This is a genomic window from Streptomyces sp. NPDC002088 (genome assembly GCF_040296605.1).
Classification (GTDB): Bacteria; Actinomycetota; Actinomycetes; order Streptomycetales; family Streptomycetaceae; genus Streptomyces.
Map to the genome: position 1 here is coordinate 1 of NZ_JBEOXO010000006.1, position 57,671 is coordinate 57,671.

The window sequence follows — 57,671 nt, forward strand, 5'->3', positions numbered from 1 at the left end:
GGGCGTCGGGGGCTTGCTGTCGGTGGGCGCCATCTAAACCTGTTTTGTTTTCGCCTTGGGCCTGTTGGAAACCCTCTTTTAAAAAAACGGGGGGGGGGGGGGGGGGGGGCCCTCCCCCCCCCCCCCCGCCCGAACGGAGACCAGAGGTCTCAGGACTGTCAGGGGTGTCTAACGAAGGAAGGGGTCCACCGCGACCGCCACGAAGAGGAGCGACACATAGGTGATCGACCAGTGGAACAGGCGCATCTCCTTCAGCTTGGCGCCCGTTGCCTCGGCCTTCGCCCGGTTCTGCAGGCCGTGCGCCTCCCACAGCCAGAAGCCGCCCGACAGCAGCGCGACCAGGGTGTAGAACCAGCCGGTGTAACCGAGCGGGGTGAGCAGCAGCGAGACGACGACCATCACCCAGCTGTAGAGGACGATCTGCTTGGCGACCACCTTGTTGGAGGCGACGACCGGCAGCATCGGCACGCCCACGCGCGCGTAGTCCTCCTTGACCTTCATGGACAGCGGCCAGTAGTGCGGCGGCGTCCAGAAGAACATGACGAGGAAGAGGATGACCGGCGCCCACGACATGGAGTTCGTGACGGACGACCAGCCGATCAGGACCGGGAGGCAGCCGGCGATGCCGCCCCACACGATGTTCTGCGACGTGCGCCGCTTGAGGATCATCGTGTAGACGACCACATAGAAGAGGAGCGCACCGAGCGACAGCCAGGCCGACAGCCAGTTGACGGTCAGGCCGAACAGCAGCGTCGAGACGACCGCGAGGGTGATACCGAAGACCAGGCACTCGGCCGGGCTGACCATGCCGGTGACCAGCGGACGCTGCGAAGTGCGGTCCATCAGCGCGTCGATGTCGCGGTCGATGTACATGTTCAGCGCGTTGGCGCCGCCCGCGGAAAGGTAGCCGCCGAGGCAGGTCAGCAGCACCAGCTTCAGATCCGGTACACCCTGCTGCGCCAGGAACATCACCGGAACGGTGGTGATCAGCAGCAGCTCGATGATCCGGGGCTTGGTCAACGCCACGAACGCCTTGACACGGGCCCCGAACGGCCGGTGGCCCGGGCTCTGGCTCGTCCCGAGCACCCCCACTGGACGGGATTCGACGGCCGTCACGCACACCCCTGACAGAGACATCCCAGCAAGCCTCCCCGTGTGAAGTCCCGGTAAAGGCTCGCGCGTACCACGCCACTGTAGACGTTGCCCATACCCCGGCCTTCGCGGGGGTGGGGTCGTGTTGAGAGGGGTCGCTCATCAGTCGTACTGAGGCTCGATTGAGCAGTCAGATGAGCGGCTCCGTATTCAGTTGCCAAATGCCATTCGAACCAGTCGGGAGGCGGATCTCCAGGAGTCCCGGCACTCTGTAATGACCAGAAAAAACGCACGTTCTTACGGGGGTAGGCTCGACAACGGCCGGTGGGCGCCCAGTGCACCGGCAGCCGGTGGGCACACGCCCAGAAGACCGGCATTCGACATGTGGAGAGGAGCCCTGACCCAGGGTGAGCACCAAGCCGACCACCACAGACCTCGAGTGGACCGAGTTGGACCAGCGGGCCGTCGACACCGCCCGCGTCCTGGCCGCCGATGCCGTACAGAAGGTCGGAAACGGCCATCCGGGTACGGCGATGAGCCTGGCGCCTGCCGCCTACACCCTCTTCCAGAAGGTGATGCGGCATGACCCCGCCGACCCCGAGTGGGTCGGCCGCGACCGCTTCGTGCTGTCCGCCGGTCACTCGTCCCTGACCCTCTACACGCAGCTCTACCTGGCCGGCTTCGGCCTGGAGCTGGACGACCTGAAGTCCTTCCGCACCTGGGGCTCGAAGACCCCGGGCCACCCCGAGTACGGGCACACCAAGGGTGTGGAGACGACGACCGGCCCGCTGGGTCAGGGTGTCGCCAACGCGGTGGGCATGGCGATGGCCTCCCGATACGAGCGCGGTCTGTTCGACCCGGACGCCCCGCAGGGCGAGTCCCCCTTCGATCACTTCGTCTACGCGATCGCCGGTGACGGCTGCCTCCAGGAGGGCATCTCCGCCGAGGCGTCCTCGCTGGCCGGCCACCAGAAGCTCGGCAACCTCATCCTGCTGTGGGACGACAACCACATCTCGATCGAGGGTGACACCGAGACGGCCGTGTCCGAGGACACCGTCAAGCGGTACGAGGCGTACGGCTGGCACGTGCAGCGGATCGCGCCGAAGCCGGACGGGGACCTGGACCCGCACGCCCTCTACAACGCGATCGAGGCCGCGAAGCAGGTGACGGACAAGCCGTCCTTCATCGCGATGCGCTCGATCATCGCCTGGCCGGCCCCGAACGCGCAGAACACCGAGGCCGCGCACGGCTCGGCGCTCGGCGACGACGAGGTCGCGGCCACCAAGCGCGTCCTCGGCTTCGACCCCGAGAAGTCCTTCGAGGTCGCCGATGAGGTCATCGGCCACACCCGCGAGGCGCTGGACCGCGGCCGCCAGGCCAAGGCGGAGTGGGAGAAGTCCTTCCAGGAGTGGCGCAACAGCAACGCGGAGCGCGCCGCCGAGTTCGACCGCATCGCCGCGGGCGAGCTGCCCACCGGCTGGGAGGAGAAGATCCCGGTCTTCGAGCCCGGCAAGGGCGTCGCCACCCGCGCCGCCTCCGGCAAGGTGCTCCAGACCCTCGGCGCGGTGATCCCCGAGCTGTGGGGCGGCTCCGCCGACCTGGCCGGCTCGAACAACACGACGATCGACAAGGACAGCTCGTTCCTGCCGGCGGACAACCCGCTGCCGGAGGCGAAGCCGTACGGCCGCACGGTCCACTTCGGCATCCGCGAGCACTCCATGGCCGCGGAGATGAACGGCATCGCGCTGCACGGCAACACCCGTATCTACGGCGGCACCTTCCTGGTGTTCTCCGACTACATGCGCAACGCGGTACGTCTGTCGGCCCTGATGCACCTGCCGGTGACGTACGTGTGGACGCACGACTCCATCGGCCTGGGCGAGGACGGCCCGACGCACCAGCCGGTCGAGCACCTGGCCTCGCTGCGCGCCATCCCGGGCCTGAACGTGGTCCGCCCGGCGGACGCCAACGAGACGGCCATCGCCTGGCGCGAGATCCTCAAGCGCTACACGAAGGTGTTCGGCAAGGGCGCCCCGCACGGTCTGGCGCTGACCCGCCAGGGCGTGCCCGTGTACGAGCCCAACGACGACGCGGCCAAGGGCGGCTACGTGCTGTTCGAGGCCGAGGGCGGCGACGCTCAGGTCATCCTGATCGCCACCGGTTCCGAGGTGCATGTCGCCGTCGAGGCGCGCGAGCAGCTCCAGGCCGACGGTGTGCCGACGCGCGTCGTCTCCATGCCGTCCGTGGAATGGTTCGAGGAGCAGGACCAGGGGTACCGGGAGAGCGTCCTGCCGCCGTCCGTGAAGGCTCGTGTCGCGGTGGAGGCCGGTATCGGTCTGACCTGGCACAAGTACGTCGGGGACGCCGGTCGCATCGTTTCCCTGGAGCACTTCGGTGCTTCCGCCGACGGCAAGGTCCTCTTCCGCGAGTTCGGCTTCACTGCCGAGAACGTGGCCGCGAAGGCGCGGGAATCCATCGCCGACGCCCAGCGCTGACGCTCATATACGACACGTAGGAGATGCATTTTCCATGACAGACGCACTGAAGCGCCTCTCCGACGAGGGCGTCGCGATCTGGCTGGACGACCTGTCGCGCAAGCGGATCACGTCCGGCAACCTCGCCGAGCTGATCGACCAGCAGCACGTCGTGGGTGTCACCACCAACCCGTCGATCTTCCAGAAGGCGATCAGCAGCGGTGACGGTTACGAGCAGCAGCTCGCCGACCTCGCCGCCCGCAAGGTCACCGTCGATGAGGCCATCCGCATGATCACGACGGCGGACGTCCGCGACGCCGCCGACATCCTGCGTCCGGTCTTCGACGCGACCGGCGGCCAGGACGGCCGCGTGTCGATCGAGGTCGACCCGCGCCTGGCGCACAACACCGGGGCGACCATCGCCGAGGCCAAGCAGCTGGCCTGGCTCGTCGACCGTCCCAACACGCTCATCAAGATCCCGGCCACCAAGGCGGGCCTCCCGGCGATCACCGAGGTCATCGGCCTCGGCATCAGCGTCAACGTCACGCTGATCTTCTCGCTGGAGCGCTACCGCGAGGTCATGGACGCCTACCTCTCCGGCCTGGAGAAGGCCAAGGAGCGCGGCCTGGACCTGTCGAAGATCCAGTCGGTGGCGTCCTTCTTCGTGTCCCGCGTGGACACCGAGATCGACAAGCGGCTCGACGCCCTGGGCACCGACGAGGCCAAGGCCGCCCGCGGCAAGGCGGGCGTCGCCAACGCCCGGCTCGCCTACCAGGCGTACGAGGAGGTCTTCTCCTCCGACCGCTGGCTGGCCCTCGACAAGGCGCAGGCCAACAAGCAGCGCCCGCTGTGGGCCTCGACCGGCGTCAAGGACCCGGCGTACAAGGACACGCTGTACGTCGTCGAACTGGTGGCGCCGAACACGGTGAACACCATGCCGGAGGCCACCCTGGAGGCCACCGAGGACCACGGTGAGATCCGGGGCAACGCGATCGCCGGTACGTACGAGCAGGCCCGCGCCGAACTCGACGCGGTCGAGAAGCTCGGGATCTCGTACGACGACGTGGTCCAGCTGCTGGAGGACGAGGGCGTCGACAAGTTCGAGACGTCCTGGAACGACCTGCTCAAGTCGACCGAGGCGGAGCTTCAGCGCCTCGCCCCTTCGGAGGGTTAAAACGTTGTCAAGCAGCAACCCGCTGCGTGACCCCGCCGACCGACGGCTCCCGCGTATCGCGGGGCCGTCGGGCCTGGTCATCTTCGGCGTCACCGGCGACCTGTCGCGCAAGAAGCTGATGCCCGCCGTCTACGACCTCGCCAACCGCGGGCTGCTGCCGCCGGGCTTCTCGCTCGTCGGTTTCGCGCGCCGCGAGTGGCAGAACGAGGACTTCGCGGCGGTGGTCCACGACGCCGTCAAGGAGCACTCCCGTACGCCGTTCCGCGAGGAGGTCTGGCAGCAGCTCATCCAGGGGATGCGCTTCGTCCAGGGCACCTTCGACGACGACGAGGCCTTCGAGCGGCTGCGCGGCACGATCGAGGAGCTCGACAAGGCGCAGGGGACGGGCGGCAATTTCGCCTTCTACCTCTCGGTGCCGCCGCGTTCCTTCCCGGTGGTCATCCAGCAGCTGAAGAAGCACGGTCTCGCCGACCAGGCGAGCGGCTCCTGGCGGCGTGCGGTCATCGAGAAGCCCTTCGGCCACGACCTGAAGTCGGCCGAGGAGCTCAACAAGGTCGTGCACGAGGTCTTCGGCTCGGACCAGGTCTTCCGCATCGACCACTACCTGGGCAAGGAGACCGTCCAGAACATCCTGGCGCTGCGCTTCGCCAACACGATGTTCGAGCCGATCTGGAACCGGTCCTTCGTGGACCACGTGCAGATCACCATGGCCGAGGACATCGGCATCGGCGGCCGCGCCGGCTACTACGACGGCATCGGCGCCGCCCGTGACGTCATCCAGAACCACCTGCTCCAGCTGATGGCCCTCACCGCGATGGAGGAGCCCGCCTCCTTCGACGCGGACGCGCTCGCCGCGGAGAAGACCAAGGTGCTCGGCGCGGTACGACTGCCGAAGGACCTGGGCAAGGACACCGTGCGCGGCCAGTACGCGGAAGGCTGGCAGGGCGGCGAGAAGGTCATCGGCTACCTGCAGGAAGACGGCATCGACGCCAAGTCGAAGACCGACACCTACGCCGCGATCAAGGTGGGCGTCGACAACCGCCGCTGGGCGGGCGTGCCGTTCTACCTCAGGACCGGCAAGCGCCTCGGCCGCCGCGTCACGGAGATCGCGGTCGTCTTCCAGCGCGCCCCGCACTCCCCCTTCGACACGACGGCCACCGAGGAGCTGGGCCAGAACGCGATCGTCATCCGCGTCCAGCCCGACGAGGGCGTCACCGTCCGCTTCGGCTCGAAGGTGCCGGGCACGTCGATGGAGATCCGGGACGTGTCCATGGACTTCGCCTACGGCGAGTCGTTCACGGAGTCGAGTCCTGAGGCGTACGAGCGGCTCATCCTGGACGTGCTGCTCGGCGACTCGAACCTCTTCCCGCGCACCGAGGAGGTCGAGCTGTCCTGGAAGATCCTCGACCCGATCGAGCAGTACTGGGACAAGCACGGCAAGCCCGCGCAGTACCCGTCGGGCACCTGGGGACCGGCCGAGGCGGACGAGATGCTCGCACGAGACGGACGGAGCTGGCGCCGGCCATGAAGATAGACCTGACGGACACCACCGCCAGCAAGATCAACAAGGCCCTCGTCAAGGGCCGCCGAGCCATCGGCACCCCGGCCGTCGGCATGGTGCTCACCCTCGTCATCGTCACCGACGAGGAGAACGCCTACGACGCCCTGAAGGCCGCCAACGACGCCTCGCGCGAGCACCCCTCGCGCACGCTCGTGGTCATCAGGCGCGTCTCCCGCTCGCCCCGTGACCGCACGAAGTCCCGCCTTGACGCCGAGGTGCGGGTGGGCGCGGACGCGGGCACCGGCGAGACGGTCATCCTGCGGCTGTACGGCGAGGTCGCCGACCACGCCCAGTCGGTCGTCCTGCCGCTGCTGCTGCCCGACGCCCCCGTGGTCGTCTGGTGGCCGGTCAACGCGCCCCTGGACCCGGCCAACGACCCGCTGGGCGCCCTTGCCCAGCGCCGGGTCACCGACACCTACGCCGCCGAGCAGCCGGTACGGGAGCTGTCCGCCCGCGCCGACGCCTACACGCCCGGCGACACGGACCTGGCCTGGACCCGCATCACCCCCTGGCGTTCGATGCTGGCCGCGGCCCTGGACCAGGTGGTCTGCGAGGTCAAGGCGGTCGAGGTGGAGGGCGAGGAGTTCAACCCGAGCTGTGAGCTGCTCGCGATGTGGCTCGCGGACCGGCTGGACGTCCCCGTCAAGCGCTCCCTGTCGTCCGGCCCCGGCCTGACGGCGGTCCGCCTGGCCACCGACCACGGCCCGATCGCCCTCGACCGCGGGGACGGCACGCTGGCCACGCTGTCGATCGAGGGCCAGCCGGACCGTGCGGTGGCGCTCAAGCGGCGGGAAACCGCAGAGCTGATCGCGGAGGAGCTGCGCCGACTCGACCCGGACGACACCTACGCCTCGGCGCTGCGGTTCGGGGTGGACCGGCTGCACGCGGCGCCGACTGCCGCGCAGGAGCCGGTGGCGGAAGCGTCGGCGGCGGCGCAGGAGCCGGTGGGGGAAGCGCCTGCGACCCCTGCGAATAAGACGGCCGCGAACAAGACGACCGCGAAGAAGGCCCCGGCGAAGAAGGCGGCGGCGAAGTGAGCACTCCCCAGCTGGTCGTGCACCACGACAAGGAGCTGATGGCGCAGGCCGCCGCGGCCCGGCTGATCACGAAGATCGTGGACGCACAGGCCTCCCGGGGTTCGGCGTCCGTGGTCCTCACGGGCGGCCGCAACGGCAACGGGCTGCTGGCCGCACTGGCCGTGCAGCCGGCCCGGGACGCCATCGACTGGGGCCGCCTCGACCTGTGGTGGGGCGATGAGCGGTTCCTGCCGGAGGGCGACCCCGAGCGCAATGTCACGCAGGCCCGCGAGGCGCTGCTGGACTCGGTGCCGCTGGACCCGAAGCGCGTGCACGCCATGCCCGCGTCGGACGGTCCCTACGGCGCGGACGCGGACGCGGCAGCAGCCGCCTACGCGGAGGAGCTGGCCCGCGCGGCCGGCCCCGAGAACCACGGTGCGGTGCCGACTTTCGACGTCCTGATGCTGGGCGTCGGCCCGGACACCCACGTGGCGTCGCTCTTCCCGGAGCTGCCCGCCGTACGGGAGACCGAGCGCACGGTGGTCGGTGTCCACGGCGCGCCCAAGCCCCCGCCGACCCGCGTCACCCTCACCCTCCCGGCGATCCGGGCGGCCCGTGAGGTGTGGCTGCTGGCGGCCGGCGAGGACAAGGCGAACGCCGCGGCGATCGCCCTGTCGGGCGCGGGCGAGATCCAGGCCCCCGCGGCCGGCGCGTACGGCCGGCAGCGCACCCTGTGGCTGCTGGACTCGGCGGCGGCCTCCCAGCTGCCGCGCTCGCTGTACCCGCCGGCGTCGCCCTGACGGCGGTCCCGGCCCCTTTCGGAACCCGTACGGTCAACGGCCGTACGGGTTCCGGCCGTTGTAGGGGTTCCGCGGGGGCGGGGCGTACGGGTTTCCCTGGGGGTACGGGTCTCCCTGGGGGTGTCCCTGCCGCGGTACGTACGTCGGTGGCAGCGTCGCCGGGTGCGCGCCGAGGCGGATGCCGTAGCGCCGCTTGAGCCGGCCCATCTCCAGCAGCGAGACGGCCGTGACGGTGACCGGGGCACCCAGGATGAAGACGATGCCCAGCTTGAGGCTGAGGCCGTGCAGGTCGCTGGTGACGAGGTCCGGGACGGCCATCAGCCAGGTCGTCACGGTGGCCAGCAGCGGCGGCAGGGTCGTGCGCAGTGCTCCTGATGGCCTGTGCATCCTTGGTGCGACTGGGTATCACGGGGTGGTGCCCAATGTGGTGCGATCAGGCTTTTGTGGCACTTTCCAGTGACTGTGCGTACCCGGGACGCAGGAACGTGACGGTGCACCCGGTAGCAGTGCGTGTCACTGCGAGGCCGGTGGGAGCAGCAATCACGATTCCGGTCTCCTTGAGAATCCGCCCCGTGCCCAGGAAAGCGACGCGGGGTCCCCGCCCCGCCCGGGTCCACACCGGAGCGGAAAGTGTCCGGCGGGGCGGATACCCCAGCCTCCGAATCGCCGCAGCCAGCAGCGCCACAGGCGGCAGGTACCGCTCACGATGAGCACCCGTACCGCACCCTGCGGCGACGGCCCACGGTCCACCGGCAGGCGTCCAAATCCCGCCCGGCACGACGGACCGCTTCCCGGCATCCAGGAAAACCCAGGATCGCCCAGGGAACCTCAGCTCATCAGCGACGCTGCGGTGCACCGCGGCGGTGCCGAAGAAGTTCGCCGTGATGCGCAGGGTGTCGGCGCCCACGAAACCGACCATCCACAGCGCCAGAAAGCCCAGCGGGATGATCATGAGGCTGCCGCCCAGAGAGCCCGTGTTGATCGTCAGGGAGTCTACGGGAAGCGGGCGGCCGCGCGCCGCCCGCTTCCCGCACCGTGGTCACTGCCGGCCGCGCAGCTTCCGGTAGGTGGCGACGAGGGCCTTGGTGGATTCGTCCAGGCCAGGGACGTCCGCGCCCTCGGTCAGGGCGGGTTCGACGCGCTTGGCGAGGACCTTGCCGAGCTCGACGCCCCACTGGTCGAAGGAGTCGATGTTCCACACCGCGCCCTGGACGAACACCTTGTGTTCGTAGAGGGCGACGAGCTGGCCGAGGACCGACGGGGTCAGCTCGCGCGCCAGGATCGTGGTGGTGGGGTGGTTGCCCTTGAAGGTCTTGTGCGCCACCAGCTCCGCGGGCACACCCTCCGCCCGTACCTCGTCGGGGGTCTTGCCGAAGGCAAGCGCCTGCGTCTGGGCGAAGAAGTTGGCCATCAGCAGGTCGTGCTGCGCCTTCAGTTCGTCGCCCAGTTCGGCGACCGGTTCGGCGAAGCCGATGAAGTCCGCCGGGATGAGCTTCGTGCCCTGGTGGATCAACTGGTAGTAGGCGTGCTGCCCGTTGGTGCCCGGCGTGCCCCACACCACCGGCCCGGTCTGCCAGCCGACCTCGCGCCCGTCGCGGTCGACGGACTTGCCGTTGGACTCCATGTCCAGCTGCTGCAAGTAGGCGGTGAACTTGGAGAGGTAGTGCGAGTAGGGCAGCACCGCGTGCGACTGGGCGTCGTGGAAGTTGTCGTACCAGATGCCCAACAGGCCAAGGAGCAGCGGCACGTTGGCCTCGGCGGGCGCGGTGCGGAAGTGTTCGTCGACGAGGTGGAAGCCGTCGAGCATCTCGCGGAAGCGGTCCGGGCCGATGGCGACCATCAGGGAGAGGCCGATCGCGGAGTCGTACGAGTAGCGCCCGCCGACCCAGTCCCAGAACTCGAACATGTTGGCCGTGTCGATGCCGAAGTCGGACACCTTCTCGGCGTTCGTCGACAGCGCCACGAAGTGCTTGGCAACGGCCTCCGGCCCGGCCCCCAGGCCGCTCAGCAGCCAGTTGCGGGCCGAGGTGGCGTTGGTGATGGTCTCGATGGTGGTGAACGTCTTCGACGCGATGACGAACAGCGTCTCGGCCGGGTCGAGGTCGCGGGTGGCCTCGTGCAGGTCGGCGCCGTCCACGTTGGAGACGAAACGGACGGTCAGATCGCGGTCGGTGTAGGCGCGCAGCACCTCGTACGCCATCGCCGGGCCCAGGTCGGAACCGCCGATACCGACGTTGACCACGTTCTTGATGCGCTTGCCGGTGTGGCCGGTCCACTCGCCCGAGCGGACTCGGTTCGCGAAGGCGGACATCCGGTCGAGGACGGCGTGCACGGCGGGCACGACGTTCTCGCCGTCGACCTCGATCACGGCGTCCCGCGGAGCGCGCAGCGCGGTGTGCAGCACCGCCCGGTTCTCGGTGGTGTTGATCTTCTCGCCGCGGAACATGGCGTCCCGCAGGCCGAAGACGTCGGTGGCGGCGGCCAGCTCGCGCAGCAGCCGCAGCGTCTCGTCGGTGACGAGGTGCTTGGAATAGTCGATGTACAGGTCACCGACCTGGAGCGTGTAGCCGCTGCCCCGGCCGGGATCGGTGGCGAACAGATCCCGCAGATGGGTGTCGGCGAGCTCCTCGCGGTGCTTGGCCAGAGCAGTCCACTCGGGCGTCTGATTGAGCCTGGTACGGCCGTCTGCGTTCATATCCGACTTCAGCCTTCTTTCCTGCCTGTCCCTGCTGCGTACCTTGCCCCGCTACCGCTTCCAACCTAATTGATCAGTCGAGCGGCGGCGCAACTACAGGTACGTCCGGCTGACGTCCGCGTGTCAGCGTGGTGAAGGACAGGACGGAGAAGGCATGAAGTCCGGGCGGGCATCTCGCGATGTCCGACCGGACCTCAGTTCCTAGATCTCGCCCCGCAGTTTGGCGAGCGCCTCGGCGAGGATCGCCTCGCCGTCCGCGTCGCTGCGCCGCTCCCGCACATAGGCGAGGTGCGTCTTGTAGGGCTCGGTGCGCGGCGGGTCCGGGGGGTTGTCCCGGTCCTGACCGGCCGGGAAGCCGCAGCGCGGGCAGTCCCAGGTCTCGGGCACCTGTGCGTCGCTGGCGAAGCTGGGCTGCGTCTCGTGCCCGTTGGAGCACCAGAAGGAGATGCGCAGCCGCGGCGCTGACTCGCCGCGCTCGGCCTCGCCCATCGGCCCCGCCCCGACCCGGCTTCCTCGGATCGCGTTGCCACTTGCCACGGTGTAACTCCCTGCGTGATGGTGCCGCGAAGCGAGTCGGCGTTTCGCTTCACTGCGAGCGCCTCAGTCTACGTAAGGCCCAACGCGCGTCCAGTGATTGGAGTTACAGCCCCCACACCCAGACGCAAGCCCCATGATAGGCCGCGCTCAGCTGCGCGTACCGAACATGGGGCCTTACGCACGAAATGTGCTTGCGCGCACTCCGTCGATCAGCTGTTGCCCTTCATCAGGATGCCGAGCACGATGATGGACGCGAACCACAGCAGACCGATCACCAGGGTGATGCGGTCGAGGTTGCGCTCGGCGACCGAGGAGCCGCCGACGGACGACTGCATGCCGCCACCGAACATGTCGGAGAGGCCGCCGCCCTTTCCCTTGTGCATCAGCACCAGCAGCATCAGCAGCAGGCTGAAGACGATCAGGGCGATCGAGAACCCCAAAACCACGGCTGGACCAACTTCCTCGGAACTGGATGGACGACGGGGGCCGGACTCGGAAAGAGCCCCGGCCCCCGCAAGGGTACGACGGATCGCCGCTACCGCATACTCACAGATCGACTCACCGGTCGACTCGTGGATCGACCCACCGGTCGATCCATTGGTCGATTCAATGGTCGACTCACTGGTCGCGGAAGCGCACGATCTTGACGAACTCGTCGACGTCCAGCGAGGCACCGCCGACCAGGGCGCCGTCGATGTCGGCCTGCGCCATGATCTCGGCGACGTTGCCCGACTTCACGGAGCCGCCGTACTGGATGCGGACCTTGTCGGCCAGCTCCTGCGAGTACAGCTCGGCGATCTTGCCACGGATGGCGGCGCAGACCTCCTGGGCGTCCTCGGTGCCGCAGACCTTGCCGGTGCCGATGGCCCAGACGGGCTCGTAGGCGATCACGATCGACTCGGCCTGCTCGGCCGGGAGGTCCTTCAGACCGCCCTCGACCTGCGCGAGGGTGTGGGGGACGTGGTTGCCCGCCTCGCGGACGTGCAGCTCCTCGCCGACGCACAGGATCGGGGTCAGGCCGTGCTTGAAGGCGGCCTTGGCCTTGGCGTTCACGATTTCGTCGGTCTCGTTGTGGTACTGGCGGCGCTCGGAGTGGCCGATCGCCACATACGTGCACTTGAGCTTGGCCAGCATCGAGCCGGAGATCTCGCCGGTGTAGGCGCCGGAGTCCTGCGCCGAGACGTCCTGGGCGCCGTACTTGATCCTGAGCTTGTCGCCGTCGACCAGCGTCTGCACGGAGCGCAGGTCGGTGAAGGGCGGCAGGACGGCGACCTCGACGGCGTCGTAGTCCTTGTCGGCCAGGGCGAAGGCGAGCTTCTGGACGTGGGCGATGGCCTCGAGGTGGTTGAGGTTCATCTTCCAGTTGCCGGCCATCAGCGGCGTGCGAGTGGTCATACGGGGTCAGTCCTCCAGTGCGGCGAGGCCGGGGAGCGTCTTGCCCTCGAGGTATTCGAGGGAGGCACCGCCGCCGGTCGAGATGTGGCCGAATGCCGACTCGTCGAAGCCCAGGATGCGCACGGCCGCGGCGGAGTCGCCACCGCCGACGACCGTGAATGCCTGGGAGTCGATGAGGGCCTGGGCGACCGCCTTGGTGCCCTCGGCGTAGTCGGGGTGCTCGAAGACGCCCATGGGGCCGTTCCAGAAGACGGTGGCCGCGTCGGCGAGCTTCGAGGCGTACAGCTTGCGGGTCTCCGGACCGATGTCCAGACCCTCCTGGTCGGCCGGGATGGCGTCCGCGGCGACGGTGGTGGGGTTGGCCGGGGCCTTCGTCTTCAGGTCCGGGAACTCCGTGGAGACGAGGACGTCGACGGGCAGGACGAGCTCGACGCCGGTCTTCTCCGCGCGCTCGATGTACTCCTTGACGGTCGGGATCTGGTCCTCCTGGAGGAGGGAGATGCCGACCTCGTAGCCCTTGGCCTTGAGGAAGGTGTAGGCCATGCCGCCGCCGATGAGCAGCCGGTCGGCCTTGCCGAGCAGCTGGTCGATGACGGCGAGCTTGTCGGAGACCTTGGCACCGCCGAGGGCGACGACGTACGGGCGCTTGACGTCCTCGGTGAGCTTCTTCAGGACGCCGACCTCGGTGGCGATGAGGTAGCCGGCGTAGTGCGGCAGGCGCGCGGGGAGGTCGTAGACGGAGGCGTGCTTGCGGTGAACGGCGCCGAACCCGTCGCCCACGTAGACATCGGCCAGGGCGGCGAGCCGGTCGGCGAACTCGCCGCGCTCGGTGTCGTCCTTGGCGGTCTCGCCGGCATTGAAGCGCAGGTTCTCGATGACCGCGACCTGGCCGGGCTGGAGGCCGTTCACCGCGTCGTGGGCGGCGGGGCCGACGGTGTCCTGGGCGAACGCGACGGGCGCGCCGAGGAGTTCACCGAGGCGCTCGGCGGCGGGCAGCAGCGAGAAGGCCGGGTCGGGGGCGCCCTTGGGGCGGCCCAGGTGCGAGGCGACGACCACCTTGGCGCCCGCGTCCGCGAGGGCCTTGACGGTGGGCAGGACGGCGCGGATGCGGCCGTCGTCGGTGATGACGCCGTCGGCCAGCGGCACGTTGAGGTCGGCGCGGACGAAGACCCGCTTGCCGTCCACGCCTTCGGCGAGAAGTTCGTCGATCGTCTTCATAAAGGGACTCCTAGGGAAGCTCTTCAGATCCGAGAGGGCTGATCGATCAGTACGCAGCGCAGGGCTCGGACAGCGCGGCTTTGCGCTGCCCGAGCCCTGGCTCACGGAGGTTCCTGCCCGCTCTGGGACTTAGAGCTGGCCGCCGACGAAGACCGTGAGGTCGACGAGGCGGTTGGAGTAGCCCCACTCGTTGTCGTACCAGCCGAGGATCTTCACCGAGTTGCCCTCCTGAACCATGGTCAGGGAGGAGTCGAAGGTGCAGGAGGCCGGGTCGCTGACGATGTCCGAGGAGACGATCGGGTCCTCGGTGTAGGCCAGGTAGCCCTTGAGGTCGCCGTCCTCGGAGGCCTTCTTGAACGCGGCGTTGACCTCGTCCTTGGTGACCTCGCGCTGCAGCGTGACGACCAGGTCGGTGGCCGAGCCGGTCGGGACCGGGACGCGCATGGCGATGCCGTCCAGCTTGCCCTTGAGCTGCGGGAGGACCAGGGCGGTGGCCTTGGCGGCGCCGGTGGTGGTCGGGATGATGTTCTCGGCGGCGGCGCGGGCGCGACGCAGGTCCGAGTGCGGGAAGTCCAGGATGCGCTGGTCGTTGGTGTACGCGTGGACCGTCGTCATCAGGCCCTTGACGATGCCGAAGTTCTCGTCGAGAACCTTGGCCATCGGCGCCACACAGTTGGTGGTGCAGGAGGCGTTGGAGATGACGTGGTGGTTGGCCGCGTCGTACTTGTCCTGGTTGACGCCCATCACGATGGTGATGTCCTCGTCCTTGGCCGGAGCCGAGATGAGGACCTTCTTGGCGCCGCCGGCGATGTGCTTCTCGGCGTCGGCCTTCTTCGTGAAGATGCCGGTCGACTCGATGACGATGTCGACGCCCAGCTCGCCCCACGGGATGTCCGCGGGGTTGCGCTCGGACAGGACCTTGATGGTGTGGCCGTCCACGGTGATCGTGTCGGCGGTGTGCGACACCTCGGCCTTGAGGCGGCCCAGGATGGTGTCGTACTTCAGCAGGTGAGCGGTTGTCGCGGTGTCACCCAGGTCGTTGACAGCCACGATCTCGATGTCTGCACCCTGCTCCAGCAGCGCGCGGAAGTAGTTACGACCGATGCGGCCAAAGCCGTTGATGCCTACGCGGATCGTCACGAACCGATCTCCTCGTTGGTACGCCGGTTTCGACGCCGGCGAGCTGTATGGGATGTCCCCGACCGCCTACGACCCTACCTCCCTGAGGCCCCCGCAGTGACATTGAGATGCCCCATACACGGCGAGGCGGTCCGTACCCGCCAGTAGGGGTACGGACCGCCCGCTATGTTCATGCCATTTTCACACAGGGTCACCCGGTGAGTGCGCTGAGCGCCTTGCCGATCAGGGCCGTGCGGTCGGCGGCCGCGGTGACGTGCTCCAGACCGAAGCCCAGCAGCACCGTGTCGTCCGTGGTGACCGCTCCATAGGTCTGGAACAGCGCTCCGGTGCGCGTCCAGTCCTTGAGGACGGCCGGGCTGCCCGCGGGCGGCCCGGCGACCTGCCAGTCGCCCAGGGACGTCTCGAAGCCCTCGGTCCCGGTGGTCGTGCCGCCGACGACGAGCGCGGCGTCGTCGGCGAGGACGCCGTGGCCGCCGGTGCCCGGGTCGGTGACGTAGCTGAGGGAGACCTCGACGGACTTGCCGGCGTACGCGCTCAGGTCGAAGTTCACCTGCTGCCAGCCGCTGGAGGCGCCGGTGAGGGCGTTCCAGGAGCCGCTGGTGCCGGTCGCGGTGCAGTCGTTCGACGTCAGGGTCAGGTAGTGCTTCAGCCAGGGGTGCTCACCGACGTAGAACCCGGCCCCGCACTCCGCCGGGACCTCGGTGCTGGTGGCGCCGCCCGCCTCGGGGAGCGTCGTCCAGTCCTCGGCCCCCACGGTGTGCGCCTCGGCCAGCGCGTTGTCGTAGCCCGGCTCGGTGTCCCACAGGAGCTGGGTCCGCAGGGTGGGCTTGTCGGCAGCGCTGACACCGGTGAGGTCGATGGTGCGCGTGAGGCGCTTGTAGGCGTCGTCGGTGTGGACGGCGGCCGCCATGTAGGAGCCCGAGTACGGCCCGTACGGGTTCACGGTGCCGACGAACTGGCCCGCGCCCGCGCTCGCGAACTGCGGATACGTGGCGACGGACAGCTCGTCCGAGGTGACCTTGTACGTACCCGCCCGGTCGAGCGGGTTGCCGGACGCGGCGCCGAGCGCCCCGCCGGCTCCGGCGAGGTCGCCGGAGCCGGTGAAGCCGGTGGCGCCGGGGGTCGACGTGCGCGAGTAGGCGCCGAGGTAGTACTGGCTGAAGTCGTTCGACGGGGTGCCGTCACCGAGGTCGACGCTGCCGCCGGCCAGCTCGCCCGCCTCGATCAGCTTGCCGCCCTCGTTGAGGAAGGCGCGCAGCTGGAGCTGGGTGGGGTTGCCCGGGACGCTCGCGCCCGTGTAGTGGACGACCGTCCTGAAGTGGTCCAGCACGCCGAGCGCGTCGGGCGCGCCCAGGGTGGCGACGTCCCAGACGATCGCCTTGCGGCCGTTGGCCTTCAGCGCGTCCACGTACGTCTGCGCCTGTGTGGCGGCCGCGCCCTCCTCGGCGACGACGAGCGTGTCGGCCTTGGGCCGCTCGGCCACCGTGTAGGTGAAGTGCTCGCTGGAGGTGGGTTTCCCGCTCTTCGTCTCGCCGGTGAACCACACCTCGACCTTGTCGCCCGGCTCACCGTCCTGGACCTTGGCCCGGTACTCGTCGAAGTAGAGGTTGTCGTCACCGCCGTACGTCTCGCCGCCCTTCCAGGGCTTGAGCGCCTGGTCGAGCGTGCGGCCGCCGCTGACGCGGTACTTGAGCTCCTTGTCGCGCACCGCCTTGCGGGCGACGACAAGAGACCTCCTGGTCGGCGCCGCGCGAGTACGACGTCGAGAACGCGGCCGGGGTGAAGTCGGCGGCGCTCAGGCCGACCGAGGACGACGGCTGGTCGGGGTGGGCGGCGGTCTCGGCGACGGAGAGCGCGAACGGGACGTTCTTGGCGAACTCCTGCTGGATCAGCTTCTCGTCGTCCGGGAAGTTGAAGACCGACTGGCAGTCGGAGGCGTTCCAGGTGTCGGCCGGGTCGAGGTTCGAGGCGGTCTGACAGGTCGACATCTCGGGGGTGAACATCGCCATGCCGTTGACGTTGCCGGCGTGGCCGTCCGCCTCGCCGTTGGTGGTGTACAGCTCCGAGGAGACCTGCGGGTGGTAGCCCGGTACGGCGGAGTTGTCGGGGGTGCCGGCGAGTGCCTTGTAGAGGACGTCGTCCGGGGTCGGGGTGGCGACCTGCCAGCCGACGCCGTAGAGGAGGAGTTCGGCGGCGGAGTGGTAGTTGATGCCGTACGCAAAGCCGATGCGCTTCTCGAAGGCGTCCAGCGCCTGGGTCTCGGGCTCGGAGGCCGGGGACGCGCCGCGGTAGGTCTCGCTCGTGGGGTTGGGGGACGAGCCCTCGTCGTCGTAGCCCCACTTGTAGGCGAAGTTGCGGTTGAGGTCGACGCCGTCGCCGGCGCTGATGGCGCCGTCGCCGTTGACGTCCCGCAGGTTCTTGCGCCACAGGCGCGTGTCGGAGTCCTGGAAGGTGTAGTCGTAGCCGTCGGGGTTGGCCGACAGGACGAACCACAGCTCGGTGGAGTCGACGATCTTCTTGATGCGTTTGTCGGTCTTGTAGTTGTCCAGGTAGTAGTGGAGCAGCCGTCTGGTCATCTCCGGCGTGATCCACTCGCGCGCGTGCTGGTTGGACATGTACAGCACGGAGGGCTTGGAGCCGTCCTTGGACTTCTTGGCGCCCTTGGTCAGCTTGAGCGCGAGGATGTCCTGGCCGTTGATCGTCTTGCCGATGGAGACGACCTTCGTGAGGTCGGGGTTCTCCTGGCCGGTCCTGACGATCTCCTCCTTCAGGCCGCCGCTGCCGCTGTACGGGCGGAACACGCCCTCGGCGGCGGCATCGACGCGGTTCTCCGCCTTGGCCGACAGAGTGTGCTCGGTGAGGTCGACGCCCTGCTTCTCCAGCTTTTTCGCCTGGTCGTCGGTGAGGTAGACCTCGACGTCGGCCGTGCCCTTGTCGGGTGCCTGTTCGCCGAGTTCGTGGCCGTCCTGTCCGGCGGCCAGCAGCAGGGGTACCTGCTGCTTGGTGACTTCGGCGCGGTAGACCTTGACCTCGTCCGTGTCGGACGCCGGTGCCGAACTCCCGGTCTGCGCCTGGGCGATGGGTGCGATGCTCGCTCCGCCGATCAGGAGCGCGCCGACAGCGAGGATCGATCTCGCTCTGTGTCTCATGAACCCCCCTAGCAGTGGTTCGCCACGACAGCGGCGAACACTTGCCAGGCTCATGACAGTCCATGATCGAGTCAAGGGTGCGCCAAGGACGGACAAACGCCGGTGCCTACGTCCCAAGCAGGCTTCGGCACCGGCGTGTTGCGGGCTTTCGGGTCAGCCGACGAGGTTGTCGGCCAGCTCCTCGGAGATGTTGGCCTCTGTGCCCGGGATGCCCAGGTCGGAGGCGCGCTTGTCGGCCATCGCCAGCAGCCGGCGGATCCGGCCGGCGACGGCGTCCTTGGTCAGCGGCGGGTCGGCGAGTGCGCCCAGCTCCTCCAAGGAGGCCTGCTTGTGCTCCATGCGCAGCCGGCCGGCGGCCGCGAGGTGCTCGGGGACCTCGTCGGCGAGGATCTCCAGGGCGCGCTGGACGCGGGCACCGGCGGCGACGGCGGCGCGGGCGGAGCGGCGCAGGTTGGCGTCGTCGAAGTTGGCGAGACGGTTCGCCGTGGCGCGCACCTCGCGGCGCATCCGGCGCTCCTCCCAGGCCAGCACGGACTCGTGCGCGCCGAGGCGAGTGAGCAGGGCGCCGATCGCGTCGCCGTCCCGGACGACGACCCGGTCCACGCCCCGGACCTCGCGGGCCTTCGCCGCGATGGACAGGCGGCGGGCGGCGCCGACGAGCGCGAGCGCGGCCTCGGGGCCGGGGCAGGTCACCTCCAGGGAGGAGGAGCGGCCGGGCTCGGTCAGCGAGCCGTGCGCCAGGAACGCTCCACGCCAGGCCGCCTCCGCGTCACAGGTCGCCCCGGAGACCACCTGCGGGGGCAGACCGCGGATCGGCCGGCCCCGGCCGTCCACGAGGCCGGTCTGCCGGGCCAACTGGTCGCCGCCGGCGACCACGCGCACGACGTAGCGCGAGCCGCGGCGCAGACCGCCCGGTGCCATCACGATCAGCTCGGAACTGTGGCCGAAGATCTCCAGGATGTCCCGCTTGAGCCGGCGGGCCGCCATCGCGGTGTCCAGCTCCGCCTCGATCACGATGCGCCCGCTCACCAGGTGGAGGCCGCCGGCGAACCGCAGGATGGCGGAGACCTCCGCCTTTCTGCAGCAGGTCCGGGTGACGGGGAGCCGGGAGATCTCATCCTTCACCGCTGCCGTCATCGCCATGGGCCGATCCTTCCATGCATCCGAAAAATACGGTCGTACGCGGCGGCGAGGAGCTCCGGGTCGTGTCGCGAAGTCCCATCGGCCCGGGCCACGGGCGCCAGCTCGACCGCGGCCCCGAACCGTTTGGCGGCGTCGGTCAGCGAGTCGCGGTCGGGCACGGCGGCCTCGTCGGCCAGCACCACGTCCAGGGCGAGTTTAGGGGCGTGTCGTCCCAAAACCTCCAAATGACGCTGCGGGGAGAAGCCATCGGTTTCTCCGGGCTGCGGTGCGAGGTTCAGGGAGAGCACCCGGCGCGCCTTGGTCTCCGTGAGCGCGTCCAGGAGTTCGGGCACCAGCAGGTGCGGGATGACCGAGGAGAACCAGGAGCCGGGGCCGAGCACCACCCAGTCCGCGTCCCGTACCGCGGCGACGGCCTCGGGGACGGCGGGCGGGTCGTTCGGTACGAGGTGCACGGACTGCACCTCGCCGGGGGTGAGGGCGACCGTCGCCTGGCCGCGGACGGTGTCGACCTCGTCGGGCCGGTCCGGGTCGTGCCCCTTGACCAGGGCCTGGAGCTCCAGGGGCACGGCGGACATGGGCAGCACGCGCCCGTGCGCGCCAAGGAGCTTGCCCACCAGGTCCAGGGCCTGGACGTGGTCGCCGAGTTGCTCCCACAGGGCGACGATCAGCAGATTGCCGACCGCGTGCTCGTGCAGGTCGCCCTGGGACTGGAAGCGGTGCTGGATGACACGGGCCCACGTCTGGCCCCAGTCGTCGTCGCCGCACAGGGCGGCCAGCGCCTTGCGCAGGTCACCGGGCGGCAGCACGCCCAGCTCGTCGCGCAGGCGGCCGCTGGAGCCGCCGTCGTCGGCCACGGTGACGACGGCGGTGAGGTCACCGGTGATCCGGCGCAGCGCGGCGAGCGAGGCGGACAGGCCCATGCCGCCGCCGAGGGCGACGACCTTGGGCTGGGTGCCGCGGCGGCGCGGCTTGCCGCCACGGGCCTCGACCGGCCGGCTCACGCGCCCCTCCGGTACCACCCTGCGCAGTCGGCTCAGCCGCGGAGTACGTCCCGTCATTCCCGTCCCATGTCCCGGTGCACGACCACCGTCTCCACGCCCTCGGCCGCGAGCCGCGCGGCGAGCTTCTCCGACATCGCGACGGAACGGTGCTTCCCGCCCGTACAGCCGACCGCGATGGTCACATAGCGCTTGCCCTCACGGCGGTAGCCCGCGGCAACCAGCTGGAGGAGCTCCGCGTAGCGGTCGAGGAACTCCTTCGCGCCGGGCTGGTTGAAGACGTACGCCGCCACCTCCTCGTTGACACCGGTGAAGGGGCGCAGCTCCGGGACCCAGTGCGGGTTGGGCAGGAAGCGCATGTCCACGACCAGGTCGGCGTCGACCGGGAGGCCGTACTTGAAGCCGAAGGACATCACGGTGGCCCGCAGCTCGGGCTCCTCCTCGCCGGCGAACTGGGCGTCCATCTTGGCGCGCAGCTCGTGCACGTTCAGGCTGGAGGTGTCGATCACCAGGTCGGCGTCGCCGCGCAGCTCGCGCAGCAGCTCGCGCTCGGCGGCGATACCGTCGACGATACGGCCGTCGCCCTGGAGGGGGTGCGGGCGGCGCACCGACTCGAAGCGGCGCACCAGGGCGTCGTCGGAGGACTCCAGGAAGACGATCCGGCGCGTGACACCCCGGGTGTCGAGGTCCGCGAGGGACTCCCGGAGGTTGTCGAAGAAGCGGCGGCCGCGTACGTCGACGACTACCGCGATCCGCGCCACGTTGCCCTGGGAGCGGGCGCCGAGCTCCACCATGGTGGGGATCAGGGCGGGCGGGAGGTTGTCGACGACGAACCAGCCGAGGTCCTCCAGACACTTGGCGGCCGTCGAACGGCCGGCCCCCGACATGCCGGAGATGATCACCAGCTCCGGGATGGCCGCGTCGGGGATCCCGGGCGGCGCGCTGTCCGTACTCACCTGTGCTCCGTTTTCCTGGCGTGCGTCCTGCTGGGGTGCATCCTGCTGGGGGGGATTCTCGCTTGTTTCCCTGGGCGTCTGATCTCGCTGCGCTGTGGGCTGTGTCTCGTGTTCGTTCATGGTTCCTGCCCCCGTCGTTCGTCCGGGGCGCCCGCGGTCACGGGCTCCCCCGAGGCGCCCGCGGTCGTCTCGGGCGTCCCGACTTCCTCGTCTTCCATGATCTCTCCAGTAGCCGTGTTCACGGCGGGGGCGGCCGGGGCCGCCTGGGCGAGGGCCACGGCGATGGTCTCGGCCGTCTTGCGGCCTATGCCTGGCACCTCACAGATCTGGTCGATTGTCGCGGATCGCAGCTTCTTCACCGAACCGAAGTGCTTGATCAGCGCCTGCTTGCGCGTGTCTCCGAGGCCCGGTACGTCGTCCAGAGGGCCGGCCCTGAAGCGCTTGGCGCGCTTGGTGCGCTGGTAGGTGATGGCGAAGCGGTGGGCCTCGTCGCGGACGCGCTGGAGCAGATAGAGGCCCTCGCTGGTGCGGGGCAGGACCACGGGGTCGTCCTGGTCCGGCAGCCAGACCTCCTCCAGACGCTTGGCCAGGCCGCAGACGGCGATGTCGTCGATACCGAGCTCGTCCAGGGCCCGCTTGGCCGCCGCGACCTGCGGCTGTCCGCCGTCGACGACGACGAGCTGGGGCGGGTAGGCGAAGCGCTTGGGACGGCCGTCGTCCTCGGTGAGGGTGCTCCCGTTGCCGATCTCGCCGTCGGACTCACCGTCGGTCTCGCCGTCGGTCCACTCTCCCGTCCGCTCCTTCTCGGCCAGGTAGCGCCGGAAGCGGCGGGTGATCACCTCGTGCATGGAACGGACGTCGTCCTGGCCCTCGAAGCCCTTGATCTGGAACCGGCGGTACTCGCTCTTGCGCTGCAATCCGTCCTCGAAGACGACCATGGAGGCCACGACGTCGTCACCCTGGAGGTGGGAGATGTCGTAGCACTCGATCCTGAGGGGGGCGCTGTCGAGTTCGAGGGCGTCCGCGATCTCCTCCAGGGCGCGTGAGCGCGTGGTCAGGTCGGAGGCACGCTTGGTCTTGTGCAGGACGAGCGCCTGCTGCGCGTTGCGCTCCACCGTCTCCATCAGGGCCCGCTTGTCGCCGCGCTGCGGGATGCGCAGCGAGACGTTGGAGCCGCGGCGTCCGGTCAGCCACTCCTGCACGGGCTCCACGAGCTCGGGCAGGGCCGGGACGAGGACCTCCTTCGGGACGGCGTCCCCGGTCTCCTCGCCGTAGAGCTGCTGGAGCGCGTGCTCGACGAGGGCGCCGGTGGTGATCTCCTCCACCTTGTCGGTCACCCAGCCGCGCTGGCCGCGCACGCGTCCGCCGCGGACGTGGAAGATCTGGACGGCCGCTTCCAGCTCGTCCTCGGCGACCGCGATGAGGTCGGCGTCGGTCGCGTCGGCGAGCACGACCGCGTTCTTCTCCATGGCCTTCTTCAGGGCCTCGATGTCGTCGCGCAGGCGGGCGGCCCGCTCGTACTCCATCTCCTCGGCCGCCTCCATCATCTGCTTCTCCAGGCGACGGAGGTACGCGCCCGTGCGGCCGGCCATGAAGTCGCAGAAGTCCTCGGCGAGTTCTCGGTGCTCCTCGGTGGGGACACGTCCCACACAGGGCGCGGAGCACTTGCCGATGTAGCCGAGCAGGCAGGGGCGGCCGGTGCGGGCGGCGTTCTTGAAGACGCCGGCCGAGCAGGTGCGCACCGGGAAGACGCGCAGGAGCAGGTCGACCGTGTCCCGGATGGCCCACGCGTGCGCGTACGGCCCGAAGTAGCGGACGCCCTTCTTCTTGTGACCGCGCATCACCTGTACGCGCGGAAACTCCTCGTTCATCGTCACCGCGAGGTACGGGTAGCTCTTGTCGTCGCGGTATTTGACGTTGAACCGGGGGTCGTACTCCTTGATCCAGGAGTACTCCAGCTGCAGCGCCTCGACCTCCGTGGACACGACGGTCCACTCCACGGACGCGGCGGTCGTGACCATCGTCCGGGTACGCGGGTGCAGGCCCGCCAGGTCCTGGAAGTAGTTCGCCAGGCGCTGGCGCAGGCTCTTCGCCTTCCCGACGTAGATCACCCGGCGGTGCTCGTCACGGAACCTGTACACCCCGGGAGAGTCCGGGATCTGTCCCGGCTTGGGGCGGTAGCTGGAGGGGTCGGCCATGTCTCACACCCTACTGGCGCACAGTGACACTCCGGCGAGGCTGTGGACAACGCCAGGGAGGTCCGGGAGGTCCGGGTTCAGCGGCCGGCCGCCCACCTGGAGCCGGCCGGCGGCGTCCCCGTGTCCCGGAGGTGGCGGACCTCGGGACCGGCGTCACCGGCGCTTCTGGCTCCGCTGGGGCGGAGGATCGTGAGCAGGCCGCGGAGGATCGTAAGCAGGGCGCGGAAGATCGTAAGCAAGCCGCCGAGCGCTGCCGGAGTGGTCCGGGGCGCATCGCACAGCTCCAGCCGCCGACGGGACGGCGATCAGGCGCCGATGGCCCCGGCCATCGCCGGCACCGGCCGTGTCAGGCCATGTCGGCGGTCGGCCGACTGCTCGGTGACGGTGCGCACCGCGTCGGTGACCCAGGCAACTTCCGGCACGAGTCGGCCACCGGGGCACACTCCCGCGCCCCTCTTCGCGTGCACCTACCCAGCGTGCCTCGACGACGCCACCCCGTCAGCGTTTGACAGCCCGGCGACCGTCGGGCGTCGGCCGTCGGACAGCGCACGCTCCCGGATCGGCCCGCTCCGCGGCTAATCGTCGTGCGCGCCAGTCCCTACCGATGCGCTGTCTCAGCATCGATGACAGCGCCCGGCTCCTTGTCGCCGTGTCGGCACTGTCGGTGCGCACGATCAAGGACGTGCCGGGCGGCTGGACGGCTACGGCACCGACGCGACGGAGGACCTGGATGTCACGGTGCGGACTCGGCCAGAAGGACGCCGCGGTTGGGCATCAGGTGTTGTCGGGACTTGGTCAACACGCTTCAATGCGGGGGAACTCGGGGCCATGAACGACGGCGTACGGATGTGAAGGCTCCCCACGCCGACGCGGTGGCCCCGAGCACCCCCCGCGAACGGTCTGACCAGCCGTTGTGACCTTCATAGAAAGGCCCCTGCATGCCGCACGCCACACAGCACGCGGACGTCGCTGTCGACGTCGCCACCGCGGAACTGGACACGGCCCTGCGAGGCGGCCCCTTTCACGTCGCCCTGCGGGCCGCGATCGCGGCCCGCGGACTGCCGCTGCAACGCGTGCAACACCATCTCTCGCGCTACGGAGTGAAGGTCGGCGTCACGAGCCTGAGCTACTGGCAGCAGGGCGCCCGCCGCCCGCAGCGCCCCGAGTCGCTGCGCGCCGTCCGGGCGCTCGAGGAGATCCTGCAACTCCCCGAGGAGTCACTGATCCGACTGCTCGCCGAACCCGACGAAGGCACCCTCGGCGACCGGCCGTCGTCCCGCTCCTACCGCTCCCTCGTCGCGGCCTCGGGAGTCCTCGAACGGCTGCTGACCGAACTGGAGTCCCCACTCGACAGCGGGCTGCACACCCTTGGACACCACGAGCGGATACGGATCGGCGCACGCCGCGAGCTCCTGGGACGCGAGTCGCACCACATAGTGCGCGCCCACCGCGACGGCGTCGACCGCTTCGTGGCCGTCCACCACGGCGACCAGGGATGCGCGCCGGAGCGCATGGTGGTGCAGGCCCTGGAGAACTGCCGTACGGGCCGGGTCCGTTGGCACCACGACACCGGTGTACTCGTGGCCGAACTGCTCTTCGACACCCGGCTGCGCTCCGGCGATACGTTCCTCTTCCGCTACGGCATCGAGGACGGCACGGCCGGCGCCTCCCGCGAGCACGTCCGCGAGTTCGGCATGGCGGGCGGCCAGTACGCCCTCGAGGTGCGCTTCGACGAATACGCGCTGCCGATACGCTGCCACCGGTTCACCCAGCACTCGGTGGCGGCCCCGCGCAGCGGCCGTCAAGAACTGGCGCTCAGTCGGCGGCACCGCTCGGTGCACCTCGTCGAACCCCGGGTGCGCTCGGGGATCGTGGGCATCGGGTGGGACTGGGAGTGAGCGAACGGGCGCTCCCGGCCCGCCCGCGGATCAGGCCTCCGGCCCCGCGACGATCCTGCCGCCCTTGACCTCGACCGGCAGCTCCTTCAGCGGCACGGTGGCCGGGTCGTGCAGCACCTCGCCGGTCAGGGCGTCGAACCTACTGCCGTGACAGGGGCAGACGAGGGTCGTCCCCTCCAGCTTGTTGATGGGGCACAACGCGTGCGTGCAGATCGTGCTGTACGCCTTGAGGGTGCCGTCGTCGCGCCGGCCGACGACGACATTGTGGTCCCGGTACAGCTTGGCGCTCCCCTTGGCGATCTCGCTCTCGGCCCCGACCTCGACGGGCGCGGTCGGGCCGGCGGACGAGGCCTGCCCGGTCGAACAGGCGGCGAGACCGAACCCGGCGACAGGCGCGACGGCCGCCCCTCGCAGGAGGGTGCGGCGGCTCGGGACGGGACGGCCGGGCATGAGGAACTCCATGTGTCAGCGGGCGGTGCTTGCCGACCCTAGCGGAGGTACTCATTCCGGGTCGGCACGGGTCACCTGACGTAAACGTTTGCGCAAGCGTTTACGTCAGGCGCCGGATGAGATACGTTCCCGGCCGGAGGGCCCGCTGCGGCCCACCGAACGGCCCAGGGTGGACGGCCAGAGGTAGCGGGCTCGGGTGGACGGCCGGGACAGAAGGCCAGGGCAGAAGGCTCAGGTGGACGGCCGGGGTAGAAGGCCCAGGAGGGGGACGCGATGCCGACCATGGCTGACGTCGCACGATCCGCCGGTGTGTCCGTCGCGACCGTCTCGCACGTCCTGAACGACACCCGCCCGGTGCTGCCCCACACCCGCCGGGCCGTCCTGGACGCCATGGACGAACTCGGCTACACGCCCAACACCCTCGCCCGCTCCCTGGTGACCTCCCGCACCCGGTCCATCGGGCTCGCGGTGTCGGCGATCAGCAACCCGTACTTCACCGAGATCCTCCAGGGTGTCGAGGCCGGCGCCCTGGAGCATGGCTACAGCCTGCTCATCGCCGACCCGCACGACGATCCCGAACACGAGCGCAAGGTCGTCCAGCTCCTGCACGAGCGGCGCGTAGACGGCATGATCGTCGCACCGTCCGCGGAACCCGGTGAGCTCGTCACCTACCTCGCGCGTCACCACGTACCGACCGTCTTCCTCGACCGGGTGATCGGCGTCCCCGCGGACGGTGCCCCGCGCTTCGACCAGGTCTGCGCGGAGAACGCCGAACCGGTGACCCGGCTGGTCACCCATCTCGCGGGCCTCGGCCACCGACGGATCGCCCTGGTCGCGGGCGTGCCGGGGCTCAGCACCACCAGCGAACGGATCGCCGGCTACCGCCACGGCCTCGCCACCGCCGGGCTTCCCCACGACGAACGGCTCGTCGCGCACGGCGACTCCGCGACCGAGGCCGCCGAGCGGGCCACCGCAACCCTGCTCTCCCTCGCCGCGCCGCCCACCGCCCTCGTCACCGCCAACAACGCGATGACCATCGGGGCGCTGCGCGCACTGCGCGAGCGCGGTCTGTCCGTACCCGAAGACATCGCGCTGTGCTGCTTCGACGACTTCGCCTGGGCGGACCTGTTCTCGCCCCAGCTCACCGCGATCGCCCAGCCCAGCAGAGAGATCGGCGCCGAGGCGGTACGCGTGCTCCTGGAACGCCTCGCCGCGCCGGACCGCCCCGCCCGGACCGTCCGGCTGCCCTGCACCTTCGTCCACCGCACCTCGTGCGGCTGCGCCGAGCAGCCGGAGCAGCCCGAGAAAGGAACCGACCCGTGATCGTCGTCGCCGGTGAGGCACTGATCGACCTGGTACCGCAGGGCCCCGGCGCCCTGGCGAACCTGAAGCCGACGCTGGGCGGCGGCCCCTACAACACCGCCGTGGCCCTGGGCCGCCTCGGCTCCCGCACGGCCTTCTGTTCCCGCACCTCCTACGACGCCTTCGGTGAGGCCCTGCTCGACGGGCTGCGCGAGGCGGGCGTGGACGTATCGGCCGTGCAGCGCGGCACGGAGCCGACCACTCTGGCCGCCGCCACGATCGCCGCGAGCGGCTCGGCCGCCTACTCCTTCTACGTCGAAGGCACCGCCGACCGACTGTTCACCGTTCCGAACCGGCTGCCCGACGGGGCCCGCGCGGTGTCCTTCGGGACCTGCTCGCTGGTCCTGGAACCGGGTGCGAGCGCCTACGAGGAGCTGATGCGCGCCTCGGCCGCGCAGGGTCTGTTCACCGCGCTCGACCCGAACATCCGGCCGGGGCTGATTCCGGACGCGGACGCCTACCGGGCCCGCTTCAAGAGCTGGCTGCCGTCGGTCTCACTCCTCAAGCTCTCCGAAGAAGACGCCCGTTGGCTGGGCGGCACCCCACGCGAATGGCTTGCGGCCGGGCCGTCGGCCGTCGTGATCACGCTGGGCGGCGACGGACTCACCGTCTTCACCCGGGCCGGCGGGGTGCACTCCGTGCCGGGCGAGAAGGTCGACGTCGTCGACACCATCGGTGCCGGAGACACAGTGAACGCGGCCCTGCTGCATGGCCTGTCCACCCAGGACGCGCTCTCCTCGGAGGCGCTCGCGGCCATGGGCGCCGACAGCTGGACCCGGCTGCTGAGGTTCGCGGCCCGCGCGGCCGCGATCACCTGCTCCCGCGCGGGTGCGGAACCACCGTATGCCTCTGAACTGGGCGAGATGTAGGGGCGTCGAGCGGACCACAAGGCCAGGACGGCTGACTGTGCAACGGACGGCGCCCCGCGGGGAGTTCCCGCGGGGCGCCGCATTTTGTCCGTGTTTCCTCGGCCTTTTGTGGCCGCCCAGGCCGCATGGCCCGACCGGCTCAGGCCTTGCGGGCCCGTGCCGTCGTCTTCGCCGGTGTGGCCTTCTTCGTGGCGCCGGCCGCCTTCTTCGTCGCCGTGTTGTTGGCTGCCGTAACCGTCTTGGCCGTGGCCGTCTTCTTCGCGGTCGACTTGGCCGCGACCGTCTTCCTGGCCGCCGTCCGGCGCGAGGCCTGCGCCGGAATGGCGTCACTGATCCGGTCAGCGGAGAGGATGTCGCGCAGGAACTTGCCGGTGTGGCTGGTCGCAACCCCGGCGACCTGCTCGGGCGTGCCTTCGGCGATGATGAGGCCGCCGCCGGCGCCGCCCTCGGGCCCCATGTCGACGACCCAGTCCGCGGTCTTGATCACGTCGAGGTTGTGCTCGATGACGATGACCGTGTTGCCCTTGTCGACCAGGCCGGACAGGACCGTCAGCAGCTTGCTGATGTCCTCGAAGTGCAGACCGGTGGTCGGCTCGTCCAGGACGTACACCGTGCGCCCGGTGGAGCGGCGCTGGAGTTCGCTGGCCAGCTTCACACGCTGCGCCTCGCCGCCGGACAGGGTGGTGGCGGACTGGCCGAGCCGGACGTAGCCGAGACCGACGTCGTTCAGCGTCCTGAGGTGGCGGGCGATCGACGGGACGGCCTCGAAGAAGTCCATCGCCTCCTCGATCGGCATGTTCAGCACGTCGGCGATGGACTTGCCCTTGTAGTGGACCTCCAGGGTCTCCCGGTTGTACCGGGCGCCGTGGCAGACCTCGCACGGGACGTACACGTCCGGGAGGAAGTTCATCTCGATCTTGATCGTGCCGTCGCCGGCACAGTTCTCGCAGCGGCCGCCCTTGACGTTGAAGGAGAAGCGGCCGGGCAGGTAGCCGCGGACCTTCGCCTCGGTCGTCTCCGCGAACAGCTTGCGGACGTGGTCGAAGACACCGGTGTACGTCGCCGGGTTCGACCGCGGGGTGCGGCCGATGGGCGACTGGTCGACGTGCACGACCTTGTCGACGAGGTCGTCGCCGTCCACGCGCGTGTGCCGCCCGGGCACACTCCTCGCGCCGTTCAGCTCGCGGGCCAGGTGCGTGTAGAGGATGTCGTTGACCAGAGTCGACTTGCCGGAGCCGGACACGCCGGTGACCGCGGTGAACACGCCCAGCGGGAAGGACACGTCGATGTCCTGGAGGTTGTTCTCACGGGCGCCGTGCACCGTGAGCTGCCGGGACGGGTCGAGCGGGCGCCGGATGTCCGGGATCGGGATGGCCTTCTTGCCGGACAGGTACTGCCCGGTCTGCGACTCGGCGTTGGCGAGCAGCCCCTCCAGGGAGCCGCTGTGCACGACCTTGCCGCCGTGCTCGCCCGCGCCGGGGCCGATGTCGACGACCCAGTCGGCGACCTTGATCGTGTCCTCGTCGTGCTCGACGACGATGAGCGTGTTACCCATGTCGCGCAGCCGGACCAGGGTCTCGATCAGCCGGTGGTTGTCGCGCTGGTGCAGGCCGATGGACGGCTCGTCGAGAACGTAGAGGACGCCGACGAGTCCGGAGCCGATCTGGGTGGCCAGGCGGATGCGCTGGGCCTCGCCGCCCGAGAGCGTGCCGGCCGCGCGGTTCAGCGAGAGGTAGTCCAGGCCGACGTCGACCAGGAACTTGAGCCGCTCGTTGACCTCCTTCAGCACGCGCTCGGCGATCTTCTTGTCGCGGGCGTTCAGCTTCAGCTCGCCCAGGAAGTCCGCGCAGTCGCTGATGGACATCGCGGAGACCTCGGCGATCGACTTCTCCATGATCGTGACCGCGAGGACGATCGGCTTCAGTCGGGTGCCCTCACAGGTGGGGCAGGGCACCTCGCGCATGTAGCCCTCGAAGCGCTCGCGGCTGGCGTCGCTCTCGGCCTCACTGTGCCGGCGCTTGACGAAGGGGACTGCGCCCTCGAAGGGGGTCGTGTACACGCGCTCGCGCCCGTACCGGTTGCGGTAGCGGACCTCGATCTGCGTCTTGTGGCCGTAGAGCAGGGCCTTCTTGGCGCGCTGCGGCAGACCCGCGAAGGGGATGTCCGTCCGGAAGCCGAGCGCGTCCGCCAGGGCGCCGATCAGCCGGCCGAAGTAGTCCTTGGTGTGCCCGTGCGACCAGGGGTGGATGGCGCCTTCGTCGAGAGACTTGTCCTCGTCCGGGACGATCAGCTCGGGGTCGACTTCCATGCGCGTGCCGATGCCGGTGCACTCGGGGCAGGCGCCGAAGGGTGAGTTGAACGAGAAGGAGCGGGGCTCCAGCTCCTCGAAGGACAGGTCGTCGTACGCGCAGTACAGGTGCTCCGAGTACATACGCTCGCGCTCGGGGTCGTCCTCGGGGAGGTCGACGAAGTCGAGCACGACCATGCCGCCGGACAGGCCGAGGGCGGTCTCCACCGAGTCGGTGAGGCGGCGCTTGGCGGACTCCTTCACCGTGAGGCGGTCGATGACCACCTCGATGGTGTGCTTCTCCTGCTTCTTCAGCGTGGGTGGGCTGGAGAGCTGGATCGTCTCGCCGTCCACGCGCGCGCGGCTGTAACCCTTGGTCTGAAGATCGGCGAACAGATCGACGAACTCGCCCTTGCGCTCGCGCACCAGCGGCGACAGCACCTGGAAGCGGCTCCCCTCCGGCAGCTCCAGGACCTTGTCGACGATGGCCTGCGGCGACTGGCGTGAGATCGGCCGGCCGCACTCCGGGCAGTGCGGCTTGCCGATGCGCGCGAAGAGCAGGCGGAGGTAGTCGTAGACCTCGGTGATCGTGCCGACCGTCGAGCGCGGGTTGCGCGAGGTCGACTTCTGATCGATGGAGACCGCCGGGGAGAGACCCTCGATGAAGTCGACGTCCGGCTTGTCCATCTGGCCGAGGAACTGCCGAGCGTACGAGGAGAGCGACTCCACGTAACGGCGCTGCCCCTCGGCGAAGATCGTGTCGAAGGCCAGCGAGGACTTGCCCGACCCCGACAGGCCCGTGAAGACGATGAGCGAGTCTCGTGGGAGGTCGAGCGAGACATTCTTGAGGTTGTGCTCGCGCGCGCCACGGACGATGAGACGGTCGGCCACGCCGGTCCGCACCTTTCTTGAGAGAAGTGACAGGGGCGGGCCCCTGTGCTTTCTCAGACTAGGGGGAGCCACTGACAACGCCGGTCGGATTCCCAGGTCGCATAACAATCCCCGACCATCCAGCATGCCCGACGCCGCACTCGACCATATAGCACGTGCATTCGATTTACGGTCCTGTCCCGCCTTCTTCACCCGAAGGAGTGGCGGGGCTAGGGTCGGCCCCATGATTGATCACGCACGTGACCTGGCCTCTGTACGTGACGCGACCGACCAGCTGCTCAACGCAGCCGCCGAACTGAACAACGCATCCGTGGCCGAGCCGTCACGCCTGCCCGGCTGGAGCCGCGGCCACGTCCTCGCCCATCTCGCCCGGAACGCGGACGCACTCGTGGACGTCCTCGAGGGGCGCCCCATGTACGCCTCCGCCGACGCCCGGGACGCCGACATCGAGCGGGACGCGCCCCGCCCCCTCGACGTCCAGCTCGCCGACCTGCGCGACAGCGCGGCCCGCTTCCAGGAGGCGGGTGCCGCGCCGGCGGACTGGTCGCGCACGGTGGAGCTGCGCAACGGGGTCACCGACGCCGCGGCCCGGGTGCCGTTCCGGCGATGGGTCGAGGTCGAGCTGCACCACGTGGACCTCGGGATCGGATACGAGCTGGAGGATCTGCCGGCGGAGTTCACGGAGCGGGAGATCGACTTCCTGGTCGCGCGGTTCACCGGGCACCCCGACGTGCCGTCCACCCGGATCACCGACGGCACACGCGCGTGGAGCACGGGCAGGGACGCGGCCGAGCCCGAGGCCACCGTCACGGGGTCGCGGGCCGACCTGCTCGGCTGGCTCGCGGGGCGGCGCGACGGCTCCGGGCTGACGGTGGCGGGAGGCACACTGCCGACGCTCCCTCCGTTGTAGGACGCGAGCGATCCCTGAACCGGTCCCGGCTATAGGCTGACCGCCATGACGTACAGCGGACAAGTGACGGTCGGCGGCCCGGCGGACGTGCACGAGCTCAAGGACCTGATGATCACCAAGATCGCGGTCGGCCCGATGGACAACAACGCCTATCTGCTGCGCTGCCGGGCCACCGACGAACAGTTGCTGATCGACGCGGCCAACGACGCGGACACGCTGCTCGGCATGATCGGCGACGACGGCATCGCGTCCGTCGTCACCACCCACCAGCACGGCGACCACTGGCAGGCGCTCGCCGCGGTCGTCGCGGGCACCGGCGCCCGTACCTACGCCGGCCGGGACGACGCCGAAGGCATCCCCGTGCCGACCGACGTCCTGGTCGACGACGGCGACACCATCCGGGTGGGGCGCGTGGAGCTCACCGCGCGCCATCTGGTCGGGCACACGCCGGGTTCGATCGCCCTCGTCTACGACGACCCGCACGGGCACCCGCACGTGTTCACGGGGGACTGTCTCTTCCCGGGCGGCGTGGGCAACACCTTCAAAAACCCGAAGGCGTTCGCCAGCCTGATCCACGATGTCGAGACGAAGATCTTCGACGCCCTCCCGGACGAGACCTGGGTCTACCCGGGACACGGCAACGACACCACGCTGGGCGCGGAGCGCCCGCATCTGCCGGAGTGGCACGCGCGGGGATGGTGAAGCGTCCTGCATACGGAGCCTCCGTATGCAGGGTGGTGAACCCTCGACGCAGGGGTGGTGAACCCACGGCACACGGGGGCGCAGGCTGCTGAACGCGCGCCCCGTGTGCCGGTGCTGCTGGGCGGTACAGCGTTCACTCTGACGTACTCGGCGTACGTCGCCGAGGTGTTCCGCGCCGGCATCGAGTCCGTTCACCCCTCGCAGCGCGCCGCGGCCCGCTCCCTCGGCCTGACCAACCGGCAGGCGCTGCGCTACGTGGTACTGCCCCAGGCGGTACGCCGCCAGGTGCCGCCGCTGCTGAACGACCTGGTGTCGCTCCAGAAGGACACCGGGCTCGTGTCGATCGGCGGCGCGATCGACGCCGTACGGGGCGGACATCATCGTGGGCCGCAGCGTCGCAGATGAGCTTAGGTTTTCCGGGGTGGGGCTGGGTTTTCGGCCCGGCTCCGGTCCTGGAAAAGAGATCTCAGCTGCCCGGATGGCCGTCCCGCCCGTGTGACGGGGGTGGCGTGGGTGTGCAGGTGGAAGCCTGCGCCGAGTCTGGCCCCATACGGCTGGTGCCGGGTGGGGGTGCTCATCGTGTGCGGTGCCTGCCGCCGTCCGCGCCACTGGGGGTGACGCCTGGGTGGCTGGGGCTGCCGCCCCGCCGGACGCTTTCCACCCGAACCCGCAACAGTGGTACGTGCTGCGGGACTTCCGGGTGGGGCGGGGACCCTGCGTCGCTGCCTGGGCACAGGGCGGTTTCTCGTCGGCCCCGCCTTCGTCCGATCGCCCACCGCGCGAGGCTGCGGCAGACCGGACGAAGGGATGGTGCCGGGGTGGGGGGTGTGCCGGACCGACTGGTCCAGCTCCTGGACCGTGCGGCGGATCACGTACGTGCCGCTGCCCCGGTCCAGGACAGTTGTGTGCTGGTGGGTCAGCCCGCGGGCGCCGATGCGCTGCCAGGCGGCCACGTCGCGATCCGCGCTGTACCCGCACGCCGTGTTGGGGCACGTGGCCCATTGCCAGCCGGGCTTGGGGTTGTCGGGGGCGGCGTGGTGGCGGAAGGTGCTCAGGCAGCGGGGGCAGTATTTCGAGGTGCCCCGGGCCGGGACGATGACCACCGCGATCCCGTAGGCAGCCGCCTGGTGGCGGGTATGGGCCACGATCTGCCCGCGGACCGAGGAGGACAGGCGGGTGTTGAGGGTACGGCCCTTGCCGCGCGCCTCCATGTCCCGCAGATCCTCCAGGTAGATCACCATGGCGTTCGCGGCGCGGGCGGTCTCGACCATGAAGCGGGCAGCGGCCTTGGCCAGCTGCTCGTTCAGTTTCGTCCGCCGCCTGCTGACCGCCGCATGCTCGGCCTCAAGGACCGCCAGCTTCACCGCGGTGAGCGGCTCGGGCCGCTGCCCGGCCATGGCCCGCCCGTCGACGAGGGACCGCAGGTGGGCGGCCTTGGTCCACAGGCGCTCGCCGAGGATACGCAGCCGGTCGGCCTTGGCCAGGATCCCGTCCGGGCGGAGGAACACCGGCCGCCCGTCGGTGGCCACGGTGGGCTGGGTGCCGCCGGTCAGGGTCAGGGCACCGCCAGTGAGCAGGGTATTGAGCCCGTAGTCGAAGGCCACCGCACGTACGTGCCCGTCGCGACGGGCCTTGGGGGCGGCGGTGGTGAACGCGACGTCCAGGCGCAGCCGCCCGTCGCGCAGCCGCAGCGTGGGCGCGTGCAGGGCGGCGGTGTGCGGGACGGTCGGCGGGAGCCGGAAGCGGATCACGGTCGGATGCCAGTCCGCGCGGGTGCGCGGATCGGGGCGCACCGGGAGCCGTACGGTCAGCACGCCGTAGTGGGCGGGGTCGTCCTCGCAGCGCCTCAGGGTGCACAGTTGCTTGTCAGCGGCGGCCAGCACCACCTGCCGCCCACCGCCCGGCGCCGCCTCCAGCGCACACACATCCACCGGCAGACGGCCGCCCTGCGCCGCCTGGAAAGCGGCAACCTGCCGGGTCCGGGCGCGCAGCACGGAGGCTGCCACCGCCTGCCCGTCCGGACACGCCGCCCGCAACGCCGCCCACTCGGTCTCGGTGCGCCGCATGGGATCGGCATCCGGACCGACAGGCCAGGTGGCCAGGACCGCGTCGGTGATCTCACTGCGCCACCAGGCCGACCGCAGCGCCCGCCCGGCCTGCTCCTCAGCCACCCGCCGCACCCGGTCGGGCACATACAGCCCCTCCGGCACGCTCGCGCCCCAGCCCAGCGCGCGCAGGGCCATCCACGCGTTCGACGGCAGCCGGGCACCGGAGAAGTCCGTCCCGGAGGCGAGCTGTGCGAGGTCGGGCCGGTTCCAGTGCGCCGAGGTCACCTCGGTGCACAGCGCCTCGACCAGGGACGTCAGCCAGCCCACCCGCCCCGCCAGCACCTGCGCGCCCAACACCTCGCCGGTCACCGAGTCCAGGCCCCTGAACGCGGACGCGGAGGCACACGCGACCCGCTCCGTCTCCCCCTCACCCAGCTGGATCTTCCGCCGCACCGTCCACCCCCCGCCCTGTTGCGACCTGTTGTCCGATCATCGGACTCACATACACAACGCACCCCACCCGCAAAGGTCACGCAGCAATCGAAAACAGCCCGAGCAGACCGCAAGGATCACAGCAACACCCAGGCAAACCAGGCAAACCGATCCACTGTTGGCAACCCTCAACTACACGCCCTACATCGTCGCGGGCCTGGTCTTCGTGGCACTGACCATCCCGATGACCCGCTTCACGGACTGGGTGACGGCCAGGATGGACCGTCAGCGGGCCCCGGGAGGATCCATATGAGCGACGCTCCGGTGCTGCGGATGGAGTCCGTCCGCAAGACCTTCGGCGGATCCGTCGTCCTGCGGGACGTCGACCGGGAGGTCGCCCCCGCACACGGTGACCCGCCCTGATCGGCGCCTCCGGCTCCGGCAAGTCCACGCTCCTGCGGTGCGCCAACCTCCTGGAGGACATCGACGACGGCGCGATCTGGCTGGACGGCGAGGAGACCGATACGCGCGCGGATCAGGACGCGGTACGCCGCCGTACGGCGTCGTATTCCAGGCGTACAACCTGTTTCCGCACATGACGGTCCTGGAGAACATCACACTCGCCCCGCGCCGGGTGCACGGCGTGTCCCGCGCGGAGGCCGAGGAGCGGGCCAGGGAGCTGCTGGAGCGGCTCGGGCTCGCCGCCAAGGCACGGCGGATCGTGGAGGCGGGCCGCCTGTAGCTCCGCAGGGCTACGCGTCGGCCTGTGCCGCACCGGCCAGCGCGGCGACCCGCTCCACTCCGAACACGTATCCCTGCACCCCGCACCCCGCGATGACGCCGTCGGCGCGCAGCGAGACGTACGAGTGGTGCCGGAACGACTCGCGCTTGTGGATGTTGGAGATGTGGACCTCCAACACCGGCATGCCGTCACAGGTGTTGAGCGCGTCCAGGATCGCGACGGACGTGTGCGAGTAGGCGGCCGGATTGATCACGATCCCACAGTGGTTCAGCCGTGCCTCGTGGATCCAGTCGACCAGCTCGCCCTCATGGTTGGACTGGCGGAAGTCCACCGTGCCGCCGTGCGCGGCCGCCGCCTTGACGCACAGGGCCTCGATGTCGGCGAGTGTGTCGGAGCCGTAGATCTCCGGCTGGCGCTGCCCCAAAAGGTTCAGGTTGGGGCCGTTGAGGATCATGATCGGGGCGTTGGCCAGGGTGCGGGGCACGGTTCCTCCGGTCCGTTCGAGCTGCGCGTTCGTGAGGGGCGGTCCGTCCGTCGGGGAACGCCGCTCGGACCCGGTCTATCACGGTGCCGCCGGACCACGATCACGCCCCCGCGCGCCCCCGTAACCAGCTGTCACCGTGGGTAGTTGACGCGACATGCACGATGTACGCACCGTAAGGGCACCCGGCATGCTGCGGCTCGCGACCGCCTCGCTCGCCGGGACAGCCATCGAGTTCTACGACTTCTTCGTCTACGGGACCGCCGCGGCGCTGGTCCTGGGGCCCCTGTTCTTCCCCACTTTTTCGCCGCTGGCCGGGACGCTGGCCGCCTTCGGCACGTTCGGCGTGGGCTTCGTGGCGCGGCCGCTGGGATCCGTGCTGTTCGGGCACGTCGGGGACCGGCACGGACGGCGGCCGGTGCTCGTCGCGTCGCTGTTGCTGACAGGCGCCTCGACGGTAGCGGTCGGCTGCTTGCCGACGTACGACACGATCGGCGTTGCCGCCCCCGTGCTGCTCCTCGTCCTGCGGTTCGTGCAGGGGCTGGGGCTCGGCGGGGAGTGGGGCGGGGCCGTGCTGCTGACCGCGGAACACGCGCCGGTGGAACGGCGCGGGCTGTGGTCGAGCTTCCCGCAGGTCGGGCCCGCAGTGGGCTTCGTACTGGCCAACGGCGTGATGCTGGTCCTGTCGGCGACGCTCTCCGACGCGCAGTTCACCCAGTGGGGGTGGCGGGTGCCGTTCTGGGCGGCCGGGGTGCTGGCCGTGGCGGGGCTGTGGCTGCGCTCGTCGCTCACCGAGAGTCCCCGTTTCCTCGAAATCGACGACCACGCGCGCGTGCCGCTCGCCGAGGTCGCGCGCGACCACTGGCGGCTGGTGCTGCTCACGGCAGGTGCGCTCGCGGCCGGGTACGCCATCTTCTACGCCGTGACGACTTGGTCCCTCGCCTATGCGACGGAACGGCTCGGCGTGAACCGCACGGTCATGCTCGCGTGCATCATGGCCGCGGTGGTGGTGAAGGGCGCGCTGACGCCGCTGGTGGCGGTGTTGGGCGACCGCTTCGGGCGGCGGCCGCTGTGCCTGGCCGGGTGCGCGGGCTCCGCCCTGTGGATGTTCCCGATGGTCGCGCTCCTGGCCACCGGTGAGCCGCTGCTGATGTTCCTCGGCTCCCTGGGCGCGCTGATCACTTTCGTCACGATGTTCGCCGTCATCGCTGCCTATCTTCCGGAACTGTACGAGCCGCGGGTGCGGTGCACCGGCGCCGCGGTCGGCTACAACCTCGGCGGCGTCGTCGGGGGCGCGCTCACGCCGATCGTGGCGACGGCGCTCGCCGAGCACGGCGGGCGGGTCCCGTGGAGCGTCGGCGCCTATCTGACGGGAATCGCCCTGCTCAGCCTCGGCTGCTTCGCGCTGCTGCCGGAGACCCGGCCGGTGCGGGTGCCGACGGCGAAACCCGTCATGGATTGATCGTCGGCTCCGGCCCGCGGCAGAACCCGTGATGGCCGGTCGTCGGCACCGGACACACGGCAGAACCCGTGATGGACCGATCGTCGGCACCGGACACACGGCAGAACCCGTGATGCGTGATCGCTGGTCTTAAGGACGCGCGGGGAGCCGGTTATGGATTGATCGCCAGCTCCAGGTAAGCAGCGAAGACCACCAGATGGACGCCGCCCTGGAGCGGCGTGGCCCGGCCGGGCACCACGGTCAGCGAACTCACCACTACGGTCAGCAAGAGCAGCACCATGTGGGTCGAGCCGAGGCCGAGGACGAGCGGGCCGGAGAGCCAGATGGACGCCAGGGCGACCGCGGGGATGGTCAGGCCGATGCTGGCCATCGCGGAGCCGAGCGCGAGGTTGAGGCTGGTCTGCACCCGATCGCGGCGGGCGGACCGCAGCGCGGCGATGGTCTCGGGGAGCAGCACCAGCAGCGCGATGATCACACCGACGACAGCATGGTGCAGCCCGGCGGCTTCCACGCCCGACTCGATCGTCGGTGACACGGCCTTGGCGAGGCCCACCACTCCGATCAGGGCGAGGCCCAGCAGCCCCAGGCTGATCCGGGCGGTGTGGCGGGACGGCGCCTCGGCGTGGTCGTCGTCGCTGATCACCCCACCCTGCCGGGTGATCGGCAGGAAGTAGTCGCGGTGCCGCACGGTCTGGGTCGCCACGAACAGGCCGTACAGAATCAGGGACGACAGCGCGGCGAAGGTGAGCTGCACGCCCGAGAACTCGGGGCCCGGCTTGCTCGTGGTGAACGTGGGCAGCACCAGGCTGAGCGTGGCCAGGGTCGCGACGGTCGCGAGGGCGGCACCGGTGCCCTCGGGGTTGAAGATCGCCGTGCCGTGGCGCAGCGAGGCGACGAGAAGGCACAGGCCGACGATGCCGTTGCAGGTGATCATCACGGCGGCGAAGACCGTGTCCCTGGCCAGGGTCGAGCTCTTGTCCCCGCCGTCCACCATGAGGGTGACGATCAGGGCGACCTCGATGATCGTGACGGCGACGGCGAGCACCAGGGAACCGAAGGGTTCACCCACCCGGTGGGCGACCACCTCGGCGTGGTGCACGGCGGCCAGCACGGCCCCGGCCAGGACCACCGTCACCAGCGCGACCACCACGACCGGCAGGTCGCGCCCCCAGGTGAGGATGAGCAGAACGACCGCGACCACCGGCACGAGAGACGTCCACTGCGTGGTGAGCGACCTGCGCGGAGCGATCATGGCGCGATCGTCGCAGAGACGGTCGGACTTCGCATTCCGCGACTTCTGGACCACGATCGCTTGCCCGCGCCCGCAACTCGTCGATGCCTGCCCACGCCCGCATCTCGCTGGTGCCCTCGGTCGCCCGGGAGCGGGTGCCGGCAATTCGCCGCGCACCCGCTCCCATGGTGGTTGTGCCTACGCACACGTGGTCAGACGTCGATGCTGTCCTTCGGAGCGCCTTCGCTGCCGGCCTGCGTCGTCTCGGCCGCCGTCTGCTTACGGGACGCCCGCAGACTGGTGATCGTGGTGACGATCAGGACGGTGCAGATCACGCCTAGCGAGACCGGGATGCTGATCTCCGGGACGTGGACCCCGGACTCGTGCAGCGCGTGCAGCACCAGCTTCACACCGATGAAGCCCAGGATGATCGACAGGCCGTAGGAGAGGTGGACCAGCTTCCTCAGCAGGCCGCCGATGAGGAAGTACAGCTGCCTGAGGCCCATGAGCGCGAACGCGTTGGCCGTGAAGACGATGTACGGATCCTGGGTCAGGCCGAAGATCGCGGGGATGGAGTCGAGCGCGAACAGCACGTCCGTCGTACCGATCGCGAGCATCACGACCAGCATCGGCGTCATGACCCGCTTGCCGTTCTGCTGGATCCACAGCTTGGTGCCGTGATAGCGGTCGGCCACACCGAAGCGCCGCTCGGCGGCCTTGAGCAGCTTGTTCTCCTCGAACTCCTCGTCGTCCTTGTCGGCCCGGGCCTCCTGGATCAGCTTCCAGGCGGTCCAGATGAGGAAGGCACCGAAGAGATAGAAGACCCACGCGAAGCTGGCGAGGATCGCGGCGCCCGCGGCGATGAAGACGGCCCGCAGGACCAGGGCTATGAGCACGCCGACGAGGAGCACCCGCTGCTGGTACTTCGTCGGCACCGCGAACTTCGCCATGATCAGGACGAAGACGAAGAGGTTGTCGACGCTCAACGACTTCTCGGTGATGAAGCCCGCGAAGAACTCGCCGGCGGGTTGACCGCCGCCGAAGAGGAGCAGGCCGAGGCCGAAGAGCCCGGCCAGAGAAATCCAGACGATCGTCCAGATGCCCGCTTCCTTGATGGACACGTCGTGCGGCTTGCGGCCGATGAAGAAGTCGACCGCGATCAGGGCGGCAAGGCCCGCGATGGTCAGGACCCACAGGGTCAGGGAAACATCCACTGCGCCTCCGGCAGTACGTAACGGCAAGTAGTCAGCGTCGTCGCGCTGCCGGAGGTCTCTTCCACCCCGGACTGCGGCGCTCATGACGCCTCCGCAGCCGCACGGGCCGACGCCCCGGGATCTGGCCTGATCCGTATTGACGGGTACGCCGCAGCAGATAGGGAGTACTCCCCTCCGTACGGAAGACAGTACCGCAATCACCAAAGAAAGGTAAAGTGATTGGCAAAAGAAGGACCAAATACCCTGGTCGCGGGCCTTTACGTATGCTTGGTAAAGCCGCGGGAGGCCGTCACTCGTGCCAGGTGCGACGAGCCGCAGCCACCTGCGTGAGCACGTTACGGAGCATCCGGCCGGCCGGTGGCACGAGCGAGGGCTCGTACGTCCAGGCGTGCCCGACCCACGGGTCGGCGAGGTGATCGTCCGGCAGCGGAGTGAGTCGCAGCAGCGAACGCCACAACGGGTCCAGCAACGGACCGTAACCGGACGCGTCCTCGCGGTCGGCCACCATCATCAGGTGGACGCCGACGGACGGGCCCTCGTCCGCCAGGTAGCGCAGCTGTGTCACGGCACGGTCGTCGAAACCGTGCGGGAAGTCGTTGACGACCAGCAGCTGCTGGGAGGTGTCGAAGCCGGGCGGCAGGGAGTCGGCCGCGCCGCCGCGCACCGCCATCTGAACCAGGTCCACGCGCTGGGTGAGCCGGCCCAGGACCTCCGCCACCCCCGCGGCGCCGACGGCGGGCGGCGACGCGAGCACCCCGGTCTGCGCCAGCGGCGCGAGTGGCTGCGCCGCCGAACCGGCCGGGTCGATCACGTGCACGGTGAACTCGCCCGCCGGATGCACGGCGAGCAGCCGGGCCGCGAGCGCCACCGCCGTCTCCATCGCGAGGTGCCGCAGTTCGTGAGCGTCGGCGAACGGCCCGTCGAGCGATCCTGCCTGTCCGCTGTCGATCCACAGACCGCGCTCCAGCGGCAGCCTGACCAGCATCGGAATGCGCAAGTGCGGGGCCTCGGGCAGATGGAGGTCGCCGATGCGCAGGGCCATGGGCATCTCCATCGGCACGCGGTAGCCGTGCCAGACGGGGCTGTCCCAGCCGGCGTACGCCGGCGGCAGGGCGGGTTCGACGACCTCGGCCTCGGCGGTCAGCTGGACGAGGTCCCGGTCCAGGGCCTGTGCGGCCTGGTCGACGAGCTGAGCGTGCTTGGCGCGGGCCGCCTCACGCGCGGCGTCGCCCTGTCCGCCGATCCGGCTGCGCGGGTCGGAGAGGACCTGGTCGAGCTCCTTCTCCCTGCGGGAGTCGGCGAAGTCGACGGCACTGCGATAGGCAGCCGTGGTGCGGGCCAGGTCCTCGAACATGCCCCACACCTGGTTGTAGAGCCGCTCGTCCATGGACCAGCCGGTCGCGTCGCCCGCGACGGGCTGCGCGGGCTGCCCGGGCGGGGCCGGGGGCGCGGTCGGCGGAAGCGGCGGTGGAGCGGCGTTCTGCCGACGGGGATGGCTGTAGTTGATCGGCGCGGCTGCGGCAGGCGGGGCGTAGGGCGAGGTCACGGCCGCTGGATCGTTCGGCGCGGCGGAGGGGGCCATGTCCGAGGTCGGAACGGAGGGAGGACCGGCGACGGAGGGATCGGCAGGCGCGGAGGAGGGATTGCCGGTGGACGGATCGGCAGGCGCGGAGAAAGGACTACCGGTGGACGGATCGGCAGGCGCGGAGAAAGGACTACGGGCGGACGGATCAGCCGACGCGGCACCGCCCGGATACGCGGGCGGCGGCCCGGGCTGCCCCGGGGCGCCGGGGACCTGGGGGCCGTACGGGTGCTGCAGCCCGTCCTGGGGCACGGGCTGCGGCGATACGGGGCTGCTGGCGCCCTGGGGTGCGGTGCCGCCGCCGTGCTCCGGGCCGCGGGCCGCCGCCGACTGTCGGGCGCGGTCACCGTCCGCCGTACGCGGCGAGGGCGCCTGGACCGAGCGGGTCAGGCCCTGGGCCACCGCTTCGTTGATACCGGCCGCGAGTTGCCGGGCCTCGGGCAGGCCCTGGTCGGTGAGGAGCTCGGCGAGGCCGCCCGCGTACCCCTGGCCGACGGCACGCACCTTCCAGGCGCCGTGCCGACGGTAGAGCTCCAGGGCGACGACGGCCGACTCTACGGCCAGTCCGGTGATGGTGTAGGTGGCGACCTCGGTGCCGTCCAGGCCGGTGACTGCGACGAAGGGGGCCGCGACGGCACCGAAACGGACGGGGCCGCCGGCCCCGTCTGGCAGGGCGAGGAGCACGTTCACGCGGTGCACGACCTCCGGCATGGCCGCCAGGTCCACCGCGAGGTGGTGATCGGCGGCCGCCTGCCGGGAGACCTCGAGCCCGGGCAGGGCGGGGGCGCCCGGGTGGGCCACCCACTCGACACCGTGGATCTTGCCGTGCTCGTCGCCGAGCGTGGCGCCGGCCACGATCGGCGTGCCGGCCGAGACCCGGATCTCCAGACGGACCTGGGAGAGCGGGTGATTCTGCCCCCGCACCAGCTCGGCCGTCATCGCCTTCGTCCCCCTGTGTCGCCGTGTCGTGTCGTGCCGCTCGCCCGCCGTTTACAGAAGCGGCAGGATCGCCGGCATCAGGTCCTGGAAGGTGCGGCCGTTGGCCGGGGCGCCGAGGGCCGTCATCGACCATCCCGGGCCGGACCGGTGCACCTTGGCCATGACCTGAGCCGTGTAGGCGCCGCCGCCCGCCAGCGTGTAGCGGGCGAGTTCCTGGCCGTTGGTCTCGTCGACCAGACGGCAGAACGCGTTCTGCACTTCCTGGAAGGTCTGGCCCGTGAAGGAGTTCACGGTGAAGACGATCTGGTCGATGTGGACCGGGACGCGCTGCAGGTCGACGAGGACGGCCTCGTCGTCGCCGCCCTGGCCGACACCGCCGACGAGGTTGTCGCCGGTGTGGCGCACCGAGCCGTCGTCGCTGACCAGGTGGCGGAAGAAGACCACGTCGACCGGCTGCTTGTCCGCGAACAGGACAGCGGAGGCGTCGAGGTCGATCTCACGGGTGCGCGAGCCGAACAGGCCGCGCCGGGGGGCCGCCTGCCAGCCGAGACCCATGCGCACCGCGGTCAGGCTGCCCCCGTCGTTCTTCTGCAGACTGATGGCCTGACCCTTGGTCATGTTGACGGTCACGGCTTCTTCCCCTCTCGAGCTGTCCCCTGTTGCCGCGGAGTCCGCGGTTGCCCAGAACCCTACGCAGGGGCACTGACAGTGCCGAACCCCGGTCCGCACTTTGTGTCGGTCTTGCAACACAGTGCGCTACGCCGGGGTCCGGCGGAGCGAGAGCTCAGGCCAGGCCGGCCTCCCGCATCTGACGCAGTTCCTTCTTCATCTCGGACACCTCGTCGCGCAGCCGGGCCGCGATCTCGAACTGCAGGTCCGCGGCAGCGGCGCGCATACGCTCCGTAAGCTCCTCGATCTGCTCGGCGAGGTCGGCTGCAGGACGGTCGGTCGGCACCGTCTCCTTCTCCTTGCCCTTGGCGGACTTGCCGGCCTTCGCGCCCTTGGCCGTCTTGTCGCCGAGGGAGGGCACCGGGGCCTTGGTGCCCCGCCCGTCCTTCTTTGCGCGGTAGCCCGAGCCGAGCAGCTGCTCCGTGTCGACCTCCTCGCGGGAGATCTGGGCGACAATGTCGTTGATCTTCTTGCGGAGCGGCTGCGGGTCGATGCCGTTCGCCGTGTTGTAGGCGACCTGCTTCTCCCGGCGGCGGTTGGTCTCCTCGATGGCCCGCTCCATGCCCGGGGTGATCTTGTCGGCGTACATGTGGACCTGACCGGAGACGTTGCGCGCCGCGCGGCCGATGGTCTGGATCAGTGAGGTGCCGGAGCGCAGGAAGCCCTCCTTGTCGGCGTCGAGGATCGCCACCAGGGACACCTCGGGCAGGTCGAGGCCCTCCCGCAGGAGGTTGATGCCGACCAGGACGTCGAACTCGCCGGCGCGCAGCTCGCGCAGCAGTTCGACGCGGCGCAGGGTGTCGACGTCGCTGTGCAGATAACGCACCTGGATGCCGAGCTCCAGGAAGTAGTCCGTGAGGTCCTCGGCCATCTTCTTGGTGAGCGTGGTGACCAGGACGCGCTCGTCCTTCTCCACCCGGGTGCGGATCTCGTGCACCAGGTCGTCGATCTGGCCCTCGGTGGGCTTGACCACGACCTCCGGGTCGATCAGGCCGGTGGGGCGGATGATCTGCTCGACGACGCCGTCCCCGCGGGAGAGCTCGTACTTGCCGGGGGTCGCCGACAGGTAGACGGTCTGCCCGATGCGCTCCTGGAACTCCTCCCACTTCAGCGGGCGGTTGTCGAGGGCGGAGGGCAGCCGGAAGCCGTGGTCGACGAGAGTGCGCTTGCGGGAGGCGTCCCCCTCGTACATGGCGCCGATCTGCGGGACGGTGACATGGGACTCGTCGATGACGAGCAGGAAGTCGTCCGGGAAGTAGTCGAGCAGGGTGTTCGGCGGGGAGCCGGGCGAGCGGCCGTCGAAGTGCATCGAGTAGTTCTCCACACCGGAGCAGGAGCCGATCTGGCGGAGCATCTCGAGGTCGTACGTGGTACGCATCCGCAGGCGCTGGGCCTCCAGGAGCTTGCCCTGCTTCTCCAGCTCGGCGAGGCGCTCGCCCAGCTCCTTCTCGATGTCATTGGCAGCCCGTTCGAGGCGCTCGGGGCCCGCGACGTAGTGGGAGGCCGGGAAGACGTACAGCTGCTCGTCGTCGCTGATGATCTCGCCGGTGAGCGGGTGCAGGGTGGACAGCGCCTCGATCTCGTCGCCGAACATCTCGATGCGGACGGCGAGCTCCTCGTAGACCGGGAAGATCTCGATGGTGTCGCCGCGGACCCGGAAGGTGCCGCGGGTGAACGCCATGTCGTTGCGCGTGTACTGGATGTCCACGAAGCGGCGCAGCAGCTGGTCCCGGTCGATCTCGTCGCCCACCCTGAGCGGGACCATCCGGTCCACGTACTCCTGCGGGGTACCGAGGCCGTAGATGCAGGAGACCGAGGCGACCACGATCACGTCGCGGCGGGTGAGCAGCGAGTTGGTCGCGGAGTGGCGCAGCCGCTCGACCTCCTCGTTGATCGAGGAGTCCTTCTCGATGTAGGTGTCCGACTGCGGGACGTAGGCCTCGGGCTGGTAGTAGTCGTAGTACGAGACGAAATACTCGACCGCGTTGTTCGGCAGCAGCTCGCGGAATTCGTTCGCCAGCTGGGCGGCCAGGGTCTTGTTCGGCGCCATCACGAGTGTGGGGCGCTGGAGCTTCTCGATCATCCACGCGGTGGTGGCGGACTTGCCGGTGCCGGTCGCGCCCAGCAGGACGACGTCCTTCTCACCGGCTTCGATACGCTGGGCCAGCTCGGCGATGGCCGCCGGCTGGTCGCCGCTGGGCTGGTAGGGGCTGACGACCTCGAAGGGCGCCACCGTGCGTTCGATGCTGGAAACGGGCCGCATGGAGTCCACCGTACGACCCCCCACTGACAACGGGGCCGGATCAGCGGCCCTGCGGGGTGCGGGAGCGGCGTTGTGCCTCGTCCCGGCGGGACCGGAGCGGAGCGCGGCGGCCTGTGTGCTCCACGGCGGGATGGGCCGGGACACCGGGCTTGTGCTCGGCGGGGGCCCAGTCGGGCTTCCCCATGATCATCAGCGGATCGAACATCACGACGACGCCGGCGAGGCAGAGAAAGGCGAGCGGGCCGATCAGCATGGGCGCAAGCAGCGCCGCGGGCGAGTCGCCGGAGGTGGAACCGGGCGCAGCGTGGAGGTGGACGCTGAGGCCGGCCATCCCCATGTAGTGCATGCCGCTGACGGCGAGCCCCATCACGAGGCTCGCGCCCACGCTCCACATCAGCCCCCGGACCTGGCCGGCCGCCCACAGGGCGGCGGTGGCGGCGGCCATGGCGATGACGACGGAGGCGGCGACGGTGAACGTGTTGTACTCCAGCTTCCCGTTCAGACGCATGCCGGCCATTCCGAGGTAGTGCATCGAGGCTACGCCGAGGCCGGTGATCGTGCCCCCGGTGAACAGCGCCGTTCCGCTGGCGCCCTTGTAGCCGACGATGAAGATCCCGATACCCACCATGACGATGGCGACGCCGAGGCTGGCGTACGTCGTCGCTTTGTCGTAGTGGATCGGCGCCTCTTCGACCGAGAAGCCCATCATCGCAATGAAGTGCATGGTCCATATGCCGGAGCCGATCGCCGCCGAGCCGAGGGCAAGCCAGCCCGGGCGCCAGGAGTGGGCGACGAGCAGGGCTCTGGTGGTGCAGCGCAGGCCGAGGGCGCCACCGAGGCAGGCCATGAGGTAGGCCACCAACGGTGTGACGAGCCCGTAGCTGAATCCGTCGACCGTGCCTTGCATGCGCGGCTGCCCTTCCGCCCTGTTGCGTCCCGGAAATTCCTGAAATGCGCCCCCTCCCAGGACCGCACGAGCGGTCAGGGTTGAGGCAGAGAGTATGACTCCCACCGGAATGGTCGAACGATTTTCCGGCAAAGAAACACGCCTTTGCCGCAGATGTGCGGTACCAGTGAGCGGAATTGGGCAACTCCATTCAATCCATGTCCATCCTGCACACACACCGTCGTCTACTCTCTGCTGTCACAGTTGAGCTGTCCGTGATCGCTCGATGCGAGGAGTACGCATGTACGCGCGCGCAGTTGCCGCCATGACCACCGCGCTCCTGGCCACTGTGACCCTTCTGATCCCGGCCTCCGACGCCCGGGCCCACACCGGCTGGCGGCCTTCGGTCATCGCCCACCGGGGCGCTTCCGCCTACGCCCCCGAGAACACCCTGGCCGCCATCGACAAGGCCGCCCAGCTGGGCATCGGCTGGGTGGAGAACGACGTTCAGCGCACCAAGGACGGCGAGCTCGTGGTGATCCACGACGACAGCCTCCGGCGCACGACCAACGTGGAGAAGGTCTTCCCCGGCCGCTCACCCTGGAAGGTGAAGGACTTCACAGCCGCCCAGATCGCGCGCCTCGACGCGGGGAGCTGGTTCGGCCCCGCGTACACGGGCGCGCGCGTGCCGACGCTGAAGCAGTACATGCGCCGCGTCGAGCACAACCACCAGAACCTGCTCCTGGAGATCAAGAATCCGGAGTTGTACCCGGGCATCGAGCAGCAGACCCTCAAGCTCCTCGGCAATGAGGGCTGGCTCGACCGGCAGCACCTCGCCCGCCGGCTGATCGTGCAGAGCTTCAGTGCGGACAGCGTGCGCATCGTCCATGACCTGAAGCCCGGCGTCAGGACCGGGTTCCTCGGCAGCCCGTCCCTGGCGGACCTGCCCGCGTACGCGAAGTTCGCCGACCAGATCAACCCCTCGTACGGGTCCCTGTCCAGGACCTATGTGTCCGTGGTCCACGCGTTCACGGGGCCGCACGGCAAGCCGATGGCGGTCGCCGCCTGGACCGTCAACGACGCGGCGACCGCCCGGACGGTCGCCGCGTACGGCGTCGACGGCGTCATCACCAACAAGCCCGACGTCGTGCGGCGGGCCCTGTCCGGGTCCTGACGCCCGCCCCGTCCCGGGAGCCGGCGCCGGTGCCCGCCCCCCGGGGCGTTGTCAGTGGCGGGCCGTACGGTGGGTCGCATGAACAGCCATGGGCAGTACGAGCAGCAGGTCGTGTGGACCGTCCTCGCCACCGACATCGGTCCGCTGCTACTGGCCGCGACCGGCGAGGGCCTGGTCAACGTCGTGTTCCACGCCACGGACGCGGTGCGTGACAAGGCGCTCGACCGGCTCGCGGACCGGCTGGGCACCGAGCCCGTCGAGGCGCCCGGCTCCCCGCTGCTGGCCGAGGCGATACACCAGGTCGAGGCGTACTTCGCCGGTGAGCGGCGCGCCTTCGAGCTGCCGCTGGACTGGTCGCTGATCTCGGGCTTCAACCGGCAGGTGCTGCGGGAGCTGGCGTCCGGCGTTCCCTTCGGGGCGGTCGTCGGCTATGGCGATCTGGCGGGCCGGGTCGGTCAGCCGGGCGCGGCCCAGGCCGTGGGTGTGGCCATGGGTTCCAATCCACTGCCCGTGGTCGTGCCCTGCCACCGGGTCGTCGAGAGCGACGGCGGCATCGGCGGGTTCGGGGGCGGCCTGGAGACCAAGCGGAAGCTGCTCGCGCTGGAAGGGGTGCTGCCCGAGCCGCTCTTCTGAGGGCGCGGAAGCAGGATCAAGGACTGTCTCGCCGTTGAGACGTACGGAGGGGGAAGCGGGTCCGCTGGTGTCGTCCCCCACAGTCCGCAAGGGTTTGACCGGTCACGCCGCCCGCCAGAGATGAGGGAAGACCGCAAGACAGGAGGCAGGCGCGTGGTGCTGGTGGTGTCCGAAGAGGTACGGGAAGCAATCGACGCGCATCGGCCTGTGGTGGCCCTGGAGTCCACGATCATCGCCCACGGGCTGCCCCGCCCGCGCAACCTGCAGGTGGCGCTGGAGCTGGAGGCGGCCGTGCGGCAGGAAGGCGCCGTCCCGGCGACGATCGCCGTGCTCGACGGGCGGCCCTGTGTCGGTCTGGACAAGGAACAGTTGGAGCGGGTCGCGAACGAGGAGGGGATCCGCAAGCTGGGCCATCGTGACCTGCCGCTCGCGGTGGCCTCCGGAGCGAGCGGGGCGACGACGGTGTCGGCGACCGCGCTGCTGGCCGCGCTCGCGGGCGTACGGGTGTTCGCAACGGGTGGACTCGGCGGGGTCCACCGCGAATGGACGGTGACGCAGGACGAGTCGGCGGACCTGGGCCTGTTGGCGCGTACGCGGATCACGGTGGTGTGCGCGGGCGTGAAGTCCATCCTGGACGTGCCAGCGACACTGCAGCGACTGGAGACGCTGGGCGTAGCGGTAGCCGGGTACGGCACGAACCGCTTCCCCGGCTTCTACCTGTCCGACTCGGGCCATCCCGTGGACTGGACGCTCGAGACTCCGCGACAGGTGGCGGACGTCATGCGAGCACAGGACACGGTCGGCGGGCCGGAGTCAGCGCTGATCGTCGCCAATCCCGTCCCCGAGGAAGAGCAGCTGGATCCCGAGCTGCACGCGCGCGTGCTCGCCGACGCGCTGCACGCGTGCGAGGAGGAGGGTGTCACCGGACAGGCGGTCACGCCGTTCCTGCTCGACTACCTCGTGCGCCACACGGACGGTGCCTCGCTGAGCGCCAATCTGGCAGCCGTACGCGGCAACGTACGGCTGGCGGGCCGGATCGCGGCGGCGTGGGCCGGGGGGTGACCGCCCGACGGGACGGCGCGCTGCTGGTCGTCGGGGACGTGGTGACGGACGTCGTGGCCCGGCATCGGGGTCCGCTCGCCTCCGGTACCGACACGGCCGCCTCGATCCGGACCCTGCCCGGTGGCGCGGGCGCCAACGTGGCGTGCTGGGCTGCTCATTGGGGTTGTCCGGATGTACGGCTGCTCGGTCGGGTGGGTGCGGACGCGGCCGCGTGGCACGAGCGGGAGCTGACCTGCCACGGGGTCCGCCCCCGGCTCGTCGTGGACCCACAGGCACCGACCGGGACGGTGATCTGCCTGGTCGACACGGGCGCCGCGGCCGAGCGGACGTTCCTCACCGACAGCGGCGCGTGTCTGCGGCTCGACCCGGGTGACTGGTCGGAGGGGCTGCTCGACGGGGTCACATGGCTGCACCTGTCGGGTTACCTGCTGTTCTCGGAACCGAGCCGGGCACTGGTCGCGGTGGCGCTGGAGTCAGCACGCGCGCGTGGAGTGCCGGTGAGCCTGGACCCCGCCTCGGCCGGCTTCCTCGTGGAACTGGGTGTCGACCGTTTCCTGGACCTCGTCGCCGGGGTGGAGGTCCTGCTGCCGAGCCGGGACGAGGCGCGCCTGCTCACGGGGCTGCCCGATGCGGCGGACGCGGCGGCCAAGCTGAGCCGCCACGTCCCGCTGGTGGTCACCAAACAGGGCGCCGACGGTGCGTTGGTGGCCCGGTCCGGCACGGTGCGGGCCCGGGTACCCGCCGCGCCGGCGACCCCCCAGGACACCACGGGGGCCGGCGACGCCTTCACGGGCGCGTTCCTCGCGTCCCTGCTCGCCGGCGCCGAGCCCGAGGAAGCGACGACGGAAGGGTGCCGCGCGGGGGCGCAGGCGGTCGAACGGATAGGCGGGAGACCACCTGGCTCCGGATAAGGGCAACGGACCACAGGGCGGGAAGTGCGGGCCCAGGCCGCATCAGAGCCGTCGACCGCCCCCGCGCGACAAGGCCCGCCCCTGCTCTCCCGCGCAGAGCCCGAGGACGCGGCGACGGAGCGTAGAGGGCCGCGCGAGGAGGCACAGACGGTCCAACGAACGGGCAGGAGGCCACCTGGCTCCGAGCGAGGGCAACGGACCACAGGGCGGGAAGCTCGGGCCCAGGCCACATCGCTGTCGTCGGCCACCCCTGTGAGAGGACGCCCGGCCTCCTACGCCTTGCGCCCCCACGCCGAGATCATCGGGGCGGTGGCCAGGTCCATGCCGCCGGCGGCCACGTTCGCCAGATGGCGGTCGATGTCCTCGTCCGTGGCCAGGCCGGCGGTGACGAGCCGGTCGCGGATCTGACGGACCGTGGCGGACTCCAGGGCGGTGCAGGCGGGTGAGGCGACCGGGAAGTACGCGTCGGCCTCGACCTGGCGCAGCCCTGCCTCGCGAAGCAGCCGCGGGAGCTTGCGCCCGTACGCGAGGTCGGCGCCGCGGTCGGCGAGGAGTTTACGGAAGCCGTGCCGCAGCCGGTTCGCCAACTGCTGCTCGGGGCCGTACTCCTCGGGGCACAGGAGGGGCTGCAGAGCGGGGTCGGCGTCCTCGATCAGGAGCCGTCCGCCGGGGCGCAGGGCCTTGACCATCGACCGCAACGCCTGCTCCCGGTCCGGCACATGGACGAGGACGAGCCGGGCGTGCACCAGGTCGAAGCCCTCCCCCGGCGGCTCCTGCGCACCCACGTCGTGGACGCGCACCTCGACCGGCGTACGGGCCACCTCGGCCAGCTGCGAGGTGTCGATGTCGGTCGCGACGACCTTGCCGGTCGACCCGACCTTCTCGGCCAGCCAGGACACCACGGAGGTGCCGCCGGCGCCGACTTCCCAGCACCGCCAGCCGGGCCCGACACCGAGTCCCTCCAGGTGCCGGAACGTCGTGGGGTCGAAGAGGGCTGTGAAGGCGTCGAAACGCTCTGCCGCCTCGGTCTGCTGATTGTCGAGGAGATACCCATCGTCTCGCGTCATGCCCCGATCATCCCAGTTGCCCCGCTTGCCCCGGGCGGCCGGCCCTCCGGTACGACGAGCTGTCCGCCGTCGGCACCCCCTGCGCCCGCGGTCGGGAACCAGTCCCTGCACAGCCGGGGGCCGGTTCGTCCACAGCCGGGAACGAAGCGGAATCCTCCATTTCCACAGGCTTACCCACCGCTCACGCAGGCCTGGCAAACTGGCACGCCAGGGCGCAGGAATGCGGCGCAAGGAGATCCACGCAAGGAGATCCAGATGTCCATGGCAGGGAATTTGCGGAAGGTCACCGGCCTCGACAGGGTCGGCGGCCTCCGCAAGGTGGCACGGCTGGCCCGGCGGCGTCCGCGCGTCGACCTGAGTCATCCCGCGCGGTCCCCGCTGGGCTCCTCCGTGGTGAACTGTGTGACGTACCGCGACGGCGTCCGGGCCCCGGGCGGGCGCGATCTGGTCGACGCCGTGGAGTGGGTGCGCAAAAGCGGCGACGGTTTCGTCTGGCTCGGCCTCCACGAGCCCACCGACCAGGAGTTCGCGGGCATCGCCGAGCTGTTCGACCTGCATCCGCTGGCCGTCGAGGACGCGATCGAGGCCCATCAGCGCCCGAAGGTCGAGCGGTACGGCGAGACGTTGTTCGCGGTGTTCAAAACGGTCTGCTACGTCGAACACGAGGAACTCACCGCGACCAGCGAGGTGGTGAACACCGGCGAGCTCATGGTGTTCGTCGGCCGCGACTTCGTGATCTCGGTGCGGCACGGACGGCACGGCTCACTGGGTCCGTTGCGCGAGGAGTTGGAGAGCGACCCCGACCAGCTCGCCAAGGGGCCGTCCGCGGTGCTGCACGCGATCGCGGACCACGTGGTCGACGACTACCTCAACGTCACCGACTCGGTGCAGTCGGACATCGACCAGGTCGAGACGGACGTGTTCGCAGCGGACGGCGCGCGGGCCGACCCGGGCCGTATCTACCAACTCAAGCGGGAACTCCTCGAGCTGAAGCGGGCGGTGGTCCCGCTCGCGCGACCGCTCCTGGACCTCTCCGACCGACCGATGCGGGTGGTCGACCCGGAGATACAGGCCTACTTCCGCGATGTCTCCGATCATCTGCTGCGGGCCACGGAGCAGATCGCCGCATTCGATGAACTGCTCAACTCGATTCTGCAGGCGCACCTCGCTCAGGTCACGGTCGCGCAGAACGAGGACATGCGGAAGATCACGGCGTGGGCTGCGGTGATCGCCGTACCGACGATGGTCTGCGGGGTGTACGGGATGAACTTCGATCACATGCCCGAGCTGCACTGGCAGTTCGGCTACCCACTCGTCATCGGCGTGATAGCCGTCGCCTGTCTGGTGCTGCACCGCGGCTTCCGACGCAACGGCTGGCTCTGACAAGCAGCTCCGGGCGAGGCGGCGTTCAGACCGAGAAGCCCACGACCTTCCGCGGGACGACACGGATGATCACGCGGACCTCGTCGTCCTTCTCGGCGGGCGGATCGATGCCGAGGTACTTGTACGACAGCTCGTACGGGAGCCGCTTGCACCCGTCCGACACGATCTCGGCAGTGCCACATTCAAAAGGGCTTTCGCGGATCTCCGCTCAGTCGGTTCAGCCGCCCCACGCCGGGTGACGCGGATCGTCGGCACGCACCAGGACGTCGGCCGTGCCGGCAGGGTCGGTCTCCTGCTCGTACTGCTCGAAGGCGGGGAGCGTCCAGTGGTCGGCCTCGGGGGTGCGGCGGCGCAGGGCGGGCGGCGAGAGGAGGACGTGGACGGTCAGGTCGAAAGGGAACCAGTGACGCAGCAGGAGGGGGCCGTGCAGCAACAGGATGCCGTCGGGCGGGAGTTGTACGTAGGGGCTGCGGGTGGCGCGGTCGGTGACCGGGTCCCAGAGGTCGGGCAGGATCCGGCCGTCGCCGCCCGGTTCGAGAGGGCCGAACACCTCTCGCCACAGGGCGCCGGTGTCGAACCAGCCGTTGTAGTAGGCCTCCACATCGTGATGGCCGTATTCCAGTCGAAGCGAGGCGGGGCGCAGGAAGCCCTCCGTGCCGACGACGAGCGAGGGGCGGCCGCGTATGCGCAGGGCCTCGGCGACACGCTCGGCGAGATCTCCGGGGCGGGCAGCCGGGGCACCGTCGAAGGCGATCCGCGGCCAGGGGCTGCCGTCGCCCGGCTTCAGGTCGAGCAGCCGCTCGGCGAGGAGGTCGCCGAGCCGTTCCCAGGTGATCGCTTCGAGTCGCACACGGCCATGATGCCCCGCCGCCCCCGGGCGGCGGCGGCCACAAGCCACACGCACGCCCACACCACCAGCAGCACCAGCAGCACCAGCAGCACCAGCAAGGACCCGGTAAGGGAACCCCTGCTCTTTCGCGATCAGGCGGAGCGCTCGTTGGCGCGCAGGGTCTCGCTGAGGACCTTGGGTGTGACGGCTGGAAGCGGTACGCGGAGCTCGGTGAGACGGTGCGGGCCGCGGGTTTCGGTGGTCGCAGATGGCGGCACGACCGACGCGCCCGGGACGGCGTAGAGCGGGCTCACCAGCGGGAAGGAAACCGGTATGGCGTTCCTCGCACCTCCCCTGCCCCGTACCGGACTTCTCGTCGTCCAGCCTGTCCGGCGGAAGCAGTGCGCCGGGTGTCGTCGCGGGCCGCTGCCGATGCTCGTCCTCGAGGACGGTGCGCCGCGCTGCCTCGACTGCGCCGACCTCGGCCATCTGGTCTTCCTGCCGCGCGGCGACACGGCACTGACCCGCAGGTCCCGCGAGGAGAGCGCACTGTCGGCGGTGGTCGTGCGGTTCAACAGGCGCAAGGCCCGCTACGAGCGCCAGGGCGTCCTGGTCGAGGAGGCGGCGCTGGCCCGGGCCGAGGAGCGCTGTCTGGCGGACGCGGAGGCGCGGCGGCGGCGCCGGGTGCGGGACGCCCGGCGGCGGGCGGCCGAGGACGTGGCGTTCACGGACGCGTTCGCGGCGGAGATACGGCGGCTGTTCCCCGGCTGCCCGGCAGGCCGGGCGCGGGCGATCGCGGCGCACGCCTCGGTACGCGGCAGTGGGCGGGTGGGGCGCAGTGCGGCCGGGCGGGCGCTCTCCGATGGGGCGGTGGTCTCGGCGGTCGTGGCCTCCGTACGACACCTGGACACGCCGTACGACCAACTGCTGATGGGCGGTGTGCCGCGGCACAAGGCGCGGCGGCGGATCGCGGCGGACGTGGAGTCGGCGCTGGAGGCGTGGCGAGGAGGCGGGCCCGACTCCGCCGGGTGAGGGACAAGCGAGCCGGACGGACTGGGACGGGCGGGCTGGGACGGGCGGGCTGGATGCTCACGCATGCCTCCACGTTTTCCTCGACCCTGGTCACTGTTCACGTACGCGATTTCACTTGTGGTGACGGAAGGTACCGGGCAAGATCTCGGCTCGACGGGCGGGAGCTGACGTAGACATGATCGATGGTCCGTATGTGGTGCTGGCGGCGCTGGGTGTCCTCGGCGCGGGGCTGATGGCCGGGGTCTTCTGTGCCTTCTCGGTGCTGGTCATGCGAGCGCTGAAGGCGCTTCCGCCGGCCCAGGGGGTCGCCGCCATGAACGCGATCAACTCCTCCGCCATGACGCCCGCGTTCATGCTTGTGTTCCTCGGGGTGGCCGCGCTGTGTGCGGTGATCGCCGTGGTGACGTTCGTACTGTGGCCGGACGACGGGACGGTCGAGCTGCTGCTGGGCAGCGCGCTGTACCTGGCTGGTTCCTTCGGGGTGACGGTGGTCGCGAACGTGCCGCGCAACGAGCAGCTGATGAAGCTGGAGGCGGGCACTCCGGAGGCCGCCGCCTACTGGCCGGTGTACGTGCGCGAGTGGACGATGTGGAACCACGTCCGCACGGTCGCCTCGGCCGCCGCCGCGGTCGTGTACCTGCTGGCGCTCGCCTGAGGAGGCACTGGTCCGCGTGACCGCCGGGTGGAGAAAGCGCCGGTGGAGAAAGCGCTGTCGGCCGCTCTGCGTGTGTGGTCGAGGAGACGTATCGTGGCCGCAAGAGTGCCGCCCGAATGACGCACGGCCCGTCGCACGCGCAAGCAAGGAAGACGGCCATGGCCGATCCCAAGGGTTTCATGACCACGCCGCGCCAGGACTGGCCCCGACGGCCCGTCGAGGAGCGGGTCCGGGACTGGGACGAGGTGTACGTCCCCGGGGCACTGCTGCCCATCATCAGCAAGCAGGCCGACCGCTGCATGGACTGCGGCATACCGTTCTGCCACGACGCTTGCCCGCTCGGCAACCTGATCCCCGAGTGGAACGACCTGGTCTCCCGCGAGGACTGGCGGGCGGCGAGCGACCGGCTGCACGCCACGAACAACTTCCCCGAGTTCACCGGCCGGTTGTGCCCGGCGCCCTGCGAGGCGGGGTGCGTGCTCGCGATCAATCAGCCGGCCGTCACCATCAAGAACGTCGAGTGTGCGATCGCCGACCGGTCCTGGGAGGAGGGGTTCGTGCCGCCCCGGCCGCCGGACCGGCTGTCCGGACGGACGGTCGCGGTGATCGGCTCGGGCCCCACCGGGCTCGCCGCGGCCCAGCAGCTGACCCGGGCCGGACACACCGTCGCCGTGTACGAGAAGGACGACCGGCTCGGCGGACTGATGCGGTATGGCATCCCCGCGTTCAAGATGGAGAAGCATCATCTGGAGCGGCGGCTGGAGCAGATGCGGGCCGAGGGGACCAAGTTCCGTACGTCGACGGTGGTCGGTCGGGACGTCGGGGCCGCCGAGTTGCGGGCACGGTACGACGCCGTGGTGATCGCCACGGGAGCCACCGCTTGGCGGGAACTGACCGTTCCGGGCCGCGAGTTGACCGGCATCCACCAGGCGATGGAGTACCTGCCGCTGGCCAACCGGGTGTGCGAGGGGGATCTGAAGGCGTCCCCGATGTCCGCCGCGGGCAAGCACGTCGTGATCGTCGGCGGCGGCGACACCGGAGCGGACTGTCTGGGGACCGCGGTGCGTGACGGAGCCGCGTCGGTCACGCAGTTGGACATCTACGCGCAGCCGGGCGCCGAGCGCGACGAGGACGCCGAGCCCTGGCCGACCTACCCGAAGGTCTACCGGCTGTCGGCCGCGCACGAGGAGGCCCGCGATCTGGAGACGGCGCCGGCGGCGGACGCGGACGCGCGGCTGTTCGCGGCGTCCACGCTCCGCTTCACCGGCGACGGGGACGGGCATGTGCGGTCGCTGCATCTGGTCGAGGTGGACGCGGCGCGGCGGCCGGTGACCGATTCCGGACGGACGCTCCCCGCCGACTTCGTGCTGCTCGCCCTCGGCTTCTCCGGACCCGCCCGGGAGGACGGGCTCATCGACCAGCTCGGGCTGGAACTCGAGCCGCGCGGCACGATCACCCGGGACGGCGACTTCGCGACGAACGTCCCCGGGGTGTTCGCCGCCGGAGACGCGGCACGTGGACAGTCGCTCATCGTGTGGGCGATCGCGGAGGGGCGGTCTGTGGCCGCGGCCGTCGACCGTTATCTGACAGGGAGTTCCCGGCTCCCGGCGCCGATCGGGCCGTACGACCGGCCCATGGCCGTATGACTGCCCCACGCAACTAGCGTCGCTCGTCCGTGCCCGCGACCTTCGCCGTCGACAGCGCCACCCGGTTCCACGTGTTGATCGTGAAGATCAGGGCCAGAAGGTGCGCCAGCTCCTGCTCGTCGAAGTGGGCGGCGGCCTGGGCGTAGACGTCGTCCGGGACGCCGGCGTCGGACACCAGGGTCACCGCCTCCGTCAGGGCGAGGGCCGCCTGTTCCTTCTCGGTGAAGAAGTGGCGGGCCTCTCGCCAGACGGCGACCATGTGCAGCCGGTCCTCGCTCTCACCGGCCTTGCGGGCGTCGTTGGTGTGCATGTGAAGGCAGTACGCGCAGTGGTTGAGGTGCGAGGCGCGGATCTGGACGAGTTCGACGAGGGCCGGGTCGAGGCCGTCACGCGCCGCTGCGTCGAAGCCGATGAG

47 protein-coding genes and 4 pseudogenes (1 of these 51 running past the window's edge) are annotated in these 57,671 nt (G+C 70.1%); 22 read left to right on the forward strand and 29 right to left on the reverse strand.

From position 1 onward, the window contains the following. Window positions 1-168 precede the first annotated feature (168 nt). Window positions 169-1,122 carry a heme o synthase gene (locus ABT114_RS14370; RefSeq protein ID WP_351142995.1) on the reverse strand — a complete coding sequence of 318 codons (954 nt, stop codon included), beginning with the start codon at window positions 1,120-1,122 and terminating at the stop codon, window positions 169-171. A 377-nt stretch (window positions 1,123-1,499) separates the two neighbouring features. On the opposite strand from ABT114_RS14370, the gene tkt reads away from it, so the two are divergent. The 5 genes from tkt to pgl are packed head-to-tail and all read left to right on the forward strand — an operon-like array spanning window position 1,500 to window position 8,117. Then, window positions 1,500-3,587, forward strand: a complete 2,088-nt coding sequence (gene tkt, locus ABT114_RS14375) for a transketolase (RefSeq protein WP_351142237.1) — start codon at window positions 1,500-1,502, stop codon at window positions 3,585-3,587. Between the two features lie 34 nt (window positions 3,588-3,621). Next, complete coding sequence (gene tal / locus ABT114_RS14380) at window positions 3,622-4,740, forward strand: transaldolase (protein ID WP_351142239.1); 1,119 nt, start codon at window positions 3,622-3,624, stop codon at window positions 4,738-4,740. 4 nt (window positions 4,741-4,744) lie between these two features. Further along, window positions 4,745-6,268, forward strand: a complete 1,524-nt coding sequence (gene zwf, locus ABT114_RS14385) for a glucose-6-phosphate dehydrogenase (RefSeq protein ID WP_351142241.1) — start codon at window positions 4,745-4,747, stop codon at window positions 6,266-6,268. After that, a complete protein-coding gene (gene opcA / locus ABT114_RS14390) occupies window positions 6,265-7,338 on the forward strand; it encodes a glucose-6-phosphate dehydrogenase assembly protein OpcA (protein WP_351142243.1) in 1,074 nt (357 codons plus the stop codon). The genes zwf and opcA overlap by 4 nt, the downstream gene beginning before the upstream one ends. Next, window positions 7,335-8,117, forward strand: a complete 783-nt coding sequence (gene pgl, locus ABT114_RS14395) for a 6-phosphogluconolactonase (RefSeq protein WP_351142245.1) — start codon at window positions 7,335-7,337, stop codon at window positions 8,115-8,117. Before opcA ends, pgl begins: the two co-directional genes overlap by 4 nt. Before the next feature lie 33 nt (window positions 8,118-8,150). Here pgl and ABT114_RS14400 read toward each other — a convergent pair whose 3' ends face one another. From ABT114_RS14400 to uvrC, 13 genes and pseudogenes are all read right to left on the reverse strand, one after another. Beyond that, window positions 8,151-8,504 carry a hypothetical protein gene (locus ABT114_RS14400; RefSeq protein WP_502988327.1) on the reverse strand — a complete coding sequence of 118 codons (354 nt, stop codon included), beginning with the start codon at window positions 8,502-8,504 and terminating at the stop codon, window positions 8,151-8,153. Between the two features lie 46 nt (window positions 8,505-8,550). Further along, the gene (locus ABT114_RS14405) at window positions 8,551-9,069 is read right to left on the reverse strand and encodes a hypothetical protein (RefSeq protein ID WP_351142247.1); all 519 of its coding nucleotides are present in this window, start codon (window positions 9,067-9,069) and stop codon (window positions 8,551-8,553) included. An 87-nt stretch (window positions 9,070-9,156) separates the two neighbouring features. Continuing rightward, window positions 9,157-10,812 (reverse strand): glucose-6-phosphate isomerase, encoded by a 1,656-nt coding sequence (pgi, locus tag ABT114_RS14410; RefSeq protein WP_351142249.1) that lies wholly within the window; start codon window positions 10,810-10,812, stop codon window positions 9,157-9,159. A gap of 201 nt (window positions 10,813-11,013) precedes the next feature. Beyond that, window positions 11,014-11,301: an RNA polymerase-binding protein RbpA gene (locus tag ABT114_RS14415; protein WP_007448238.1), complete on the reverse strand. Its 288-nt coding sequence runs from the start codon at window positions 11,299-11,301 to the stop codon at window positions 11,014-11,016. Between the two features lie 257 nt (window positions 11,302-11,558). Continuing rightward, window positions 11,559-11,795, reverse strand: coding sequence for a preprotein translocase subunit SecG (gene secG / locus ABT114_RS14420; RefSeq protein ID WP_351142251.1), 237 nt, complete (start codon window positions 11,793-11,795; stop codon window positions 11,559-11,561). Window positions 11,796-11,967: 172 nt separating this feature from the next. Further along, the gene (gene tpiA, locus ABT114_RS14425) at window positions 11,968-12,744 is read right to left on the reverse strand and encodes a triose-phosphate isomerase (protein ID WP_351142253.1); all 777 of its coding nucleotides are present in this window, start codon (window positions 12,742-12,744) and stop codon (window positions 11,968-11,970) included. A 6-nt stretch (window positions 12,745-12,750) separates the two neighbouring features. Beyond that, complete coding sequence (locus tag ABT114_RS14430; protein WP_351142254.1) at window positions 12,751-13,962, reverse strand: phosphoglycerate kinase; 1,212 nt, start codon at window positions 13,960-13,962, stop codon at window positions 12,751-12,753. 129 nt (window positions 13,963-14,091) lie between these two features. Further along, on the reverse strand, window positions 14,092-15,102 hold the full coding sequence (gene gap / locus ABT114_RS14435; RefSeq protein ID WP_147962891.1) for a type I glyceraldehyde-3-phosphate dehydrogenase: 1,011 nt from the start codon (window positions 15,100-15,102) through the stop codon (window positions 14,092-14,094). A 190-nt stretch (window positions 15,103-15,292) separates the two neighbouring features. Next, window positions 15,293-18,251, reverse strand: a pseudogene (locus ABT114_RS14440) (M14 family metallopeptidase). Between the two features lie 153 nt (window positions 18,252-18,404). Further along, window positions 18,405-19,394 carry a DNA-binding protein WhiA gene (gene whiA / locus ABT114_RS14445; protein WP_351142255.1) on the reverse strand — a complete coding sequence of 330 codons (990 nt, stop codon included), beginning with the start codon at window positions 19,392-19,394 and terminating at the stop codon, window positions 18,405-18,407. Next, a complete protein-coding gene (locus ABT114_RS14450; RefSeq protein ID WP_351142256.1) occupies window positions 19,385-20,452 on the reverse strand; it encodes a gluconeogenesis factor YvcK family protein in 1,068 nt (355 codons plus the stop codon). The genes whiA and ABT114_RS14450 overlap by 10 nt, the downstream gene beginning before the upstream one ends. Further along, window positions 20,449-21,468, reverse strand: coding sequence for an RNase adapter RapZ (gene rapZ / locus ABT114_RS14455; protein WP_351142258.1), 1,020 nt, complete (start codon window positions 21,466-21,468; stop codon window positions 20,449-20,451). Before rapZ ends, ABT114_RS14450 begins: the two co-directional genes overlap by 4 nt. Further along, window positions 21,465-23,546 carry an excinuclease ABC subunit UvrC gene (uvrC, locus tag ABT114_RS14460; RefSeq protein ID WP_351142260.1) on the reverse strand — a complete coding sequence of 694 codons (2,082 nt, stop codon included), beginning with the start codon at window positions 23,544-23,546 and terminating at the stop codon, window positions 21,465-21,467. The genes rapZ and uvrC overlap by 4 nt, the downstream gene beginning before the upstream one ends. 938 nt (window positions 23,547-24,484) lie before the next feature. Between uvrC and ABT114_RS14465 the strand changes: the two genes are divergently transcribed. Then, window positions 24,485-25,444 carry a hypothetical protein gene (locus tag ABT114_RS14465; RefSeq protein WP_351142262.1) on the forward strand — a complete coding sequence of 320 codons (960 nt, stop codon included), beginning with the start codon at window positions 24,485-24,487 and terminating at the stop codon, window positions 25,442-25,444. A 30-nt stretch (window positions 25,445-25,474) separates the two neighbouring features. On the opposite strand, the gene ABT114_RS14470 is transcribed toward ABT114_RS14465, so the two are convergent. After that, window positions 25,475-25,894, reverse strand: coding sequence for a Rieske (2Fe-2S) protein (locus ABT114_RS14470; RefSeq protein WP_351142263.1), 420 nt, complete (start codon window positions 25,892-25,894; stop codon window positions 25,475-25,477). A gap of 273 nt (window positions 25,895-26,167) precedes the next feature. Here ABT114_RS14470 and ABT114_RS14475 point away from each other — a divergent pair, with 273 nt between their 5' ends. Both ABT114_RS14475 and ABT114_RS14480 read left to right on the forward strand, forming a co-directional pair. Further along, window positions 26,168-27,217, forward strand: coding sequence for a LacI family DNA-binding transcriptional regulator (locus ABT114_RS14475; RefSeq protein ID WP_351142265.1), 1,050 nt, complete (start codon window positions 26,168-26,170; stop codon window positions 27,215-27,217). Continuing rightward, complete coding sequence (locus ABT114_RS14480) at window positions 27,214-28,125, forward strand: carbohydrate kinase family protein (protein WP_351142267.1); 912 nt, start codon at window positions 27,214-27,216, stop codon at window positions 28,123-28,125. Before ABT114_RS14475 ends, ABT114_RS14480 begins: the two co-directional genes overlap by 4 nt. Before the next feature lie 139 nt (window positions 28,126-28,264). Here the strand turns inward: ABT114_RS14480 and uvrA are convergent, their stop codons facing one another. After that, window positions 28,265-31,303, reverse strand: a complete 3,039-nt coding sequence (gene uvrA, locus ABT114_RS14485; RefSeq protein WP_351142269.1) for an excinuclease ABC subunit UvrA — start codon at window positions 31,301-31,303, stop codon at window positions 28,265-28,267. A 223-nt stretch (window positions 31,304-31,526) separates the two neighbouring features. Between uvrA and ABT114_RS14490 the strand changes: the two genes are divergently transcribed. From ABT114_RS14490 to ABT114_RS14500, 3 genes and pseudogenes are all read left to right on the forward strand, one after another. Continuing rightward, window positions 31,527-32,213 carry a maleylpyruvate isomerase family mycothiol-dependent enzyme gene (locus ABT114_RS14490; RefSeq protein ID WP_351142271.1) on the forward strand — a complete coding sequence of 229 codons (687 nt, stop codon included), beginning with the start codon at window positions 31,527-31,529 and terminating at the stop codon, window positions 32,211-32,213. A gap of 45 nt (window positions 32,214-32,258) precedes the next feature. Continuing rightward, window positions 32,259-32,915 carry an MBL fold metallo-hydrolase gene (locus ABT114_RS14495; RefSeq protein ID WP_351142273.1) on the forward strand — a complete coding sequence of 219 codons (657 nt, stop codon included), beginning with the start codon at window positions 32,259-32,261 and terminating at the stop codon, window positions 32,913-32,915. Window positions 32,916-33,023: 108 nt separating this feature from the next. Next, window positions 33,024-33,312: pseudogene (locus ABT114_RS14500) on the forward strand (ABC transporter permease subunit); the annotation flags it as partial. A 10-nt stretch (window positions 33,313-33,322) separates the two neighbouring features. Here ABT114_RS14500 and ABT114_RS14505 read toward each other — a convergent pair. After that, on the reverse strand, window positions 33,323-35,416 hold the full coding sequence (locus ABT114_RS14505) for a zinc ribbon domain-containing protein (protein ID WP_351142275.1): 2,094 nt from the start codon (window positions 35,414-35,416) through the stop codon (window positions 33,323-33,325). Between the two features lie 163 nt (window positions 35,417-35,579). Between ABT114_RS14505 and ABT114_RS14510 the strand changes: the two are divergent. Both ABT114_RS14510 and ABT114_RS14515 read left to right on the forward strand, forming a co-directional pair. Continuing rightward, window positions 35,580-35,708: pseudogene (locus ABT114_RS14510) on the forward strand (amino acid ABC transporter permease); the annotation flags it as partial. Further along, window positions 35,705-36,107 (forward strand): annotated as a pseudogene (locus ABT114_RS14515) (ATP-binding cassette domain-containing protein); the annotation flags it as partial. The pseudogenes ABT114_RS14510 and ABT114_RS14515, both read left to right, overlap by 4 nt. Window positions 36,108-36,147: 40 nt before the next feature. Here ABT114_RS14515 and aroQ read toward each other — a convergent pair. Further along, a complete protein-coding gene (gene aroQ / locus ABT114_RS14520; RefSeq protein WP_351142277.1) occupies window positions 36,148-36,621 on the reverse strand; it encodes a type II 3-dehydroquinate dehydratase in 474 nt (157 codons plus the stop codon). A gap of 154 nt (window positions 36,622-36,775) precedes the next feature. Here aroQ and ABT114_RS14525 point away from each other — a divergent pair, with 154 nt between their 5' ends. Continuing rightward, a complete protein-coding gene (locus ABT114_RS14525) occupies window positions 36,776-38,080 on the forward strand; it encodes an MFS transporter (RefSeq protein WP_351142279.1) in 1,305 nt (434 codons plus the stop codon). 151 nt (window positions 38,081-38,231) lie between these two features. Here the strand turns inward: ABT114_RS14525 and ABT114_RS14530 are convergent, their stop codons facing one another. The 6 genes from ABT114_RS14530 to ABT114_RS14555 form a co-directional block, all read right to left on the reverse strand. Next, the gene (locus ABT114_RS14530) at window positions 38,232-39,332 is read right to left on the reverse strand and encodes a calcium:cation antiporter (RefSeq protein ID WP_351142281.1); all 1,101 of its coding nucleotides are present in this window, start codon (window positions 39,330-39,332) and stop codon (window positions 38,232-38,234) included. 191 nt (window positions 39,333-39,523) lie between these two features. Further along, window positions 39,524-40,525 carry a TerC family protein gene (locus ABT114_RS14535; protein ID WP_351142283.1) on the reverse strand — a complete coding sequence of 334 codons (1,002 nt, stop codon included), beginning with the start codon at window positions 40,523-40,525 and terminating at the stop codon, window positions 39,524-39,526. Window positions 40,526-40,814: 289 nt separating this feature from the next. Continuing rightward, window positions 40,815-43,046, reverse strand: coding sequence for a TerD family protein (locus ABT114_RS14540; protein WP_351142285.1), 2,232 nt, complete (start codon window positions 43,044-43,046; stop codon window positions 40,815-40,817). 51 nt (window positions 43,047-43,097) lie between these two features. Beyond that, the gene (locus ABT114_RS14545; protein WP_351142287.1) at window positions 43,098-43,676 is read right to left on the reverse strand and encodes a TerD family protein; all 579 of its coding nucleotides are present in this window, start codon (window positions 43,674-43,676) and stop codon (window positions 43,098-43,100) included. 154 nt (window positions 43,677-43,830) lie between these two features. Continuing rightward, window positions 43,831-45,978, reverse strand: a complete 2,148-nt coding sequence (gene uvrB / locus ABT114_RS14550) for an excinuclease ABC subunit UvrB (RefSeq protein ID WP_351142289.1) — start codon at window positions 45,976-45,978, stop codon at window positions 43,831-43,833. A 40-nt stretch (window positions 45,979-46,018) separates the two neighbouring features. Continuing rightward, window positions 46,019-46,885: an MHYT domain-containing protein gene (locus ABT114_RS14555; protein ID WP_351142291.1), complete on the reverse strand. Its 867-nt coding sequence runs from the start codon at window positions 46,883-46,885 to the stop codon at window positions 46,019-46,021. 280 nt (window positions 46,886-47,165) lie between these two features. Between ABT114_RS14555 and ABT114_RS14560 the strand changes: the two genes are divergently transcribed. From ABT114_RS14560 to ABT114_RS14575, 4 genes are all read left to right on the forward strand, one after another. Then, a complete protein-coding gene (locus ABT114_RS14560; protein ID WP_351142293.1) occupies window positions 47,166-48,038 on the forward strand; it encodes a glycerophosphodiester phosphodiesterase in 873 nt (290 codons plus the stop codon). A 78-nt stretch (window positions 48,039-48,116) separates the two neighbouring features. Then, window positions 48,117-48,671 (forward strand): methylated-DNA--[protein]-cysteine S-methyltransferase, encoded by a 555-nt coding sequence (locus ABT114_RS14565; protein WP_351142295.1) that lies wholly within the window; start codon window positions 48,117-48,119, stop codon window positions 48,669-48,671. 153 nt (window positions 48,672-48,824) lie between these two features. Beyond that, a complete protein-coding gene (locus ABT114_RS14570; RefSeq protein ID WP_351142297.1) occupies window positions 48,825-49,733 on the forward strand; it encodes a pseudouridine-5'-phosphate glycosidase in 909 nt (302 codons plus the stop codon). Further along, complete coding sequence (locus tag ABT114_RS14575; RefSeq protein ID WP_351142299.1) at window positions 49,730-50,644, forward strand: carbohydrate kinase family protein; 915 nt, start codon at window positions 49,730-49,732, stop codon at window positions 50,642-50,644. The genes ABT114_RS14570 and ABT114_RS14575 overlap by 4 nt, the downstream gene beginning before the upstream one ends. 272 nt (window positions 50,645-50,916) lie before the next feature. On the opposite strand, the gene ABT114_RS14580 is transcribed toward ABT114_RS14575, so the two are convergent. Next, window positions 50,917-51,711 carry a methyltransferase gene (locus ABT114_RS14580; protein WP_351142301.1) on the reverse strand — a complete coding sequence of 265 codons (795 nt, stop codon included), beginning with the start codon at window positions 51,709-51,711 and terminating at the stop codon, window positions 50,917-50,919. A 255-nt stretch (window positions 51,712-51,966) separates the two neighbouring features. On the opposite strand from ABT114_RS14580, the gene ABT114_RS14585 reads away from it, so the two are divergent. After that, window positions 51,967-53,094 carry a magnesium and cobalt transport protein CorA gene (locus tag ABT114_RS14585; RefSeq protein WP_351142303.1) on the forward strand — a complete coding sequence of 376 codons (1,128 nt, stop codon included), beginning with the start codon at window positions 51,967-51,969 and terminating at the stop codon, window positions 53,092-53,094. 25 nt (window positions 53,095-53,119) lie between these two features. Here ABT114_RS14585 and ABT114_RS14590 read toward each other — a convergent pair whose 3' ends face one another. The 3 genes from ABT114_RS14590 to ABT114_RS14600 form a co-directional block, all read right to left on the reverse strand. After that, window positions 53,120-53,257 carry a pyridoxamine 5'-phosphate oxidase family protein gene (locus ABT114_RS14590; RefSeq protein WP_351142305.1) on the reverse strand — a complete coding sequence of 46 codons (138 nt, stop codon included), beginning with the start codon at window positions 53,255-53,257 and terminating at the stop codon, window positions 53,120-53,122. Window positions 53,258-53,311: 54 nt separating this feature from the next. Beyond that, a complete protein-coding gene (locus ABT114_RS14595) occupies window positions 53,312-53,944 on the reverse strand; it encodes a nucleoside/nucleotide kinase family protein (protein WP_351142307.1) in 633 nt (210 codons plus the stop codon). 131 nt (window positions 53,945-54,075) lie between these two features. Next, a complete protein-coding gene (locus ABT114_RS14600) occupies window positions 54,076-54,237 on the reverse strand; it encodes a hypothetical protein (RefSeq protein ID WP_351142308.1) in 162 nt (53 codons plus the stop codon). 19 nt (window positions 54,238-54,256) lie between these two features. Between ABT114_RS14600 and ABT114_RS14605 the strand changes: the two genes are divergently transcribed. The 3 genes from ABT114_RS14605 (at window position 54,257) to ABT114_RS14615 (ending at window position 57,256) form a co-directional block, all read left to right on the forward strand. Then, the gene (locus ABT114_RS14605; protein ID WP_351142310.1) at window positions 54,257-54,955 is read left to right on the forward strand and encodes a DUF2293 domain-containing protein; all 699 of its coding nucleotides are present in this window, start codon (window positions 54,257-54,259) and stop codon (window positions 54,953-54,955) included. 175 nt (window positions 54,956-55,130) lie between these two features. After that, the gene (locus ABT114_RS14610; protein ID WP_351142312.1) at window positions 55,131-55,610 is read left to right on the forward strand and encodes an anthrone oxygenase family protein; all 480 of its coding nucleotides are present in this window, start codon (window positions 55,131-55,133) and stop codon (window positions 55,608-55,610) included. A 158-nt stretch (window positions 55,611-55,768) separates the two neighbouring features. After that, the gene (locus tag ABT114_RS14615; protein ID WP_351142314.1) at window positions 55,769-57,256 is read left to right on the forward strand and encodes a glutamate synthase subunit beta; all 1,488 of its coding nucleotides are present in this window, start codon (window positions 55,769-55,771) and stop codon (window positions 57,254-57,256) included. A gap of 13 nt (window positions 57,257-57,269) precedes the next feature. Here the strand turns inward: ABT114_RS14615 and ABT114_RS14620 are convergent, their stop codons facing one another. Further along, window positions 57,270-57,671, reverse strand: partial view of a carboxymuconolactone decarboxylase family protein gene (locus ABT114_RS14620; protein ID WP_351142998.1) — the 3' portion only. Its footprint extends 87 nt past the window's final position; only the last 402 of its 489 coding nucleotides appear in the window; its start codon lies beyond the right edge, outside the window; the stop codon is at window positions 57,270-57,272.

Coding starts and splice junctions, on each gene's coding strand:
- tal (WP_351142239.1), top strand. CDS start 3,622: ATGACAGACGCACTGAAGCGCCTCTCCGACGAGGGCGTCGCGATCTGG.
- opcA (WP_351142243.1), top strand. CDS start 6,265: ATGAAGATAGACCTGACGGACACCACCGCCAGCAAGATCAACAAGGCC.
- ABT114_RS14400 (WP_502988327.1), bottom strand. CDS start 8,504: ATGCACAGGCCATCAGGAGCACTGCGCACGACCCTGCCGCCGCTGCTG.
- ABT114_RS14405 (WP_351142247.1), bottom strand. CDS start 9,069: ATGATCATCCCGCTGGGCTTTCTGGCGCTGTGGATGGTCGGTTTCGTG.
- pgi (WP_351142249.1), bottom strand. CDS start 10,812: ATGAACGCAGACGGCCGTACCAGGCTCAATCAGACGCCCGAGTGGACT.
- ABT114_RS14415 (WP_007448238.1), bottom strand. CDS start 11,301: ATGGGCGAGGCCGAGCGCGGCGAGTCAGCGCCGCGGCTGCGCATCTCC.
- tpiA (WP_351142253.1), bottom strand. CDS start 12,744: ATGACCACTCGCACGCCGCTGATGGCCGGCAACTGGAAGATGAACCTC.
- ABT114_RS14430 (WP_351142254.1), bottom strand. CDS start 13,962: ATGAAGACGATCGACGAACTTCTCGCCGAAGGCGTGGACGGCAAGCGG.
- whiA (WP_351142255.1), bottom strand. CDS start 19,394: ATGGCGATGACGGCAGCGGTGAAGGATGAGATCTCCCGGCTCCCCGTC.
- ABT114_RS14450 (WP_351142256.1), bottom strand. CDS start 20,452: ATGACGGGACGTACTCCGCGGCTGAGCCGACTGCGCAGGGTGGTACCG.
- rapZ (WP_351142258.1), bottom strand. CDS start 21,468: ATGAACGAACACGAGACACAGCCCACAGCGCAGCGAGATCAGACGCCC.
- uvrC (WP_351142260.1), bottom strand. CDS start 23,546: ATGGCCGACCCCTCCAGCTACCGCCCCAAGCCGGGACAGATCCCGGAC.
- ABT114_RS14465 (WP_351142262.1), top strand. CDS start 24,485: ATGCCGCACGCCACACAGCACGCGGACGTCGCTGTCGACGTCGCCACC.
- ABT114_RS14470 (WP_351142263.1), bottom strand. CDS start 25,894: ATGCCCGGCCGTCCCGTCCCGAGCCGCCGCACCCTCCTGCGAGGGGCG.
- ABT114_RS14475 (WP_351142265.1), top strand. CDS start 26,168: ATGCCGACCATGGCTGACGTCGCACGATCCGCCGGTGTGTCCGTCGCG.
- ABT114_RS14490 (WP_351142271.1), top strand. CDS start 31,527: ATGATTGATCACGCACGTGACCTGGCCTCTGTACGTGACGCGACCGAC.
- ABT114_RS14495 (WP_351142273.1), top strand. CDS start 32,259: ATGACGTACAGCGGACAAGTGACGGTCGGCGGCCCGGCGGACGTGCAC.
- ABT114_RS14525 (WP_351142279.1), top strand. CDS start 36,776: ATGCACGATGTACGCACCGTAAGGGCACCCGGCATGCTGCGGCTCGCG.
- ABT114_RS14530 (WP_351142281.1), bottom strand. CDS start 39,332: ATGATCGCTCCGCGCAGGTCGCTCACCACGCAGTGGACGTCTCTCGTG.
- ABT114_RS14540 (WP_351142285.1), bottom strand. CDS start 43,046: ATGACGGCCGAGCTGGTGCGGGGGCAGAATCACCCGCTCTCCCAGGTC.
- uvrB (WP_351142289.1), bottom strand. CDS start 45,978: ATGCGGCCCGTTTCCAGCATCGAACGCACGGTGGCGCCCTTCGAGGTC.
- ABT114_RS14555 (WP_351142291.1), bottom strand. CDS start 46,885: ATGCAAGGCACGGTCGACGGATTCAGCTACGGGCTCGTCACACCGTTG.
- ABT114_RS14560 (WP_351142293.1), top strand. CDS start 47,166: ATGTACGCGCGCGCAGTTGCCGCCATGACCACCGCGCTCCTGGCCACT.
- ABT114_RS14565 (WP_351142295.1), top strand. CDS start 48,117: ATGAACAGCCATGGGCAGTACGAGCAGCAGGTCGTGTGGACCGTCCTC.
- ABT114_RS14580 (WP_351142301.1), bottom strand. CDS start 51,711: ATGACGCGAGACGATGGGTATCTCCTCGACAATCAGCAGACCGAGGCG.
- ABT114_RS14585 (WP_351142303.1), top strand. CDS start 51,967: ATGTCCATGGCAGGGAATTTGCGGAAGGTCACCGGCCTCGACAGGGTC.
- ABT114_RS14605 (WP_351142310.1), top strand. CDS start 54,257: ATGGCGTTCCTCGCACCTCCCCTGCCCCGTACCGGACTTCTCGTCGTC.
- ABT114_RS14610 (WP_351142312.1), top strand. CDS start 55,131: ATGATCGATGGTCCGTATGTGGTGCTGGCGGCGCTGGGTGTCCTCGGC.
- ABT114_RS14615 (WP_351142314.1), top strand. CDS start 55,769: ATGGCCGATCCCAAGGGTTTCATGACCACGCCGCGCCAGGACTGGCCC.